Raw genomic sequence first — 47,363 nt, forward strand, 5'->3', positions numbered from 1 at the left:
GCTTCCGTACATGGTAAATAAGGCAAGGCTGATCGAGAAGATAGCTGAGCTGGTGAGAGATAAGAAGATTGACGGGATCACCAGCATCATAGATGAATCCAGCCGTGAAGGAATGCGTATCAACATAGAGCTGAGAAGGGATGTCAATGCGAATGTGATCCTGAACCAGCTGTACAAACATACCCAGCTTCAGGATACATTTGGGGTCATCATGCTGGCTCTTGTCAATAACGAGCCGAAGGTAATGAACTTAAAGGATATGCTGCACTACTATATCCAGCACCAGGAAGAGGTCGTTACCAGAAGGACTCAGTATGAGCTGAACAAGGCGGAGGAGAGGGCCCATATTTTAGAGGGTCTGCTTATTGCACTTGACAATATTGATGAGGTTATCAGGATCATCAGAGGGTCACAGAATACCCAGCTGGCCAAGGAAGGACTCATGGAGAGGTTCGGCCTGACAGACCCGCAGGCACAGGCAATCGTGGACATGCGTCTGCGTGCTCTGACAGGTCTGGAAAGAGAGAAGCTGGAAGCAGAATATAAAGATCTGATGGAGAAGATATCATACTTGAAGTCTATACTTGGAGACAGGAATATCCTGTTGGGCGTGATCAAGGAAGAAATACAGCTGATCGCAGATAAATACGGCGATGAGAGAAGGACAAGCATTGGCTATGACGAGTTTGATATTTCCATGGAGGATCTGATTCCAAGAGAGAATGTTGTCATAGCTATGACAAAACTTGGATATATCAAACGTATGACTGTAGATAATTTCAAGAGCCAGAACAGGGGCGGCAAGGGAATAAAGGGAATGCAGACCATCGAGGATGACTATATCGAAGACCTGCTCATGACAAGTACCCACCACTACCTGATGTTCTTTACGAATACAGGAAAGGTGTACAGGCTGAAAGCTTACGAGATTCCTGAGTCCAGCAGGACAGCCAGGGGAACAGCGATCATCAATCTTCTGCAGCTCTCGCCGGACGAGAAGATCACAGCCATGATACCGATCAGGGAATATAAAGAGGGACGTTATCTCTTTATGGCAACGAAAAACGGAATCGTGAAGAAAACACCTATCACAGATTACGCAAATGTAAGGAAGACAGGACTGGCTGCAATCAGCCTGAGAGAAGATGATGAGCTGATCGAGGTCAAGTCTACGAATAATGAAAAAGATATCATCCTTGTGACAAAGTACGGACAGTGTATCCGTTTTAATGAGACGGATGTAAGGAGCACGGGACGTGTATCAATGGGAGTTATCGGTATGAGCCTCGCAGATGGGGATGAGGTAATAGGCATGCAGATGCATACACAGGGAGAATATCTGCTGATCGTATCTGAGAAGGGGATGGGAAAACTGACTGCCATGTCAGAATTTACCCCTCAGAACAGGGGCGGCAAGGGTGTTAAATGCTATAAGATCATGGAAAAGACAGGAAATGTCATTGGCGTTAAAGCTGTAAATATGGACAATGAGATTATGATAATCAATACAGCCGGAATCATCATCCGCATGATGTGCAGCGATATATCAATGCTGGGAAGGGTAACATCAGGCGTGAAGCTGATGAACATGGAAGACGGGGAATCTGTTGCGAGCATCGCTAAAGTAAGGGAATCCTCCAACAAGACAGAGGAAGATATGCTGAAATCTCTTGAACAGGATTTGAATGAAGATTCAGAAGGGGAAGCAAAAGGCTAATCTGGGAAATAAATAATAAAATGAGGGCAGTGTAGATGAAGATACGCAGATTACTGGCAGTCTGGACTTCGAAAATCATAGGAACAGCCTGCCGCCTTACAGGGCGGCAGGGTGTAACCCTTGCAGGACAGCTGGCTATCAGGATATATCCTGGTATTTTAAAGGAGCTTTCGCAGGAAGTAAGAGAGAAGATTTTCGTAGTCTGCGGAACAAATGGGAAGACAACAACAAATAATTTGCTTTGCTCTGCAATTGAGGCAGAGGGGAAAAAAGTAGTATGCAACCATACCGGATCAAATATGATAAATGGTGTGGTTTCTGCGTTTGTGCTTTCAACTAAGTTAAATGGAAAATTAGATGCGGATTACGCATGCATTGAGATAGATGAGGCCTCCACGGTGAGGATCCTGCCTCATTTTGCACCTGATTATATGGTTCTTACTAACCTGTTCAGGGATCAGCTGGACCGTTACGGGGAGATCGATATTACTATGGATCTGCTCAGAAAAGCCATGGATATGGCTCCTGAGATGACTGTTATCGTCAATGGGGACGATTCCCTGTCAGCCTATCTGGCCATGGAAAGCAATAATGATTACCGTACATATGGCATCGGCGGGCAGGTGATAGAGGAGGAAGACACCAGGGAGATCAGAGAAGGACAATTCTGCAAGCGCTGTGGTGAAAAGCTGTCTTACCATTTTTACCACTACAGCCAGCTTGGAGATTATGAATGTCCCAACTGCGGATTTAAAAGGCCGCCCCTTGACTTTGATGCAAAGAACATAGAGGTGGGGAGCAGGCTTTCCTTTGAGATAGAGGGAAAGAGAATATCAGCAGGATACCGGGGATTCTATAATGTTTATAATATCCTGGCGGCTTATGCAGCCTGCCGCTGTGCAGGAATGGAGGTAAAGAATTTCCAGAAGATGCTGGATGAATTCAATCCTCAGAATGGTAGGATGGAAAATTTCAGGATAGGGGATACAGACGTGATCCTGAATCTGGCTAAGAATCCGGCCGGCTTCAATCAGAATATATCAGCTGTCATTCAGGATGAATCACTTAAGGATCTTATCATTGTCATCAATGATAATGACCAGGATGGCATTGATATCTCATGGCTCTGGGACGTGGATTTTGACAGGTTTAAGGATGCAAATGTAAACTCTATTACAGTAAGCGGGCTCAGATGCCAGGATATGAGACTGAGGCTGAAATATGTTGACATACCTTCCAGGCTGGATTCAAGTGTGGAGGGAGCCATCCGGGAAAGACTTGAAAACGGCATAGGCAACCTTTATGTTCTTGTCAATTATACAGCTCTGTTTTCAACCAGAAATGTACTTAAGAAGATGGAGGAGGAAAAGATATGAAGCTGACTATAGGACATCTTTATCCTGACCTTCTGAATCTTTATGGTGACAGGGGAAATATCCAGTGCCTGATGAAGCGCTGCCAGTGGAGAGGGATAGAGGCTGAGACAGTAGAATTCAGAATAGAGGACAGAATAGATTTTTCAGAGCTGGACATCGTGCTGTTAGGAGGCGGGTCTGACAGGGAGCAGAAGCTTGTTTGTGAAAAGCTGCAGACTATCCAGAAAGATTTTAAGGCTTATGTGGAAGATAATGGGGTAGTGATCGCAGTGTGCGGCGGTTACCAGCTCCTTGGAAATTATTATAAGACAGGCAGTGACTTCATGGAGGGGCTGAAGCTGGTGGATCTGTACACAGAGCAGGGGGACGGCAGGCTCATTGATAATGTTGTTATAAAAAGTGATCTTTTTGACCGTCCTGTAGTTGGATTTGAAAACCACGGAGGGCGCACCTACATTAAGAAAAATAAGGCTCTTGGCAAGGTTCTTTATGGTTTTGGGAACGACGGCAAGTCAGATGAGGAAGGCGTAGTATATAAAAATGTGATAGGTACTTACCTGCATGGTCCGCTTTTGCCAAAAAATCCTCATGTGGCTGACTATTTGATCAGAAATGCCCTTGAAAGGCAGACAGGACAGAAAATATCTCTTGAGCCATTAGATGACAGGCAGGAGATAGAGGCAAACCAATATATTATAGACAGGTTTGTTAAGAGCAGCGGAAAAGGAAAATGAATGTCCGGATCAAACTGATGATCAGGGACAGGAGGTCTATTCATTTAGGGAAAGGGCAGAATATGAAGAATTATACATTGGGGCTTTATGAGAAAGCAATGCCGGAGACTTTAAGCTTCAAGGAAAAGCTGAAGTCAGCCAGGAAAGCCGGGTTTGATTTTGTGGAGCTCAGTATTGATGAGACGGATGCAAAGCTCTCAAGACTGGACTGGACAAAGGACGAACGCCTCAGACTGGTAAAGACCATGTATGGAGAGGGAATCCATGCCGGCAGCATGTGTCTGAGCGGACACAGAAAATATCCGCTGGGCAGCGCTGATGAAGATACATGTAAAAGAGGAATGGAGATAATGGAAAAAGCCATCGGTCTGGCTGAAGATCTGGGAATACGCATCATTCAGCTGGCAGGCTATGATGTCTATTATGAGGAATCCACCCCTGATACAGTAAAAAGGTTTGAAGAAAATCTGGAGAAGGCAGTACATATGGCTTCCAGGGCAGGAGTTCTTCTGGGATTCGAGACAATGGAGACAGAGTTTATGAATACAGTTGAAAAGGCTATGCGTTATGTGAAGAAGATAGATTCTTCTTACCTGAATGTATATCCGGACTGTGGAAATATTAAAAATGCCGCTCTTACATACGGCACTGACGTGTATGAGGATATCAGATGCGGAAAAGGCCATACAGTGGCAATGCACTTAAAAGAAACTCTTCCCGGTATATTCAGAGAGGTGCCATACGGAACAGGCCATGTGGATTTCCAGAAAACGATAGATACAGCGTGGGAGACAGGTGTCCGCAGATTTGTGACAGAATTCTGGTATAAGGGAAGCCCTGCCTGGGAAGCTGACCTGAAGTCAGCACAGAACAGGATGGCCAGAATATTGGATAAGGAAAGGTAAATGCATATGAACTATTTAATGGGCATTGACAATGGGGGGACTTTTTCAAAGGCAAGTATTTTTGATGAAAATGGGAATCAGATAGCAGTAGCCAGTGTGCCCACAGAGACGATCACACCGAAGCCTGGTTACACTGAGCGCGATATGGACGAACTCTGGGAGGTAAATGCCAGGGCCGTCAGGGAGGCAATAGAGAAGAGCGGCATCAACCCTTCTGATATCCAGGGCGTATCTTTTTCAGGCCATGGCAAAGGGCTTTACCTGGTGGGTGAGGATGGAAGGCCTGCCTATAACGGTATCATTTCCACAGATATGAGGGCGTGGGAGTATATTGAGAAGTGGTCTGAGGACGGGACAAAAGAAAAAGTCTATGAGAAGACATTCCAGGAGATCCTGGCCTGCCAGCCGGTGGCCCTTCTGGCATGGCTGAGGGACCATGAACCACAGGTACTTGAGAAGACAAAATACATATTTTCTGTAAAGGATTATATCAGGTACAAGCTTACAGGTGAAGCCTTTGCTGAGTATACGGATTTTACCGGGGGAAATCTGGTAAACATGAACACAAAGGAATATGACAGGGAGCTTCTGGCACTCTACGGACTGGAAGAGATATATGACAAGCTGCCGCCTCTTATGTATTCAGCAGATGTATGCGGATGCATAACGCGTGAAGTGAGTGAGAAGACTCTTCTTCCGGCGGGAATCCCGGCAGCAGCAGGCATGTTTGACGTAGATGCCTGCGGTATAGCTTCCGGCCTTTCAGATGAGAGCCAGATGTGCATGATAGCAGGGACATGGAGCATCAATGAGTATATTGCCCGGGAACCGATAGTGAATGGCACAGTAGCATTAAATTCTATGTTCTGCATACCGGGATATTACCTTATAGAGGAGAGCAGTCCCACATCTGCGGGAAATATGGAATGGTTCATCAGAAATCTCATGGGCTATGAAAAGGCTGAAGCGAAGGCTGAAGGAGGATCTGTATATGATATCACAAATGAATGGGTGGCATCAGTGGACCCGAAGGAATCAAATGTGATATTCCTGCCCTTCCTCAATGGTTCAAATGAGGATCCTCTGGCAAAAGGTACGTTTATAGGCCTGACAGGCTATCACAATAAACGTCATATGCTTCGGGCAGTATATGAGGGAATCGTATTCTCACACCTGACTCATGTGAACAAGCTTCTTCGAAACAGGGAGAAGCCCCGGAGCATAAGGCTTTCAGGAGGTGCAGCAAACTCAGACGTCTGGGTACAGATTTTTGCTGATGTACTTCAGATTCCTGTGGATGTTATTGAAGACAAAGAATTGGGAGCACAGGGTGCAGCCATAGCGGCAGGAATAGCTGCAGGTATCTATAGCGACTACCAGGATGGCATAAATAAAACTGTGAAGATAACAAAAACAGTATATCCCAGGATAGAATACAAAGAAATTTATGAGGAGAAATACAGAACATACAGGAGCGTTATAGAAGCTCTGGCGCCTGCCTGGAAATGTTTCAGAAACTGATCAGGGCAGGGAGTAACCGGATTATAGAAATAAAAATAAAAAAAGAAGAACAGCTGCAGGCAGAAATCTTTCAGATAAAATTGCCCGGGCTGTTCTTCTTTTTTAATGCCGGCATATAATATATGTTATAGCGTATCTTTCATGGACAAGCAGGGGCGTGCAGTCCAGATCAGAAGTTCTTCCTGTACTCGCTGGGAGTCATATGCATGGATTTTTCAAATGCGCGGCTGTAGGTCAGCGGATTTTTATAACCCACAGACGCGGCTACGGCATTAATTGACAGCTTTGAATATGTGAGGAGCTCTTTTGATTTATTGACACGGAACTCGCTCACATACTGATGGATGGTTATTCCCATATGATCCTTAAAAAGTTTACAGAAATAATATTTGGAAAAGCTGACCTCATTGCAGATCGTATCGATATCAAGATCATTTTTATAATTGTGCTCTATGTATTTAAGGCACTGGTTAATAACAGTTTCCTGCACAGGAGTGATGGCCTTTGTTTTGAGTATATTATAGGATATATTGTAAAGCTCGAAGAAAATATTATGTATGATCAGGCTGGCTCTCATATCAGTATACAGTTCTTTATTAAAGTTCAGGTCTGCAGCTTCAATAAAATAGTCAAGTATTTTATTCAGAGGACTTCCCGGCAGGACACTGGAGCTGTTTCGGATCAGGTTATAATAGAGCTTGGCATGTGATCCCCTGACAATTATGTAAAAGAATTCCCAGTTCTTAGTTGCCCGGGTAAATATCAGAGGAGTGTTGCAGGCGGATATAATAATATTGTCCTGATGGATGAACTGGGTAGTCTGGTTCTTGGTAAACCGGACAACACCTGAGACAGGATAGAGCAGCAGGATATCTGAAAAATTATTTGTGTTTCCAAGCACGAACTTTCTTTCATTACAGTAACCGCATTCTTTTATGTAAAAGGGCAGACTTTCAGTTTGAGAAGTACATTTATTCACTTTTTTGAAATAGTCATCCGGAAAGATACGTTTTGGTAGTTTCACTAGAAAATCCTCCTGTTTTGTTCTAAATTCGTCAAAAATGCATGGGGGTTGTAAAAGTGTATAATTATTATAACATTTTTGTGTTTGAATGGCAATTATGTTCAAAAAAACAAGTTTCTATACCGTAAAAACAATTTTTGATATTGATTACATGTAAAATTTGCGTATTATGGATTTATGAGCGAACACGAAAAACGTGTAAACGAAGGGGAAAGGAGAAAAAAAGGATGAGTGATTATATCCTGGAGCTGAAAGATGTAGTAAAAACATTCGGTGGTGTAACAGCCTTGAACGGTGTTCATTTTCAGCTGAAGAAAGGTGAGATACATGCTCTGATGGGTGAGAACGGAGCAGGAAAATCAACTTTCATTAAAGTCATAACGGGTGTGCATCAGCCGGACAGCGGCGTCATGCTTCTGGAAGATGAGAAGATAACATTGCGTTCTACAGCAGATTCAGCTAAATTAGGCATCGCAGCTATATACCAGCATGTAACAGCATTCCCTGATCTGTCTGTAACTGAAAATATATTTATGGGTCAGGAAATTAAAAACAAGATAGGTCTGTATGACTGGAAGACAATGACAAAGAGGGCAAAAGAACTGATAGAGCCTCTTTCTCAGGAAATAGATGTAAATAAACCCATGGGCACCTTAAGTGTTGCACAGCAGCAGCTTGTGGAGATTGCAAAAGCACTGTCAAGAGATGCCAGGATCCTGATCATGGATGAGCCTACCGCTTCCCTTACCAGGACAGAGTGCGAGCAGCTTTACCAGATAGCTGAACGTCTGAGGGATGAAGGCGTATCCATCATATTTATAACACATAAGTTTGAAGATATGTACAGGCTGGCCTCAAGGGTCACTGTATTCCGTGATTCACAGTACATAGGAAGCTGGGACGTGGACAAGATCTCTAACCAGAAGCTGATAGCTGAGATGGTAGGGCGTGAGCTCAGCCAGATGTACCCGGAGAAAACAGCAAAAATTGGAGAGGTAGTTCTGGAAGTTAATAATATTTCAAAAGAGGGCTACTTTAAAAACATATCCTTTAATGTCAGAAGGGGTGAGATACTTGCTCTGACAGGTCTGGTGGGTGCAGGTCGTACAGAAGTTTGCCAGACTATATACGGAATCATGAATCCTGACAGCGGCAGTATCAAGCTGAAAGGGAAAGAAGTGAAGATAGGCAGTCCTGTGGATGCTCTGGCACACGGGATTGGGCTTCTGCCGGAAGACAGGCAGATACAGGGGCTTGTAAATGAGCTGCCCATATACCAGAATGTTTCATCTGCAGTTATGAAGAAGTTTACGAAAAACGGGATCATTCTCCAGCAGGAGGAGGAAGAAAAGAATGCGATCGAGCTTTGCCAGAAGATTCAGCTGAAAGCTAAGGATATCAGCGCGCCGCCTTCCTCTCTGTCAGGAGGTAACCAGCAAAAGGTAGTATTTGCAAAGCTGTTAAGCTGTGATTTAAAGGTATTGATCCTGGATGAGCCTACCAAGGGTATTGACGTTGGAGCAAAATATTCTATTTATGAGATCATGAACGAGCTGGCTGCCAGCGGATACGCCATTATCATGGTATCGTCAGAAATGCCGGAGGTTCTGGGTATGGCAGACCGCATTGTGGTTATGAAGTCAGGACGTGTGACCGGCGAGTTTGAGAGTGAGGGAACGACCCAGGAGATGATCCTGGAAGCTTCACTGAAGCATAAAGAAGAGAGGGAGGATAACTGATCATGAAGGAACAGAAAACTTCAGTTTTTAAAAAAATCACAGGAAACAGAAACTTCGGACTTCTGGTCGGTTTTGTAGTTCTGCTTATAGTTGCTGCAATCATCACACCTTCTATGTATTCCATGAATTCTATTATGAACATGCTCCGCAATAATGCAGTTTATGCACTGCTGGCAGTAGGTTCCATGATGGTTATCATCACAGGCGGCATTGACCTGTCCGTGGCATCCACCCTGAGCTTGGCAGGCGTTATCTGCTCCTCACTTATGAGCAGCAATATGGAAGTCCCCACATTTGTATGGGTGCTTTTAGGTCTTGGGATAGGTATTGTATGCGGCGCCTTTAATGGTTTCCTTGTGGGATATTTAAAGATGGTCCCCATCATAGCTACCCTGGGTACAATGTATATTTTCCGCGGGTTTGCCTTTCTGGCAAGCGGAGGAAAATGGTGGTTTCCCCATCAGTTCACAGAAGGATACGCCAATTTTGCAGGAGGCAGGTTCCTGGGAATCTACAATATACTCTGGATCGTGATCATTGTATTTATTCTGGCAGGGATTTTCCTGGGCTATACGGCTCCGGGCAGAAGAATCTACGCCATAGGAACTAACAAAGAATCCGCACAGGTAGCCGGTATTAAAGAAGCAAAGGTTACATTCCTTGCATTCGTTATTTCGGGCGCACTTGCAGGACTTTCAGGAATGCTGTACACAGCGAATTACTCTATCTGTTACTATGGAATGGGTGAGAGCTATGAGATGACAGCAATCGCTATCTGTATCCTGGGCGGTGTAAGCATAACCGGCGGAAAAGGCAAGATCGACGGTGTCATCATAGGCTTTCTGATGATGAGTGTTATCACCTACTTTATCAGCCTTCTTCCGGGGCTGAGTGTATGGCAGGATGCTATACAGGGGGCGATCATTATTGTGGCAGTTGCCATCAATATCTTCACTGAGAGAGCCGTTGAAAAACGAGTCTTAAAGGAAAGGGGTGCTTTAATCTGATGAGTGGAGAAACAAAAGTACCTGTTAGAGATTTAGCGGTAAAAGAAAAATTTAAATTATCAAAGTTCCTGGTAAAATGGGAAATGATCCTCATTTACATACTGGTGCTGATAAATATAGTTTTAATAGTTGCAAAACCGGGCCTTTATTTTACAAATGGTACGATACAGTCTATTATCCAGTCGGGAATGGACCTGTCACCGCTTGTACTGGGCATGATATTCATACTGATGCTGGGGGATATTGATGTATCCGTGGCATCCACTATGATCGTGGCTTCTATGGCAACAGGGCTTTCAATGGATGCGGGGCTCCCAATGTTCCTCTGTGTTGTACTGGGACTGATTGCGGGTGCAGCCTGCGGCGCATTTAACGGATATCTTGTAGCATATATAAAGATGCCGGCCGTTATTGTTACAATTTCAACCTCTATGCTTTTCAGAGGTATTGTAAAGATTATAATGGATGTCAATGTCCTGAAGAATTTCCCGTCCTTCTATACCCAGCTGGCCTGGACAAACATAGCGGGAATACCTGTATCCCTGATTATCTTCCTGCTGATATCAGTAGTATTTATGCTGATACTGCACCGTTCCACTTTTGGGCGGAAGCTTTACATCATAGGAAATAATCCTACAGTTGCCACTTACTCAGGAATTAATGTAGAAAAGACTAAAATGATTGTTTTTATCCTTATGGGCTTTATGGCAGGCGTTGCATCCATCTTCTTCGTAGGACGTATGGGCGGCGGCGTCAGCTCCACAATGGGTACGGGATATGAACTGGATGCCATCGCAATCTGTGTTCTTGGCGGAGTGTCCACAAACGGCGGTAAGGGAAAAGTATATGGTCCTGTAATCGGTACTCTTATAATGGCTTTCCTCATCTATACATTGGGACTTATGAATGTAGATGCTAACTCCAGAAAGATCCTGACCGGTTTCATCCTGATAATTGCAGTACTTATCCCGAATGTGAATAAGCAGCTTGTGGCGGCAATTAAATTAAAACTTTTCTATGCCAACAATAAAAATATCGAGGCAGTCAATATAAAGGCTGCAGAAGAAATAAAAAATTACAGAGACATGATAACAGCTGCAAAGAAGGATGCTAAGATGAGCGAATCTGATAAAGCTGCTAAAGTCAAAAAATATGAAGAAAAGATAGTCTCTGTAAAAGCTAAATGTAAAGAGCAGACAGCAGTTTTAAAATCAGAATTAAAAGAAGATGCCAGAAAGGCAAAACAGAGGTTTTCAAATTAACAAATATAAACAATACAAGGGTATTGCTTATATAAATCAAAAAATAAAACAATGGAGGGTTTAACATGAAGAAGTTCAAAAAATTCGTAGCGCTTGGACTTAGCGCAGCAATGGCAGCATCAGCATTGGCAGGATGCAGCACAACAAAGACAACGACTACTGAAGCAAAAACTGAAGCAAAGACAGAAGCTAAGGGCGATGCAGCCACAGAAGCAGCAGCTGGAGAGACAAAGGCAGAAGAGACTAAAGCAGCAGGCGGAAGCTCCTCATCAGATTCTATGGAAGGCGCTCATGTATTTATGTTCAAGAGTACAGGAAATACATTCGGCGACCTGATGTTTGAGGGATTTAATGAGTATATGGAAGGTGAAGGCCAGAAGGCTGTATACAAGAGCCCGGCTGAGACAACAGTGGCAGCTCAGGTTCAGCTTTTAGACGAGCTGATCACACAGAAGGTGGCTTCTATCACTATTTCCACAAATGGAGATGCAGGATATGATGAAGTATTTAAGAAAGCAAAAGAAGCAGGCATTCCAATTACTTCCATCGACTCAGAAGCTAACCCTGAGTATCGTGTGACACATATTAACCAGGCAGAGACTCAGGATATCGGTTCTTACCTGGTACAGGCAGCAGTCCTTATTACATTAGGCGTTGATTATCCGGAAGACGGAGACATGAAAGCAGCAGTAGAAAAAGAACTGGGCAGCTATACAGGCGATGAGATCAAACTGGGCGTCCTTTCAGCTTCTATTGACACACCTGTACAGAACAGCTGGATCGCAGCTATGGAAACAGAACTTGCTGATCCTGTATATTCAGGAAAAGTAAGCCCGGATCTCGATAAGAAATACGGCAATGATGACTTAACAGAGTCAACAACACAGGCACAGGCATTTATCGCTGAGAATAAAGTAGACTGCATCATTTCCCCGACAACAGTTGGTATCGCAGCAGCAGGTAACTCTTTAAAATCTGCTAACAGCGAAATCAGGCTTACAGGTCTTGGTCTGCCTTCAGAAATGCAGTCCTTCATGCCAAAGACAGCTGAAGACAACGCATTTGATTATGTCTGCCCATACATGATGCTGTGGGATGTTATCCACTTAGGCGCAGTTTCAGCAGCTTCCACACTGGCTACACTGGATGGAACATTTGACGGAAAAGTAGGATCTTCCTTCACAATGAAAGCGTTCCGTGACTATCCGGAAGAAAAATACGAAGCATACCAGAGCGGAGACGGAACAGCAGTCCTGGCTGGAACACCGTATATCTTCTACAAAGGCAACATGACAGAGTGGGTTGGCAAACTGTAAAAATATTTAAAAATAAAGGGTTTTCCATCCTGATACAGGGGTGGAAACCATATAAAAAGACCTCTTGTGAGCGGGGAGAATATTCCCCGGCACAAGAGGTCTGATATTTTAAATCTATCCCTGGGGGCAGTTTAAGTTTTATACATTAATAATAATGACTCTGACTCCCTTTTCTCTTATCTTATCAAGTTCAGCAGCATTTGCACCGGAATCTGTAATAAGGATGTCTATCCTGCTGATATCAATACTTATAAAATCATAAGTCCGCCCTATCTTTGAACCATCTGCAACAACTATGACAGGACCATGGCAGTTCTTTACCATCATATCATTGATAGCTGTCTCCTGATGGATAGAAGTAGTAGTACCGCTCTCAGCGCTGATCCCGTTTACACCGAGAATGCAGATATCAGCAAGCACGTTGCCAACCATAGTGACAGCCTGATCTCCAATAAGGGATTTTGAGCGGCACCGGCATTCTCCTCCTGTCAGTATAAGTTCTATTTTATCATTGTAAATCTTAGTGGGGGCCAGAGCGTTATTTGTTATTATGCGTACATTCTTTTCATTGAGGTATTTCAGGGCGGCCAGGGTAGTTGAACCGGAATTCAGGAAGACAGTTGATCCATTTTCCACAAGATGGGCGGCTTCCCTTCCGATGGCGTTCTTCTGTGCCTCATGCCTGACACCTTTCTCTTCAAATGCCACGTCATTCTCAGGTTTTACCTTTTTTATCCTGGCGCCCCCGTGAAAACGCTCTAACAATTTCTGGTTTTCAAGTTCGTTCAAATCTCTTCTCACAGTTATCTCAGATACATCCAGATGGCGGCAAAGGTCAGAAACACGGGCCGTATTATGTTCTTTCAGATAATCTAATAATTTTTTCTGACGCTGGGAAATAGCTTCCCTGGTTTGATTCATAACAATCCCCCCTGGTACATTTATAGTTAATTCCATAATTTACTTATTTTCATTATACACGAATATATAATCGCTTGCAATAATTAAATGAACGATTATGTGAAATAAATGATTGAAAATAATGATACAGGCATGATGTGAGATATATAACGTAAAAAAAATGATGAAAAATAAGTTTTAAAATCATAATATATAATTATATATGCAAAATATAATGTTTGAATTAAGATATAACGAACAAATAAATGAATTTTATGATTGAAAAACTGTGAAATTGCTCTAAAAAACAGTGGGATAATTGGAAAAAATTATCATTGAAACAAATATTAGAATGATATATAATCGAATTAATCAATTAAAAGATTGCAACATGGTAAAAACAAACAATTAATGGTTGGGAGAAGGAGGACAAAAAGATGTACAAAAGAAGTAAGAAAATCATGGCTATGGTGATGAGCGCGGCAATGGTACTTTCCATGACAGCTGTAACCAGGGCAGAGGCAGCAGACAAGAAGGATAATATAGAGATCCGTCTGGCATCAAGATGGGGTGGAGAAGAGCCGCTGTCTGTATATTTCCAGCAGAAAATTGAGGAATTTAATGCTCTGGATAATGGAATTACCATAGTAGGTGATCACGTAACAGATGAACAGCAGTATCTGGATAAGTTAAGCGCCCAGATCGGTTCAGGCACACAGCCGGAGATCTTTATCGAATACGGCGGAACAAGAATACAGGACTATGTGGAGAGCGGCATTCTTCTGGATCTGAAGCCTTATCTGGATGCAGACCCTGAGTGGAGGGATTCCTTCCTGCCTCTGTTTGACAAATGGGAATTTGATGACGGAGTTTATGGAGTACCTGTTATGCTTTATGCAATTGTGCTGTATTCCAACACTGATGTTTTAAAGGCTAACGGACTGGAAGTTCCTCAGACATTTGAAGATTTGGAAAAATGCTGTGAGACATTAAAGGCAAATGGAATCAATCCGTTTATGTTAGGTGAACAGAGCAACTTCAGGGCAGGACATTTCCTGAATAACATTGCTTTAAAAACATATGGTCCTGATGTAGTGACTAAGCTTGCCGACAGGACAATGCCGTATGACGGTGAAGAAATGTTAGGTTTGTACCAGACAATAAAAGATTTTAATGATAAGGGCTATTTTGGAGATAATGCTGTAGGTGTTGACAATAATGGTGAAAAGGCAGCGTTCCTGTCAGGGGAAAGCGCTTTCAGGTATGACGGCGCCTGGTTTGTTTCTGAAGTAAACGGATCTGCAGTAGATGGAAAAGTACAGGTATCTGCCTTCCCAAGCATAAACGAAGAATATAAAAATGTTTTCCAGGGCGGAGCAGGACAGGGCTTCTCTGTCACAGATACAGGAGATAAGGAAAAAAATGATGCAGCAATTGAAGTAGTTAAATATCTGACATCACAGGATTACTACAGGGGACTTGAAAAAGCTTCTAACGGAGGCATCTATCCTGTAAAATTTGAATCAGATCCTGACACAGTTATTGATGATCTGACAAAACAGGTAAAAGAAGTTATTGAACCTGCTACAGATTACAGAGATGATATGCAGAATTATGATCCGGAAACACATATGCTCAATACTGTAAGAACAGCGCTTCAGGGCTTGTTTGTAGGCAATACCCCAGAGCAGTGCGGAGAAGAGATCGTCAATGCAGAGGAGATCACAGAGCCTCAATAAAGGCTGTGAAAGTCAGGGGGAAAATAATCCTGTAATTATGTAAAACTAAGAGGTGGTTAAGAAGGGGATGACCGGCTTGACCGCCTCTTAACAGTAAAGGGAAGGAAGAAAGACTTTTGAACATATGTGTTCTGGATATAGGGACTACAAGTACCAGAGGAATTGTATATGACGAGAAAATGGTGATGATAGGCAGCCATCAGGTCAGGACGGGCCCTGTATATCTGGATTCTGTCAGAGTGGAACAGAATCCGGATATATGGGAAAAGGCAATCAATGAAATTTTCGCAGTACTCAGGCAGAATAAAGTGACGTACAGTGCGATCGTTGTAACAGCCCAGCGGTCATCTGTGATACCTGTAGACAGAGAAGGAAAAGCGCTGGCGGACGCAGTTATGTGGCAGGATAAGAGGACAGAGGCATATTGCAGGAGTCTGGATCAATATGAAGATGTTGTTTATGCCAGGACAGGGCTTCGCATCAGGCCTATATATGCGGCCCCTAAGATGGCGTGGTTTATGGATAACAGGAAGAGCATACATAAAAGAGTCTGGAAATACATGGTGATACCTGATTATATCATCTATCTGCTCACAGGGGAGGCAGTTACTGACCACACTTACGGGAACAGGACATTGCTGATGGATATGGAGAAAGGCCGGTGGGATGAAGAGCTTCTGGATATTTTTCATTTGGATGAGAGATATCTCTGCAGGCTTATAGAACCGGGAAGCCTGTGCGGATTTACCAGGGAGGGGATTCCTGTATATTCTGCGGGAGGGGACCAGCAGTGTGCCGCTCTCGGACTTGGGGTAATGAAAAGCGGGGATGCGGAGATAACCCATGGAACAGGCTCATTTCTGATGGCGGGGACTGACAGTCCTGTCTATGACAGCAGCAGAAAAATCTCATGTAATGTCTCTGCTGTTCCGGGAAAATATCTGCTGGAAGCGTCAGTGATGACAACAGGTATTCTATATGACTGGTTCCGAGAAAATTTTTATGAGGGCATGCCTGATTATGAAAGGATAAACAGTGATGTCATACAGTCACAGCCGGGAGCAGGAGGAGTTATCATGCTTCCCCATTTTCAGGGATCAGGTTCACCGGACTGGAACGTAGATGCAAAGGGGATATTCTTTAACCTGTCGCTAAAGACAAAAAGAAGAGATATGGCCAGGGCTGTGCTGGAAGGTATAGCTGTGGAGGTGGACAGAAGCATACACAGGGTAGAAGATCTTGCGGGAGATATTAAATACATAACAGTTTCAGGCGGCTTAAGCGCTTTGAAGGAGTTTAACCAGCTGCAGGCAGATATCTATAATAAAGAGATCGTCAGCTACGGGGATTCACAGGCGACTGCCGCAGGTGCATGGATATCCTGTTCAGTATCTGCCGGGCTGTACAAAAGTTTTGAAGAAGCAGCAGATATAGCAGCGGGAAGCAGGCAGAAAAACAGCTTTCTGCCATGCAGGGAAAACAGGGAATGTTATGAAGCGGTTAAAAGACGTTCCAATAGTCTGTACAGCGCACTGAAAGATCATGGAATATATTCAGAATTTAAAGAAGAGGAGAATATAAATGGGAATCAGGGAAGAGAGAGATAAAAGAGTAAAATGGTTTATGAATGACCGCTTTGGAATGTTTATCCACTGGGGATTATATTCTATACCGGCAGTGGGAGAATGGAAGCGTTCATATGAAAGAATCTCTTTAGAAGAATATGATAAATATTTTGATGCTTTTAATCCTGTGGATTATGATCCGGAGAAATGGGCCAGGCTGGCTAAGGGAGCCGGAATGAAGTATGCGGTTCTTACCGTAAAACACCATGAGGGATTTTGTTTATTTGATTCACAGTATACTGATTTTAAGGCGACAAATACAAAGTGCGGCCGTGACCTGGTAAGAGAATACGTAGATGCATTCAGAAAAGAAGGACTCAAAGTAGGCCTCTATTATTCTCTTTTTGACTGGCATCATCCGGATTATCATCATTATGGTGATTTGTACCATCCGATGAGGGACAATGAAGAATTTAAAGACTACAAATACGATATTAACAGATATCTGGAATATATGCATAACCAGGTGAGAGAGCTCTGCACAAATTATGGGAAGATAGATTTATTCTGGTTTGATAATTCATATGGGGATATGGTAGGCGAAAAGTGGAAAGCAACAGAGCTGATCACTATGATGAGGAAACTTCAGCCGGAGATGGTGATCAATAACCGTCTGGAATGTAATGCTTCAGCCAAAGGCAGCATTGGAACATCAAACCCAACAGTTTATGCAGGGGATTTTGTGGCGCCGGAGCAGATCATTCCGCCCCAGGGGATACTGGATGACGAGGGGATGCCTCTTCCGTGGGAAGCCAGCTGTACCATGAATAACAATTGGGGATATGTGACAAACCCCAATAATTATAAAACAGCTAAATGTCTGATCAGAAAGCTTGTGGAGTGCGTCAGCAAGGGGGGCAATTTTCTTGTTAATGTGTCTCCGGATGCCAGAGGGCGTATACCTTCACAGTCTGAAAAAGTGCTGCTGGAAATAAAGGAATGGTTTGAAGAAAATGAGGACTCAATTGTAGGATGCGGAAAAGCTGCTCTGGAAAAACCTGAGTGGGGTTATTATACGCAGAAAGGGAATAAAATCTATGCTCATCTGTTTGAGCAGAATATAGGTCCTATTCCGCTAAAAATAGAGACATCCAGGATTAAAAGGATCACCAGCCTTCATGATATGAGTGAAGTTATGATAGTAACTCCATGGGTGACAGAATTATTTCCGGATTATACATTTATTAATTTTCAGGAGCCGCCGCAGGGGACATTTCCTCTGCAGAACGAGATAGATACAGTACTCGAAATAGAACTTAACGGAGAGGAAGAAAGGCAGGGGTGATAAATGGGAAAGAAAACAGGTAGATTAGTATGGTCCATTCTTTTTCTGGTGCCTGCCCTCACATTATTTTGTGTATTTCTGCTGAACCCTATTATCCAGGCAGTTATAATGTCATTTTACAAATGGAAGGGAATAGCAGGGGCGCCCATGACATTTGTAGGCATTAATAATTATATCTCAGTCATGAAGTCAGGTACGTTCTGGCTGTCTCTGAGAAACAGTCTGTTTTTCATGATAGGCGGATTTGTGGTGCTCATGCCGCTGGCGTTTGTTCTAGCGTATATTGTCACATCCAAGATAAAGGGAGTGCGGTTTTTCAAGACGGCTTATTATATTCCTGTCATGCTGCCTGTAACAGCAGTCGGTCTGATGTGGGTCTATATACTTCAGCCAAACTGGGGCCTTTTAAATACTGTGCTGAAATCAGTGGGGCTTGAGCAGCTTGCCATTAACTGGCTGGGCACCCAGACTGTGAATGTAATATCAGTAGTTTTAGTAAACGAGTGGATTTTTGCCGGTTTTAACATGCTGATATTTGCGGCAGGCCTTATTGCCATTCCTTCTGAAATCTATGAATCAGCCATTATTGACGGGGCAAATAAGGGCCAGTCACTCAGGTATATTACAATACCCATGATGAAGGAATCCTTTAAGATATTTGCAGTCCTCTGTGTCACCGGATGCCTGAAGACATTCGACCTGATGTTTTCCATGACAGGGGGAGGGCCAAACCATTCTTCAGAAGTGCCTGCCACACTTTTATACAACGAAGCATTCTCTTCCAAGAATTTCGGAAAAGGAAATGCCATCGGGGTGGTTATCCTGATACTGGGGCTGGCTCTCAGCATCGGGCTGAATAAAGCTATGAAATCAGAAGACTAGGGAGGAGGGAAGAAGATGAAAAAAATAAAAATTTCAACTATAGTACTAAATGTTTTTGCGTGGTTCTGGTCAATAGTTACCCTGTATCCTCTTTTAGTTACCTTCCTGTCTTCTTTAAAGGATAATGAGGAGATATTCGGGAACATGTTTGCACTGCCTACAAAAATGATATGGCAAAATTACGCAGACGCACTGTTCTCTGCAAATATGATACGGTCAATAGGAAATTCACTTTTTCTTGCAGCCCTGACTACAGTATGCGTTGTTCTTGTAGGTATGCTGGCAGCTTATATTCTGGCAAGGCAGAAGTACTTTTTTGTAAAGCCTGTATATATGCTGTTCCTGCTGGGGGTTATGGTCCCTATCCACACAACCATAATACCGATATCTAAAATAGCCGCGTCTATGAAAGGCTATGACACGTACTGGATGCTGATCCTTGTATACACTACATTCCAGCTGGCCCAGGCAATCTTTCTTATGACAGGTTATATAAAGGGAGTGAGCAGCGAGATCGATGAGGCGGCGACAATTGACGGGTGCGGCATGCTGGGAGTGTTGTTCAGGATGATACTTCCTCTGTCAAAGCCTATTATTGCAACTGTGTCCATCATAAGCTTTGTGTATGCATACAGTGAGCTTGTATTTTCTGTCATTTTGCTTTCATCACCAAATAAATATCCTGTATCAAGGAGCCTGATGTATTTCAAGGGGGATTATTCAGCAAGGATGGGCCCCATATTTGCATCTATCATATTGTCGGTGCTTCCTCTTATCATCATATATCTGCTCTTCCATGAGAAGGTCCAGGAAGGAATGATGGCAGGGGCAGTCAAGGGTTAACAATAAAAAAATATACAGCAGAAGAAACTGCAGAGAGTAAGGAGGATGTTATGAGCAAAATAGATGAGATAACAAGAGAAAAATGGATACTGGGAGCCTTTCCTGAATGGGGAACATGGCTGAATGAAGAGATCGACCAGGAGATCGTGAAACCAAATACGGTTGCCATGTGGTGGCTGGGATGTACAGGGATCTGGATCAAGACAGAGAAAAATACTAATATAGCTGTGGATCTGTGGTTTGGAAACGGTAAAAGAACTCAGAAAAATAAATATATGGATGAATACCATCAGATGCGCAATATGACAGGGGGAAGAATGACACAGCCTAATTTAAGGGCAGCGCCTGTTGTATACGACCCCTTCGGTGTGACAAAGGTAGATGCAGTGCTGTCTACCCACTACCATAATGATCATATTGACCCGTTTTTTGCATCGGCTGTTATGAAAAACTGCAGCCCTGACGTGCCATTTATAGGACCGCTGGAAAGTGTAAAGAAGTGGCTGGGATATGGAATACCCAGGGAGCGTTGTATAATCGTAAAGCCGGGTGATACTGTAAAGATCGGGGATGTGGAGATCGTAGTGCTGGATTCTTTTGACAGGACATGCCTGGTGACAGCGGACAAGCCATTGGCTGGTATCTGCCCTACAGATATGGATGAAAAGGCCGTAAACTATCTTTTTAAGACTCCGGGAGGAAATATCTACCACAGCGGCGATTCCCACTATTCTGTCTACTATGCAAAACATGGAAAGGACCATCATATAGATGTGGCCCTTGGCTCTTATGGGGAGAATCCTGTGGGAAATCAGGATAAGATGACATCAGTAGATATACTGAGGATGGCGGAAGCGCTTCAGACAGATGTTGTGATACCCTTCCACTATGATGTATGGACTAATTTCAAAGCTGATCCTGGTGAAATACTGATGCTGTACAACTATAAGAAGCATGTCCTGAATTATAAATTCAGGCCTTTTATCTGGGAAGTGGGGGGGAAATTCACCTACCCGGATGACAGAGAAAAGCTGCAGTACCACTACAGAAGAGGATTTGAGGACTGCTTCACGGATGAGCCAAATGTACCCTACCGCTCTGTATTGTAGGAGGGACTCTTATGAAGGTAGAGAAAAAGACAGTATTTGAGATGGAAAAATGTTATTCCATAGCGCCGCTTTTTTACAGAGGAAAACACCATATGCTGGTGGCGGCAGAGAAGACGGATGACTGTATCATGATGGATATGCAGGGGAATTATGAGGAAACTGTGTGGAAGGGGCCAAGCGGCACAATGTCTATGGTTCAGGTGCCGGATACAGACGGATGGTTCCTGGCTACAAGGGAATTCTACTCTCCAAATGACTCAAAGAAGGCCAGGATCATTCTGTGTAGGCCCGCCCCGGAGGGAGGATGGAAGACATCGGTAATTAAATTTTTGCCTCATGTACACAGATTCGGAATTCTCAGCAGCGGTAAAAAGCATTATCTTATAGCAGCCACTCTGTGTTCCGGGAGAGATTACAAGGATGACTGGTCTTATCCGGGAAAGGTGTATGCGTGTGAACTTCCTGAAGACCTGACAGTCTGCAGTGAGGACAATCAGTTAGAAATGAAGGTATTAAAAGAAGGACTTCTGAAAAACCACGGCTACTACCAGGGAAGTGTGAACGGATCCACATGCGCAGTGATAGCCGCAGAGCAGGGCATCTTTCAGTTTCTTCCGCCAGGAGAGGGCCAGGGAGAGTGGAGGATCAGACAGCTGACAGACCTTCCCGCAAGTGATATGACATTTGCTGACCTGGACGGAGACGGCAGTGATGAAATGGTCACAATTGAACCGTTCCATGGAGACACAGTATGTATTTACAGGGAGGCCGCCAACTCCTATAAAAAAGTATACACGTACAGTGAGAAAGCGGAATTTGCCCATGCCATCTGGGCAGGTATGGTATGCGGCCGGCCATCGGCTTTGATCGGGCACAGGAAGGGCAGCAGGAAGCTTCTCATGTTCTCCTGGCGGTCAGGCGTCCAGGGTGAATTTAAGGCTGATGTGCTGGATACAGATGCGGGAGCGGCAAATGTCCTCTGTTATGAATACGGGGGCAGCACATATATACTGGCAGCCAACAGGGAAACGGACGAAATCGTATTATATAAGGCAGAGGAAGGTGATGCATAGTTGCTTTAAATTGTATGTTGATGTAAAATAACTTATATTAACATATGAGAGCAGAAGGAGGATTTAGTGATGGTAAAGGGATTCAAGATGAAACTCTTCCCGGGTCAGGAGGAAGAATATGAGAGACGCCATAACCTGCTGTGGCCTGAGATGAAGGATATGATCCATGAACATGGCGGAAAAAATTATACGATTTTTCTGGACAGGGAGACACTCACGCTGTTCGGCTATATTGAAATCGAAGATGAAGAGCTGTGGGCAAAGGGTGCAGATACGGCTATCAACAGGAAATGGTGGGATTATATGGCTGATATCATGGAGACAAATCCTGACAACAGCCCGGTGACAATTGACTTGAAGACAGTATTCCATCTGGACTAAATTAAGAGAGAAGAGCGGATCTTTACGGGGATAAAATAAGTTCCTGTAAAGATCCGCTCTTCTTTTGTTCTCATTATTTACGTTTCTCCCAGCCTGCCTTTCATGTAGGCAATGACCAGCTCCTTATCATGGACTGTCATTCTGTTCCAGAGACTCAGACATTTTATCTGATCATCTGTCAGGCCGGAAAAATTCTGGTCAGGCTCAAAAAATTCAGCCATTGAAATGCCAAAGCCCAGACAGAGCTTTTTCAGTGTTGCAATAGTTGGCATATTGGCCTTGTTTATCATAGTGTTTAAAGTGGAGTATGGTATCTCTGAAGCCTTTGCCAGCTGGTACAACGACCATCTGCGTTCCCGGCAAAGCTCATTTATCCTGGAAATCGGGTTAAAATCTTCCATAATTTTTTTCTCTTTTCTAATCTTGCCATATCGGCAGTTATCCTTGGTTATACCGCTTTAACGTTATATCGTGCATTTACTTGAAATTATTATATGGACAATTATTCCCAAAAGGTAGATGTATTAAACCGTCTGAATAGTGACGTTTATACGTTATATACGGAAACAAGTTGGACGGGATAAAAAATCCATGGTTTATTATTAAGCTATCAGCTGTAAAGGCAGCTAAAGGATAAATTAAAGGAGGAAGGAATGAACAGGCGCCGCAGGAAAAAAACAGAAAAGAAAAGAATGCTCTGGAATATGGCTCTCTCAGGAGACAATCTGGCCTTTGCCTGCTGCAGCCTCAGGCTGCGAAAAAGAAAAAAATTAATAGATGACCTTTCTTATGAAGATATACGCAGGGATTTTATGAAAGAGTTTGAGAAGGAAAAGGCCGATATGTACAAGTGTGAGGATCTGTTCTGGCTGCTGTATCTGGGAGATGACAGGCAGCAGAGGATGTGGAGGAAAGAGATGGAGGAGCTTTTTAGAATTTACGAGGGAAGAGATGAAAGAAAGGCGGGAAAATTATCACATTTTTTATACCTGAGGAGAAGGAAATTAAATCTGAATATAACGTATAAACGTTGTAAAAGAATCGGTAATACGATATAATGACATTTATAAACAGACGACAAAGAAAAGAGAGAGGAAAATGTATTCACTAAATAAAATTATTGAATCTACCGGGGAACTGGTCAGTGCGAAGGTTTTTGGTAAAGAACAGAACAGGATATTCCAGGATAATTTTAACAGTATATGGGAAAAACAGCGGGATTCCAAACTTAATATAGCAGTTATAGGAGAATTCAGTTCCGGCAAAAGTACTCTGATTAATACGCTTATACACAGAAATCTTTTAAAAACAGGATTTATGGTGACAACTGCTGCGCCGGCATATCTGTTTAATGGAAGAGAGGACTATCTCTATATATGTGCCGCATTGGCAGACAGAAAGGGCTATTTTATAAAAATATGGGAAGATGGCGGGAAGACTGTGGTGGAAGCATATAAAGAGACAGGCCCCGGCCTGTATAAGACCCTTTCAAAAGACGGAAGGTCCTGGATAGAGTATAACGAGCATCTTCAGTTTCCTGAGAAGCTTGAGGATATACTGGCATACATGACTACCGTGGAGGATGCTGTCAAGAAAATGGAAAAGATAGAAATATTCCTCCCCAGGAACAGCCTTCCTGAAAAAATGGTCATTATAGACACACCGGGAGTTAATCCGGGAAAAAAGGACAGTTCTGAACACGAAATGCGTACCAGGAAGATACTGGAGGATATAGCTGATACGGTCCTTATACTTTTTCCGGCGGATTCTGTGTATACGCAGACATTTGAGGATTTTCTGAATAAGAACGCAGCCAGGTTTATGAAGCATGCTGTGCTGATGATCACTATGATGGACAGGGTACAGGAGGGTGAGAGAGAAGAAATTACTGAGTTTGCACGTGAGAAGATAAAAAATAAATTTCATCTGAAAGATCCCTTCCTGCTTTCGTGCTCAGCCGGAAGGGCAGGTAAAGATGAATACTGGAGAAGTAAGTTTCAGAAAGCAGAAGAACAGCTCATGGACAATCTGAGAAAAAAACGGGAACGTATCCTGGCTGAACGGACTGCAGGGCTGCTGGATAACCTGCTTCAGGAAATGAATAAGACAGTAGATCTGAAGATGGAGGAGATAACCCAAAAAGAGAGCAGGCTGCGTGAAGCGTCTGTACCCAACCTTAGGCGTACCCTGGATGAAAGCTATAAAGAGAGGGAATGGAAAATAAGAGCTGTCAAAAAGCAGTTTAAGAAAAGCCTGTCTGACGATAAGGAGGCCATGAAGGTACAGGCCGTGGCAAAGGTGAGAGAGGAGTTGGCCAAACGAAAGAAAAGGCTGGATATCACAAAGTATGTACAGAACGAAAAAGGATTAAATGCAGCTGTGACGGAAAGCAGTCAGGGAATGATAGGAAGGGCAGAGTACTACTGTGACCTGGCCGGTAAGAAGACTCTGGAGCTGAAAAAAGAACTGGATGAAATTCTCATAAAATATTATGGGACCATAGGGGCAGAAGCAGAAAATGAGGTACAAGGCCGCCATGCCGGATCAGATGTATCAGTGATAAACAGCCTCATTGGAAATGCCATAACTGATGTACAGAAACAGGAAAATAAAAATGCAAATTCAAGAGATAAATGGGCGGCAGGCATTGGAATAGGCGTAGGGCTCATAGTGGGAGGTCCTCTGCTTGCTGTGGGAGGCCTGTTTCTTGGAATAGTGGGAGGAGATTCACTGTTTGTGGAAAGCAGCAGGACAAAAGTCCTGAACAGTTTCTCGGCAGCTCTTCCTGAGATTGCGGATAAAATAGAAGCGCTGCTTATTGAAAATGTGAACAGCGCTGTTACAGAGCAGAGTAACAGACTGGCCGCTTATAAGGATCAGTTAGAGAAGAGGTATCAGTCTGTATACGATCAGATAGTGGGAAATATAGAATCCCAAAAAGCAGCGGTGATGAAGGAAAAAAGTGAAAAGGAGGAAATAAAAGAAGAAATAAGGAGACTGAAAATGAATCTGGAGCAATGGAAAAGAAGCAGATAAGATTGTGAAAGGAGAAATTAAATGGCACAAGAAAAATTTTTTAAAGATCTGGAGAAACTGGCAAAAGATGCCGGATGCAGCGGACTCTGGAAGGAGTTTGAAGAAAAGGCCGGAAAGATCAGAAACGGCAGCAGGAAGCTGATCGCAGTCACAGGGGGTGACAATTCGGGAAAGAGTACACTTATCAACATGCTTATGAAAAAGGACATAGCTCCCGTATCTATGCTGCCTTCAGAGGAAAAGGAGCCTGTTCTGATCCAGGGGGAAGAGAATGACTGGCTGGAGCTGCCATATGAGGTTTATCTGGAAAAGGATAATTTCTATTCTGTTATCTGGGATGTGGACAGTGTGATCTATTTGGTGACGGGGGTGGCGCCAGTATCAGCAGAAGACCTGAAGGCTCTTCAAATATGTATTTCACATGGTATTCCTGTCACGGCGGCAGTGGGAAAGATGGATCTTGTAGAAGAACAGGAAAGAGAAGAGGTACTGGAATACATAAAAGATAACCTGGCACAGATAGGGAACGCACCGGACATCATAATCCTGGATGGTCAGGATAAAAATAAATTAAGAGAAGACCTCCTGGAAAAAACATCTACAGATGAGGAGGACAGGGAGGTCAAAATTTTCCTGATGGGGATATATCTGCTGAAAACGATTGAAGAAAGTCTGGCAGAACAGGGCAGAAAGCTCTCAGAAGAGGAAAAGGAAGATATAAAAGAGCAGGAAAAACAGAAGGATGAGCAGGAGAAGGAACTTCTGGAATGGAGCAGGATACAGACAGAATTAAAAGAGAGGCAGCTGGATCTGACAAAGCAGGCTATGGAACAGGTAAAAAAGGCAGGTGAGCAGGCGGCTGAAAAGCTGGCTGAATCCATGAAGAGGGCATCCTCTAAGAAAGAGTGGTGGTACAGAAGGTTTCCGGCAGAGCTTGACAGGCACAACAGGCTGTATGCAGATGAGATAAATGGTTATCTCTGTAGGACAATAGAGAATGACAGAAAGTGGATCATAGATGAGGCCGAAAAAAAGTTTTCTATAAAATTGAGCCTGACAGATGAACACGGGGAGGCAGAGTTTACTAACCCGGAAGTTGAGGATAACGAGGTAAGTGAAAAATTTGGAAAAAGAAAGAAGCTGGCTATAGGAGCCTTTGCCGTAAGCACTGCCGGGGTGGCCGGGAGCATTTTATTTGCACCTGTGTCTCTGGCAGTGGGAGGGATCATGGCATCAGTGGGCGGCAAATTTCTCGGGGCGGCTGCAGTGCTGGGTACGGGAGCCTGGGCGCTGACAGAAAATATAAATGAAAAAGAACAGCTGGAGGCTCTCACCAAAGAAATAGAGAATCATGTGAATGAGTGTTACCAGCAGAACGCCCAGGCTGTAAAAGAAATGATCAATTATATCTATGAGAGCATGCTGCTGGAAATAAAACAGAACCAGATCGCTCTGGCCAATGATGAAGAAACGGGAAGCAAAGAGCTGGTGAAGAGGCGCAGGGAATTAAACAGCCTCATAAAAAGGTGTGAAGAGCTTCTCGGACATTACGTATCTGAATAGACATGGGGGTAAGAGAATGGATTTTACGAAGTACAAAGAAGAAGTAAGAAAATTAAACGGAATGCTGGACACTCAGGAGGGCATCATAGATTATCTGGGTACCAGGGAGGATCTGCATAAAAAAATAGAAGAGCTGAAGAAGAAAAATTCATCCAACACCTTCAGGATCATGGTTATGGGAGCTTTCAGCTCAGGAAAATCGAGCATGGTAAATGCATTATTAGGTGAAAATATCCTGCCCACAAAAGCTCTGCCGGCCACGGCTATTATTACAATCATACGGTATTCCCAGAATAAGAGCATTACCATTTACCCCAGAAAGGGCAGGTGGAAGGGAGGAGATTCTCCGTTTAATATAGAGCTGAAGGATCTGAAGAAGTACTGCCTTATCAACCATAAGGAGAGCCAGAATGTAAAGGTTGGGGACACCATAGATACTCCCTTTGAAAAGATAGTTGTCACATGGCCCCTTGATATTTTAAAGGATGGAGTGGAAGTGATTGATTCCCCGGGACTCAATGACCCTACAAGCCATGACCAGGTGACAAAGGAATATATTCCTTCAGCAGATGCAATCATTTATTGCATGAGCGCTCTTCACTGTTATACCAAGATAGATAAAGAGACACTGGAGGACTTAAATAACAGGGGATTTGAGATGCCTGTTTTTGTAGTCACTTATTATGATATGCTCATGGGAAACGCGGACGGGGATGAGGAGGAAATACGGGAATTTAAACAGGTTATGACAAGAAACCTGGAACCTCACAGCAGGCTTTTTGAAAAGGAGTATGTAAAGCAGCTGGGACATAACAGCCTCCACATGGTGAGCAACCTGCAGGCCCTCAGGGCAAAACAGAATAATGACATGGAGGAATTAAGAAATTCAGGCTTCAGGGATCTGGAAAGGTATCTGGAAGTATACCTGGCGGAGCTGAAAGGGCTGGAAAAGACCCAGGCTGTCAAGAAGGCCATGAGAGCGGTAAACAAAGAAGCCATACAGACAATTAAGGAATCGCTGAACACTGTAGATATGCCTCTGGAGGAATTCGAGGACAGGATCAGAGCAGTCAGACAAAAGATGGCAAATGCCAAATCCCAGGCGGAGCTGCTGACTAAAAATTTCAATCTGGAACTGGATAATCTTGTGGTGGAAATGCGTCCTGTCATGTCATCCTTTGCAAAGTCTGCATCAGGGCAGCTGGAGGTGTGGAAGAATGAGTATGAATGCTCTGTGGATACAAATATATTTAAGCTTAAACAGACTGCACAGGCAATAACAGATGAATTCAGCAGCTTTATTAACAGAAAGATAGAGAATTATTCTATTGACTGGTCAAAAACTGTATTTGTGCCAAAGCTCAATGAGAAATTAAAGGAAGTGGGGAAAAAGATAGAAAAGCAGGCAATGAATCTGGATAATAACATCACGCAGATCAAGGTGGGACTGAATTTCCAGAAACAGGAGGCAAAATTATCCTCAGGTACATCCAAGACAGCGGCTGTAGTATATGCATTATTCACGGGGGACTGGATGACAGCACTGGTGGGAGGCGTTCTGGGAGGACAGGCAATGGCGCGTACCCTCACATGCCAGTTTGCTGTGGGATTTGCACTTGGGATAGCATCCCTGTTCACCCCTGTGGGGCTGGGGGCATTTATCATAGGCGGCATTGTTGCCATGTTTGCCGGTGTGGGCTGGACTATTGCAAGGATCAAGGATACTGTCTGCAATAAGGTGATCAAAGAGTACAGGAGCCAGCTTACAGGGGCTCAGAAGGAAAAGGAGATCACTGAGAATATGGAGAGACAGCTGAACAAGGAACTGAATAAGCTGAAGGCCGGCATGAGAGAAGCAGCTTTTGGGGATATCAGGCAGATTGAGAATCAGGTAGAGGCAACACTTGATGAAAAGAAGGATATTGAATTTAAGGTAGAAGAGAAGAAACAGTTCCTGAACAGATACCAGAGAATACTGGAAGAAATAGACAAGGTGTAACTATCCGGGAGTCCGGTGAATTTAATAATTTTTCAAGCGCCGTCTGGACTATTCCAGGCGGCGTGATTGTACGGAAAGAGAAAGGGGGGATGTCCGGGTGAAAGCTGTAGAATTGTATGTATATCCATATTGGGGGATCAATCAGGTGAGGACGGGGGTATGCATAGACAAAAAGCCCGTCCGAAGCACAAAAAACAGACTGTATTCCCTTGTATGTGAACAGGGAATGGATAAGTGGCTGCTGCCCAGAAGAGAAGGGTATATAAATTGGAAGGGGATACTGCCTGAGTTAGCCAGGCAGCTGAATGATGATGAATTTGAAATCATGTTTACAGGGCGCAGGTATGACTATGAAAGATTTGAAGAAGAGCTGGCAAATCAGGCAGAGGGGCTGAAAAGAAAAGGTGAACTGTCGGAATGTACATGTAAGTTCAATTCCCGCTGGGAGGCTATTGAGACAGAGGCGGAGATTGGGAAAGTTATGTATGCTGCCCATGAACTGGCCCGGAGCCTGGACTTTTACAGAGAAGCTATGAGGAAGGCGGCAGTCACGCTTGATCATCTTAAAAGAGAACTTGAGACAGTTAAGATAAGAAACTGCGGCCTCAGAGTATTTTCTCATGAGGGACTGGCAGAAAGCATAGAAGGGCCTTGTATCCTGCTGGTGACAGTCCATGACAGTGCAAAAGAGTACTCTGAGGAAATTTTAGAAAAGTGCAGAAGAATGGACAGATCAGAGCTGGAAAATATGGCAGTGCTTCTTCCGGAAAAAGATAATGAGAGAGGGCAGGGCATAAGGACAGTGGTGAGGGAAATTTTAAGAAACCAGCTGGGAATATCTGTGAGGCTGCTGCTGGCAGATTCTGCATATTTTTCTGAAAATCTCATGTACTATGCCCGCACTGCATCACATACGCCTGTTATCTCACAGATAATAAAATGTATTTATCAGGTGGTCCAGAACATGGATGACTGGGAGATGGATGCAGACGCTGTTGATATTTACAATTCCCTGGAAGCCCTGCAGAAAAATCCCGGGCTCAGCGACTGTGAGGTGAGATGAAATGACACAGAAAAGAGGTCTTGATATGGTAGATGAAAACGGAGTAAAACTGGATTGGCTGAAGCTGCAGGAGGATGAGGTGCAGGAGAAATACGAAGAGGGAAGAGGGGAATACAGTGTTCAGATATTAACTGAGCCAGAAGATACGGCTGTCAGGGAACAGGATCCGGGACTGTTCACCTCTATGGCTGTGGCTGATTACTACATAAGAATGAATTATTTAGCTGACCTGGATAAGAGAGAGATCGTCCCAATGGAGGAAGGACCAGAGCAGATCCCGGTCGCTGATAATGTAAGGCTGTTCCATATATCAAGCCTTTCTTATGACAGTAAGGAGGATATACTTGGAAAGATGTCAGGCGTGTTCGGGGCTGTCTCTAAGTTCGATGCCACGGCAGTCTATATCCTTTATCACGATGGTTCGCAGACTGATGTATATATGGGGACATCCTGCGGTGATATGGAGGAGCTGGGGCATGTATTTGATACAATGCAGAATTCCGTAAAAGGAAATTTTCCAGGCTGCAGGATAAAAACAATGAGAGTGAGGGATAACAGGCAGCTTTTTGAAAAGATGTTTCCCGGAAATGAATCAGTGGCCTGTGTGTCTACAATGGCCTCTGTCAGAGGACAGGGAAAGGAAGGATATCTTCAGGGACTTGAAAAAATGGTGGATGCCATGAGAGGCACGCCATTTTCACTTATAGTTCTGGCATCATCAGTCGCCCAGGAGACGCTGAGGCGGATCAGGGCGGGATATGAAAATCTGTATTTTCAGATGAGCCCGTTCCAGAAAGCTGCTGTATCTGTATCAGAGACAGAGACGGAAGGTTTTACAAAAACAGCAGGGGAGACGATCACAGATTCAGTTACCATGACAGTTGGTTCCTCCAGGGGGGAGAGCAGGACAACAGGCACATCCAGGACGTTATCATCTTCAAAGGAGAGTGACAGGGATACAAGAAAAAAAGAAATAGGAGTCCAGCTGGCCACTATGGGAGGTATGTCGCTTCTGGCCGGTATGACAGGCGGAGCCTCAGCAGTGCTGGGGAGTGTTACGGGCGGAGCCCTTCTTGGCAACAATATGCTCAGGATGACAGGAATAAAGCCTGAGACAGTGAGTTCAGGAAACACGGAGCATACCGATACAGGTGTGAATGAAGGAACAAATGAATCAAGAGCGGACAGCAGGCAGAAGGGAAGAAATACCAGCAGTTCAGAAAATACAGGCAAAAGCACAGGCAGGACAAAACAGTATACATATGAGAATAAGACGGTAACAAATATTCTCCAGGCTATTGACGACAGGCTGGAGAGAGTTAAGGAATGTGAGTGGAACGGGGCGTTTGACTGTGCTGCATATATCCTGGCAGCAGATTCAGCATCTGTGCGGATGGGGGCGGGGATTTACAGCTCTCTTCTCAGGGGAGGCAGCAAGGGCGCAGGAGTATCGTATGTAAATGTCTGGGAGGAGAGGGAGGAGGCTGATAAAATATGCAGGTATATTTCACATATGCAGCATCCTGTATTTTCCGGACAGGGAAGTGATGTCTGTCATCCTTCTGTCACACCGGCAGTTATGGCATTGGCGCAGGAGATGCCCATCCATTTTTCATGGCCCAGGAAGTCTGTCAGAGGGCTGCTGGTAGACACTCACGCAGAATTTTCCAGAGATGTGATGAGGAGCAGTGAATCGGGACAGATAGGGATTTCAGTAGGATATCTGCATCACATGGGGATTACTGAGGATAAGGATATCTCCTTAGATATAGATGAATTGACAAAGCATATGTTTATTTCCGGTTCCACAGGCTCAGGAAAGTCTAACTTCTGTTATGTGCTTCTGGACGGACTTATGAAAAACGGGATCCATATGATGGTGATAGAGCCGGCAAAAGGAGAATATTCATCTGTGTTCGGTGGCAGGGATGATGTAAATGTATATGGAACAAACGAATGGATGGGTCCAGTTCTGGCTGTCAATCCTTTTGCCTTCCCGGAAGGGGTGCATGTGCTGGAGCATCTGGAAAGGCTGATAGAAGTCTTTAATGCCAGCTGGCCCATGTACGCAGCTATGCCTGCTGTCCTGAAGGAAAGTGTGGCCAGGGCTTATGAGATGTGCGGGTGGGATCTGGAGAGGGGGGAATGTCTCTTTGATCCTCCCAGATTCCCCACATTTTCTGATGTGACGGATATACTTCCCCAGGTTTTAAACCAGACAGAGTACTCACAGGAAGTAAAAGGAAATTATGTAGGGGCGCTTGTCACAAGGGTAAAATCAATGGGCCAGTATATTTACAAAAAAATATTCTGCGGCCCTCAGATACCTGATGAGCTTCTGTTTGATTCCAATGTGATTATAGACATCAGCAGGCTGGGCTCTTCTGAGACAAAATCATTGATCATGGGAATCCTGATCATCAGACTGCAGGAGTACAGAAGCAGCAGAAGGAAGGGGATGAACCAGGGACTGCGCCATGTGACAGTGCTGGAAGAGGCCCATCACCTTCTGAGGGCTTCTTCTGATGAGCAGAGCATGGAGGGAGCAAATCTGAGAGGGATGTCTGTGGAGATACTTACAAATGCCATAGCTGAGATGAGAACATACGGGGAAGGTTTTATTATCGCTGACCAGTCTCCCGGGATCATGGATGAGTCTGTTATCAGAAATACAAATACAAAAGTTTTATTCAGGCTTCCTCAGGAGAAAGACAGAGTAAAGGCGGGCAGGGCAATTGCCCTAAATGATGCCCAGATCATGGAACTGGCGCGTCTGGAGACAGGAGTGGCGGCAGTGCATCAGGGAGACTGGATAAGCCCCATCCTGTGCAGAATGAATTATTTCCCCCCTGAGAGGAATCAGCCGTTTGATGCAGAAAAAGCTAAAGGGATTCAAAGACAGAAAAAAAGATACCCTGAAAGAAAAGAGACAGAAACAGTCCTGGAAATACTGCTTGCCAAAAGAACGGGGAATCCGCTCCCTGAAAAAGAACAGTGCCTGGAAGCTCTTACATCAGTTGAAAAGCTGGATTTTCCATGGGCAGACAAGACAGCAGAATGTCTCAGGGATTGTATCGGGGGAAAGCAGCCGGGGATCTGGCAGGATTTCACATGTCTTTGCAGACAGATCTATGATTTCATGGAGGGAGACAGATACTTTGCTGCCGGCATCTTTGATCCCTCCAGGTGGAATAAGCAGGCTGCCCTGCTTCTGGATCAGAGAGGGGGAGGTATTATGGAAAATACACGTGCACAGGTACTTGGCATGATATTGATGAAGAGAGCAGCAGGGGATAAAAAAGCACATGAACTGTATTACAGGTGGTATTCCAGATATGGAAAGATAAAAAGTAAGAAGAAGGTGGAAGCATGAGTTTTGATTTTGAAGGATATACCCCAAATGATCTGTATACTGTCCCTCAGATATACATGCCGCAGGATATATATGGTCCTCAGGAAATGTATATTCCCCAGGAGTTATATGTAACCCGTGACTTATATGCCCCTCAGAATCTGGAGTATACAGAAAGGACTCTGGAAAATGAGGAATGGAATGAGTTATCTATACCGGGATATCCATTTACGGATGGGATCCCTAATCTGGAGCCTGCAGTATTATCAGATGATCTGTTTGTGACAGGCAATCCCCAGGAGGTATCAGTACGTCTGGACTACATGCAGGGAGACAATCCTTTTAATGCCTATGGCAACTGCGGGCTGGTAAGCGTGTCCAACCTTTTGCAGCTGGCTGGGATTGATCTGGGTGAGGATGATATAACACTTTTTGCCCTGAAAAATAATATGTGCGAATACATAGACGGAGACCCTGAAAATTCGGGAGGCACGTATCCTGATAACCTGGTGGATATACTCAAGTGTGCGGGGATAGACGCACAGTACCAGCTCACATGGAGTGATATGTCGGGAATCACCTCCTATGAGGGGATCGCAGATCTTGTGGAGAGCGGCAATGGCGTGATCATGCAGGTGAATGCGGGATATCTGTGGGACAGCCCCCAGGCTATGAGCGTTGATGAGAATGGTTCGGCTCTTGTAAATCACTGGGTAACAGTCACAGGAGTTGCCAGGGATGCACAGACAGGTGAGATACAGGGATTCTATATATGTGACAGCGGACGGGGAATGGAGACAGACAGCTGCCGGCTTGTCACAACAGATATACTGGATGATGCATATATGAATGCCCAGGGAAGCTCTATTGTATATACCACGTCGCCGATCAGAATAGTTTAGGAGGAAGAAAATATGAAGAGTATTGCAGAAATTGCAGAAGGCCTCAGGAGCGGACGGGGATTTTCAATAGTTCCTCCCGGAACTGCCATGTCATTTTTTGTACCCTGTATGGAAGATGGAAGGCTGACAGAGAGGGCTTTTATATATCCGTTTACACCGGGACGAACATGCGGTTACAGACCCTTCGCCTGGATCGTGCGCTCTATGGAAAAAGAAAAACTCCTGGCCTACCAGAAGTGTGCGGACAGAGATTTTATGGAGGGCGGTTATGATCCGGAGGCAAGAGTAAACTATCAGATCAGCCAGTCTTTGACAGCAGGTGAATATTCTGAGTACTGTAAAAAATATGCCAGAATATACCAAGAGATCAAAAAGTATGTATTCATGGAGAAGCTGGACGGACAGAAGGCTGACCTTTTAAGAAATTATATCGATTTAATGAAAATAATCGTACCGGCAGAACTTATGACATATTATGAGGGGCTGTCACCTGAATTTTTCTCGTGGATCAAAAGAGCGGCAGGCCAGGAGGGCGGTGAGCTTGCGGATTTAGAAAGCTCTTTCCAGGCAAAACCCAGGTCATGGCAGATCCAGGTGCTGGGAAAGGAAATCTCCATGTCCCTTCTGATTCCTTACAGGAAGATGGGAAAAATGGCTGACAGAGCTTTTCTTTACAGCTGTAAAGAAAATAAAAACATGCAGAGTCCGGTGCAGGTGCTGCCGTATGCCTGGCTTGAAATAGATTCTGAGACAGGAAAGGTTTCAGGATTCTGGCAGAGGGATTACAGAGATTTTTCAGAAAGTGGGCAAAGGGAGACAGGATGCAGTATCCCATCCCTTACTTTTGAGGGAAGAGAGAAGGAAATTTTAAATGCCTTGGGGAAAATCAGGGAATGTGCATTTAAAGAGAGCGTGACGGATGAAGAGAAGAATTCAATATTATTGTTCAAAGAAATCTTTTATGGTATGATATCTACAGAGTTATTGCGGTATTACCAGGAGCTTTCGCCTGAATTTTTTAAGTGGCTTAATGAGGCAGGCGGCATGATGGGATAGTAAATATGAGAGATGTCAGAAGTTTTTTAGAACAGGGAACAGAAGTGGTGCTGGGAGGTATCTGCTATGAGATCCTGGGGTTGGAAGGGTATGGGGCAAGTTCAGCTGTGTATCTGGCCAGATACAGGGATTCATTAATGGAGAACAGCTGGCATCAGGTACTTTTGAAGGAACTTTTCCCTCTCACCAGGACGGGAGAAATATGCCGGGGCAGAGATGGAAAATGTATAGTTGTGGAAAAACAGGCCGGGGAGTTTTTCTCTATTCATGAGCGCAGCTTCATGAGAGGAACCCAGATCCAGCTGGAACTGCTTTTAAAGGATCCGGGCCTTATCAGCGGAAATCTGAATTCATACAGGGCAGGGGGAACCATCTATTCTGTTCTGCCCTGGCAGGGAGGTTCTACGTTGGAGGAGGAGCTGGATGCAGGGAATATCAGGTCTCTGCTTCAGGCAGTATCTGTTCTGAAGAACGTTCTTGAATGCCTTGAGGTATTTCACAGCCATGGTTATCTTTATCTGGACATCAGCCCGGATAATTGTCTTCTGCTGCCGTCAGGAGAAGAGAGAAAGGCTCTGCTGATCGACTATAACAGTATCTGGAAATCAGAAGAGATCCTGGAACATCCGCCTGAGTGCTTCAGCAGGAAAAGGGGTTATTCAGCGCCTGAGGTGATGCTTAAAAATTTAAGGTCTGTGGGACGCCATTCAGATATGTATTCTGTGTGTGCAGTCTTTTATAGAATTCTCACAGGGACTATACTTGGACAGGAACAGATGCAGGATGTAAAATCTCTGAAAAAGGAGATTGGAGACTCTGCTCTTCTGGATGGGGAGATGCCTTCAGTCAGATCAAAGGTATATGGGATCATAACAAAAGGCCTGAAGCTGTCAACTGCCAGAAGATATCAGTCAACAGGAGAACTGAGAGCGGATCTGGATGAACTTATGCTCAGGATAGAGGGCAGGGGTGTGACGCATGAGGCCCTCTGGGATATCAGCAGAAGAAAATGTCTGCAGCTGGCAGCCAGAAAAGAGAAAAAGAGGTTTCCGCTGGATTACAGGATAGAAAGCAGCAGCCGGGAAAAGCTTACAGCAGGCCAGTTCTGGGAAAGGGTATTATCTGAAAATTCTGCTGCGCTTCTTGAGGGAGAAGGAGGTTCTGGAAAATCTACCATGCTCCTGGATTTCTGGGAAGCCTCCACCCGGGAATATAACAGGGACAGGCCGGTGGTGTGGTTTCTTCCGCTGTACAGGTATCAGGAGGCACGGGGCAGAGCCTCCTCCTTTATAAAGGACTCTCTTCTGGAGTATTTAAAGCCTGACGGAAAAGTAAACGGAGCCAAAGAAGCATGTGAGGGGCTCATGGAAGTCCTTGAGAAGAAAGACCAGATATTTCTTATACTGGACGGATTAGATGAGGTGAGGGAAGGAAAGAGGGAGCTGATCAGAGAGATAAGCTTATTCAGACAAAAAAGAGGTGTCAGAATCCTCATATCAGGTAGAAACTTATCAGGCTGCAGCTGTTATTCAATCAGGCCCTTAAGTATCTGCCAGATGAAGGAGATTCTGAACGATTCCGGCCTTTTTATACCGTCAGATACGGGAATGCAGGAGCTGCTGAGAAATCCCATGATGCTGGATATGTATCTGGAGATATGCAAAAAAGGTGAAAATGGCGTGGTTTGTGATATTCAGGATGATAAAGAGAAGCTGATCAGAAAATATCTGGAATGTCTTGTCAGAGAATGGGAAGCTGACGGATGGCGCATGAATTATCTGCTGTGGCATGTACTTCCTATGGCAGCGTTGGAAATGAAAAGAAAGAGCCGCCTGTTTATAAATTCTGATGAGTTTTATAAGATAGCTGAAAAAAGTATGAAGCTTATCAAAGAAAAGGATTTTGCGCTGGCTTTTCCTGAGTATATGGGAAAGGCAGGCCAGGTAATGGAGGGTATAAACAGCCAGGCGGAATGGGCAGACTGCATTATTTTGGGACTTAATGACAGGCTGGCGCTTCTGTCTGGGGACAGAGACGGAAGCTTTCATATTGCTCATGAGGTATATCTGGATTTTTTATCTGAGAGGGCACAGGAAAATTTAAAGAAGTATCTGAAAAGAAGGAGAAAGGCACGGACAGGCAGATATATTGTAATACTGGGCATGGTTATAGGATTTGGGGCAGCAGGATTTGCCCTGTTTATGAAGCTTTCCTATCCTGTGACCGTGGAGGAGAGAGCCAGATTAAAAAATTGTGCAGGGCAGATGGAGATACTTTGTGGCAGGCTGGATACAATGCTTTACGAAGAAGAAAAGGTACTGGAAATGGCAGATGATGATGGTCTGTTAAGCGGTGATGAGAAGAGATATCAGAACTTTGAAAAAAATGTGCAGAGGGCAGTGGAAAAGGCCGGGATGTACAGCAAGGATGACAGTGATGATATAAGGTCTGCAGAAATCTTCTCTGAAACAGGCGCAGGGTTTGATGCTGCCAGGATCCTCAGTTTCTACAGGGAACCGGGAGAGCATTTCGTATTTATGAAACAGACAATGGAGCAGCTGCTGGATATGATGGAGCCTGGCAGCAGATATACTCCTGACAGAAGAAGAGAAGCTGTGGGGGCATATAAGGAATATCTGGAGGCGTATAAAGAAGTGATCTACTGGAAAATAGCAGCAGTTGAGGCAGATTTTCCAGGGGATTATGGACAGGAGATATATGAATGGATAGCCCACAGCAATTCATTTGGCAGTGTATTTATTTCCAAGAAGACTGAAGAAGACAGAAAACAGATGGAGATAAAGCAGACTGCGGCAGAAGTACAATTGAAAGAATGTATGGCACAGATGCAGAGATGTGGATTTGTCTTATAGAAAGCCGCAGACGGATCAGGGAGGAGAAAGGTATGTTAAAAAAGGCGGGCAGAAGCCTGATGATCATTTTTATTTTATGTTTAGCTGTTTTGTCAGGATGCGGGAAGGCGGATCAGGAGACTTCCGAAAAGATGATGGACGATTTTGGCAGCATCATAGGAGCATCGGATGAACTGTCTGCTCATTTTGATACAGCTTTGACAGCAGTGGAAGAATATATAGCTTCTCCGTCAGAGGAAGGACGGAAAAAAGCTTCTGACTCATGCAGTGAGGCACAGAAACAGCTGGAAACTGCGGCCGGAATTTCGTATGAAATGAGTGATGAAGTCAAGGATTGCCTGGAGAAAAAAGGAATAAGCGCTGCAGACTTTATGGTGCCTTATCAGACACTTGCCAGTGAAAAAGACGGGTGGCAGGATTTCCTGACAAATATATCATATTATCTGGATGATTATATACCATCCATGGGAGAAATCCCGGATGAACTGAAACAGATATGCAGACTCGACAGAGAATATTTTGAGGAAAATACAAAATTCATGTATTATGGAATCAACAGCCTGTTTGCAGGGATCTCTGATGAGGAGATGGAGTATTTAGATAAAAATGTTCTGGCGGCCCTCAGGTGTTTTCAGCCTTCGGATGTACAGTGGGAGAAAACAAGTGAGGGGGCAGACCAGAAAATGGAAGCATGTATGCAGCAGATGGAGGAGATCTATATGAAGATGAGCGCTGTCTATGGGGCTCATCTTACAGGATCAGAATAAAGCAGCCATGACAGATTCCATTCGGGAGCTCATGGAATCTTCAGCAGAGCTGACTGCATACAGAATCAGCCAGTCAAAAGCATTTCTGGGGTCAAGAGGATTCATGCCGCAGTCATCCATGATCAGGTTAAGGCGCCACCAGTGTTCTTCAAAGCGTTCTTTCGGCGTCAGGTACTCTTCATCAAGTTCATCATACTCTTCATCTGTCACATTCTCTGTGATAACGTAGAGGAGCAGCAGGAGCTTTCTGGTCACGGGTTCCCGCCGTGCCTGGATGTTTTTTAGGGAGGTGGCATTTGGCCAGTACTTCCTGATCAGCTTCTGGACAAGCGTATACCCCTTCCTGCTGCGGGTGGATGGAAGATTCATATCAAAATAGAGAGAAGAAATTTTTTCAATGGAATATCTGCCGTCCAACAGGTCTTCTTCCATGTTCAGGCCGTGGTCAGGGAGAGTGAGGAGGCGGAAGTATTTATTAAAGTAATCATAGGCTTTCAGATGGAAGGCCCCAAAATCCTGAAGATGGAGGGTATAAAGCCGCATAAATTCCTCATCTGTATAAACATCTGAAAAATCATTTTTGATCACCTCTGTGCGCACGGCATTTTGCAGGTAATTATCAGATACGGGGTCAGACACAGGGACCGGGGGGAGTGACTGCATTAGCTTCTGGGCTTTTTCGTAAGACTGTCCGGTCCGGAGGCAGTAAGCAAGGCTGAGTTCTTTTCCATCTCTGTAGTGGATGCCATAGTCTGACACGGAGCCGAGGAGCAGGGAGGCCTGCTCCTCATTCAGCCCAAGGATAAAAGAAATTAAAAAAATATCATCTCTTCCGGAAGGCAGGTTTTTCCCTGAAGCCCAGTTCCTGATCCTGCGCCGGACTGAATCAGCCGGAATATCAGGGCAGGCGCTGTGATAGCCCTCAGCCAGCCGTTCAGTCAGTCCTTCTCCTTTATAGAGTCCGCAGAGAAGCTCATAGAAGGTGCGTATAGTAATATCCTCTGTCAGGTATCTGGCGGCCTCCTCAGGGGTCATCTCATTTCCGGCCAGACGATTATATTCATTCAAAGAAAGTTCTGTCAGTTCAATTCTCATAATTTTTCCTCATTCATGATTTAAATCCCATCGCTGTAAAATTACACATGTTTATAGTATATCACAGGTTGCCATTCACAGTGAGTACAAAATGCGGAGATTAATACATACATATCATAACAGAATGGATTGTGGTATAACTTTTATTCTATTATAATAACTAAAAACCATAATAATTAAAAACAAATAGAAAAGTGAGGCAAACGAGATGAATTATTGGGATCATGGTGAATTATCAGTGAGTGGAAATAAAAAATATCTGCAGAATGGAGAAGTACCTTTCTTTTGGATGGGGGATACTGCATGGCTTTTGACACAGACGTGTTCTTTGGAGGAATGTGCCCTTTATCTGAGGAACAGGAAGGAAAAGGGCTTTAATGTAATACAGATAGATTTCTTTCACAGTTATAAGGAAGACAGAAAAGAAGGAGATGAGGGCTGGGATAAGGATATAAGAAACCCAGAGTATTGGGAGCTCTGTGACAGGGTCATAGACATGGCAGAGGATATGGGGCTTTATATAGCAGTTCTTCCGGTCTGGGGAAGCATCGCTAAGAGTGAGATCATGGATGAGGAAAAAATGGTGCGATACGGAAGATTCCTGGGCGCCAGATATCAGGAAAAAAAGAATCTCATCTGGGTGATCGGAGGGGATGTGAGGGGAGATGCCGCTTACCCGCGTTTCTGTGCCCTGGGAAGGACTTTAAAGGAATACAATCCGTCGAGGCTCATGAGTTTCCATCCATTTGGCCGTACATCATCAGACCAGTGGTTTGCAGAAGAGCCGTGGATGGATTTTCACATGTTCCAGTCAGGACACAGGAGATACGACCAGGTGACGCTGGGACGCTGGGATGACAAGGGCCAGGGCGACAATACTTATGGGGAAGATAACTGGAGATATGTGGATCAGGTGCACAGCCGGGCGGATGTAAAGCCGGTAGTCGATGCAGAGCCATCATATGAAGGGATTCCCCACGGGCTCCATGATCCCAGGGAGCCGTACTGGGAGGACTGTGACGTGAGGCGCTATGGTTACTGGTCTGTATTTCAAGGGGCGTGCGGATATACATACGGGCACAATGCCATTATGCAGTTTCATTCAGATATTTCAAAGCCAGGAGCCTTTGGAGTCAGAGAACACTGGATGGATGCTCTCCACCAGGAGGGCAGCTGTCAGATGAGACATCTGAGAAGTCTTATGGAGAGAGTCGACTTTGTACATGGCACTCCCCGGGAGGAGCTGCTTCTGTGCGGGCAAAAGGAGAGGTATCACAGGATCAGTGTCTTTGCTGGAAAGAATTATATTTATTGTTATGATTATATGGGAGATATGTTCATATTAGATCTGAAGGATTATAGAGATAAGAAAAAGCTGTCAGGGTACTGGTTTGAGCCTGTCTCCGGCACATTCAGCTATATGGGGGATCTGACAGGGATGAAAGAAATAACTGTGCGTCCACCGCGGAAGGCATCAGGACAAAATGACTGGGTATTTGTTGTATTTAGTGAAGACGGCTCTTGCTTTCCATGTTAGAATATCTTATGATATAAGGTAACAAGGTAGCTGATACCAGATAAACGGAGGGTTATGCCATGATAAGAACAATTTCTGTGGATAAGATTACAGAAAACATCAAAGAAATGTGTATAGAGGCCAATCATTTCCTGTCTCCGGATATGGATACAGTCATGAAAGAAGCAGTGGATAAAGAGGAATCGCCTCTTGGAAGACAGATACTTACCCAGCTTCAGGAGAATCTTAAGATAGCGGGAGATGATATGATACCGATCTGTCAGGATACAGGGATGGCCGTAATCTTTATGGAGATCGGACAGGATGTTCATCTGGAAGGAGGATGTCTTGAGGATGCTGTGAATGAAGGGGTCAGACAGGGATATACGGAAGGTTTCCTGAGAAAATCAGTAGTCAAAGATCCTCTCATCCGGGAGAATACAAAGGATAACACGCCTGCTGTTATTCATTATGAGATGGTTCCGGGAGATAAGGTGAAGATCACCGTGGCGCCGAAGGGATTTGGCAGTGAGAATATGAGCCGCGTATTTATGCTGAAGCCGGCAGAGGGCATTGAAGGAGTTAAGAATGCAGTTTTGACAGCTGTGAGGGATGCGGGGCCAAATGCATGTCCGCCTATGGTGGTAGGCGTTGGCATCGGAGGAACATTTGAAAAGTGTGCCATTCTGGCAAAGAAAGCTCTCACCAGGGATGCAGGTTCACATTCTTCTGTTCCCTATGTAAAAGAAATGGAAGAAGAGCTCCTTGAAAAAATAAACGGACTTGGTATAGGACCGGGGGGCCTTGGAGGAAGAGTTACAGCACTGGCTGTAAATATCAATACATATCCAACACATATTGCGGGGCTTCCCGTGGCAGTCAATATCTGCTGTCATGTAAACAGGCACCGTACAAGGACGATATAAGGAGGAGACCGTAATGGACAAACATATCAGTGCACCCTTGAGCAGGGAAGAGGCAAAGAGTCTGAGGGCAGGAGATTACGTATATATTACCGGGAAGATCTATACAGCCCGGGATGCAGCGCATAAAAGGATGCAGGAAGCGCTGGACAGAGGGGAGAAGCTTCCGCTTGAGGTTGACGGAAATATCATTTATTATATGGGACCTTCACCGGCCAGGGAGGAACGTCCGATAGGTTCTGCCGGGCCTACCACTGCCAGCAGAATGGATAAGTATGCCCCGAAGCTTCTGGATATGGGACTGATCGGTATGATAGGAAAAGGAAAGAGGACAAAAGAGGTACTGGATGCTGTTGTAAGGAACGGAGCAGTTTATTTTGCAGCAGTAGGAGGGGCAGGAGCCCTTCTGTCTCAGAGGATCAAAAGCGCCAGGGTGATAGCTTATGAAGATCTGGGGACAGAGGCTATACGTGAGCTGGAGGTAGAGGATTTTCCTGTTATCGTAGTTGCTGATTCTGCAGGAAATAACCTGTATGAGACTGCGGTTAAGCAGTATCAGAAAGAGAGCTGATATAAATGAAGAGGATTCTTTTGATGGTCCTGCATAATATCTTATATGTGCCTTTCTGGTTTGTTCAGCTCTGCCTGTATGGCAGAAAGTCGGACAGACATTCGGAGAAGGAGAGGTTTGATTTTCTGAAGAAAGTGACCATAAATGCTAATAAGGGCGGAAATGTGATCATACAGGCCGACGGACAGGAGAATCTGCCGCCGAAGGATGGGTTTATTATATATCCCAATCATCAGGGCCTCTATGATACGCTGGCATTTCTGGAAAGCTGTGACAGGCCGTTTTCTGTAGTCATGAAAAAAGAAGTGCAGAATGTTCCGTTCCTGAAGCAGGTATTCAAAGTTATGAGGGCTATCCCCATAGACAGGGATGATGTAAAAGAAGCAATGAGGACGATCCTGCAGGTAGCTGAGGAAGTGCAGAGTGGAAGAAATTATATTATTTTTGCGGAGGGAACAAGATCTAAAAAAGGAAATGAGCTTCTTGATTTTAAAGGAGGAAGCTTTAAGGCTGCCATGAGAGCTAAATGCCCCATAGTGCCAGTGGCTCTTTTAGATGCTTATAAGCCCTTTGATACAAATAGTACGGAGGAGACAGTGGTGCAGATACACTATCTGCCACCCATGTACTATGAAGATTATAAGAATATGAAATCTGTGGAAATAGCGGCCGCGGTAAAAAAGAGGATTGAAGAAAAGATAGCGGAGTGTATTAAAGAGCAGCAGTGATGTTAATATTCACGCAGAAGGCATATATCAGAGGAGGTTTATGGTTAAGATAAGGGTTTGGTTTAATGAAAAGAGACAGGGCAGATTACTGGCCGCAATTTTGATATTGGCAACATTATTCCGTATTTTTTTATTTTCGCGGATGCCGATAGACGGGTTGGGCGATACACTTTATGATGACCTGCTTCTGCTTCAGCACGGGGAATCCATGGCAGGAGGAAACTGGCTGGGGGATTACGGAAATCTGACTTTGGTAAAGGGAATCATGTTCCCGGCGTTCATTGCTTTCTGCAACAAGTTTTTTATTCCGTATCTGCTGGGGATGGGACTTTTGTATACAGCAGCGGCAGCCAGTTTTGTACTTGCAGTCAGAAATTTTATAACTAACAGATATGTACAGGCTGCTGTCTATTTATTTCTGCTGTATTCACCCTCCATGCTGTCAGGGGGAACAGGACAGCGGGCGTATAATCTTGCGCTCATTCCCGCAGCTGTCCTGCTGACAGTCTCCGGACTGACGGGAATGTTTTTTAGAAAAGATGAAAAATTAAGAAAATTTCTGCCCTGGTCTATACTCGCAGCTGCGGGTACTGTATTTTTCTGGCATCTGAGGGATGACTCCGTATGGCTGCTTCCCTTTATTGCCGGAGCGTCAGTAATTACACTAATCTATGCACTGAAGAAATGTGAGGCATGGGGGAAGAGAGTGCTCAGGGCTTCTGTTGCCATTCTGCCTGTAATTGCTCTCTTTGCAAGTAATCTTGTGATCTCAGCTGTCAATTATAAGGAGTATGGCATATTTGCAGTAAATGACAGGTCAGGTACTTATTTTGCTGATTTTATATCAGATCTGCTGAGGATAAAGGCTGATGATGCGGCAGATACAGTATGGATATCTCAGGATGCTGTGAACAGGGCGCTCCAGGTGAGTCCTTCCCTGAATGAAATGAAACCTCAGATAGAGCAGATGTTCTCAAGCGGCTGGGCTTCAGGCGGGGAGATAAACGGCGATCTGATCGTATGGACCTTAAGAGATGCCGCTGCACAGGCCGGATATTACAGGGACGCAGTCACGGCAAATGAGTATTTCAGAAATGTACATGAGGAAATCAGTCTTGCTTTTAAAGATGGAAGGCTGGAAAAAAAGGATGCAGTCTATCTGTCTAACCTCTCAGATGGATTTGTGTTCTCTGAGGATATGCCGGAACTGCTTTCCTTTATGGCTGAAGATTTCAGAATGCTGTCAGGCTATGAAAAGTCGGCCACAGGGGCTTACACAGGATCGGGAAACTGGTATCAGAGACGATATATTGAGGCAATGACAGGAGCGAACATTGTATACAATGATGTATACATAAACATAAAAGGATGGATTATCCTTAAAGAAGATGGAAAAAGCAAGACTATAACTTTGACGGATGAAAATGGAAATACTGTAAATACGCCCAGTCTGCAGGAGAGTGCAGATATTCTGGAAGTATATCCCGAATATGATAATTCAGGAGTATCCAGATTTCAGACTGATGTAAGGGGAGAGTACAGAAACGGACTGTTCCTGAACATCTATACAGACGGCAGTCTTTTGGACACGATTCCATTAGTGAGCGGTCTGACGGAGACAGACAGCTATATTGTAAATGTGGAATCTGCAGCAGCTCTTAATGACCCGGAACTGGGATATGCAAAGAGGATTGTCAGCTTTTCAAACAAAATAGTAGGGCTGTATAAAATATCAGGGAATCTGCTGACGGCAGCTGCTGTGCTTTCTTATATAGTCCTCACTGTTTATATGATATACAGGATGAGAAGAAAAGAATTTTACTGGTGGAATATCTGGCTGGTCATTACTGGCCTGGCAGGCAGCTGCCTTGTATTGATAGCGGCTGTTTCATGGTTTACAGAGTTTTTGACAAAAATTCAGGGAACAGGGCATTTGTACCATTATTCAACAGGTGCACTTCCGGTGATGGAAATGATTAAGATTCTGTCTGTATGTTCTCTGGGTAAAATTATATCTGAAATCAGATGTTCACGCAAAAAGCACGAAAGTTTACTCCGTGGCCAGTAACGGTTATATACACATAGAAAATAGCAGAGGAAAATAGATGAGTACAGCAGTTTTAATACCTTGTTACAATGAGGCTAAAACAATTAAAAAGGTGGTGGAGGATTTTAAAAGGGAGATGCCCCATGCGCAGATATACGTCTATGACAATAACTCCACAGATGGTACAGATATAATTGCAAGAGAGGCGGGCGCGACAGTCAGATATGAATACCGCCAGGGCAAAGGGAATGTAGTACGTTCCATGTTCAGGGATATTGATGCTGACTGCTATATTATGGTGGATGGAGATGACACCTATGATGCCTCATTCGGACCGGTACTGGAAAAAGAAATACTTGAGGGAAGGGCAGATATGGCGGTAGGAGACAGGCTGTCCTCCACATATTTTTCGGAGAATAAAAGGGCTTTCCATAATTTTGGCAATGTTCTGGTAAGAAAGCTCATCAACCTCTTGTTTAAATCAAGACTTAATGACATCATGACAGGCGCCAGGGCATTTAACAAAATGTTTGTTAAATCCTATCCTGTTATATCCAAGGGGTTTGAGCTTGAGACCGAAATGACTATATTTGCATTAAATTATAACATGAGGATCGCAGAGAAACCCATTCAGTATAAGGACAGGCCTGCAGGGAGTGAATCAAAGCTGAATACATTTAAAGACGGCTTTAAGGTTCTCAAGACAATAGGTGAACTGTTTAAAGATACCAGACCGTTTGCTTTCTTCTCTATTATAAGTTCTATTCTTATACTGGTGAGCATGTGTTTTTTTATTCCTATCTTAATTGAATTCTTCCATACAGGTGAAGTAGCAAAATTTCCTACATTGATCATTATCAGTGCAGTACTTGTAATTGCAGTAATGAATTTTTTCTGTGGGATACTACTGAGTGTTATAAAGAAAAAGGACAGGCAGGACTTTGAAAGAAGCCTGAATATACTGGCTGAAGTATGGAAAAAAGGGCAGTGAAAATAAAAAATAAAAAAAGTTAAAAAAGTGATTGACAAATAAATATCTCTTTAGTATAATAATCAATGCGTCACGGACAAGTGATGCTTAATCAAAAGAAAATAAGCAATCAGGAGAAATACTCAAGTGGCTGAAGAGGCGCCCCTGCTAAGGGTGTAGACCGTTTGCGCGGTGCGAGGGTTCAAATCCCTCTTTCTCCGCTTTGTTTTCTAAGATTAATGTAACAAAGTGGTTGACTTATAGCAATCATGATGTTATAATGAAAACCTACCGACGAGCGAAAATGTTCTGATAAAAAAACATTGACAAGCGCTTGAAAGTGTGGTAAGATATAGGAGTTGCGCTTGAGAAATAAAAAAGCCAACTACAAAGAACCTTGATAATTGAATAGTGAGACAACCTTGAAAATTCAAGAGAAAATTCAAGAACAGATGGAACGGAAG

37 protein-coding genes and 1 tRNA gene (1 of these 38 only partly in view) are annotated in these 47,363 nt (G+C 44.1%); 34 read left to right on the top strand and 4 right to left on the bottom strand.

Annotated elements, in window-relative coordinates; translation table 11 throughout:
* The 5 genes from gyrA to NSB28_RS21860 all read left to right on the top strand — a co-directional run.
* Positions 1-1,717, top strand: partial view of a DNA gyrase subunit A gene (gene gyrA / locus NSB28_RS21840; protein WP_109748615.1) — the 3' portion only. 803 nt of this gene lie to the left of the window's left edge; the window shows 1,717 of its 2,520 coding nt (coding positions 804-2,520); its start codon lies beyond the left edge, outside the window; its stop codon occupies positions 1,715-1,717.
* Positions 1,718-1,752: 35 nt separating this feature from the next.
* A complete protein-coding gene (locus NSB28_RS21845; RefSeq protein ID WP_109748614.1) occupies positions 1,753-3,093 on the top strand; it encodes a MurT ligase domain-containing protein in 1,341 nt (446 codons plus the stop codon).
* Positions 3,090-3,827, top strand: a complete 738-nt coding sequence (locus tag NSB28_RS21850; RefSeq protein ID WP_109748613.1) for a type 1 glutamine amidotransferase — start codon at positions 3,090-3,092, stop codon at positions 3,825-3,827. Before NSB28_RS21845 ends, NSB28_RS21850 begins: the two co-directional genes overlap by 4 nt.
* A gap of 62 nt (positions 3,828-3,889) precedes the next feature.
* Positions 3,890-4,732 carry an L-ribulose-5-phosphate 3-epimerase gene (locus NSB28_RS21855; protein WP_109748665.1) on the top strand — a complete coding sequence of 281 codons (843 nt, stop codon included), beginning with the start codon at positions 3,890-3,892 and terminating at the stop codon, positions 4,730-4,732.
* A gap of 6 nt (positions 4,733-4,738) precedes the next feature.
* Positions 4,739-6,253: an FGGY-family carbohydrate kinase gene (locus tag NSB28_RS21860; protein ID WP_109748664.1), complete on the top strand. Its 1,515-nt coding sequence runs from the start codon at positions 4,739-4,741 to the stop codon at positions 6,251-6,253.
* A 169-nt stretch (positions 6,254-6,422) separates the two neighbouring features.
* Here NSB28_RS21860 and NSB28_RS24910 read toward each other — a convergent pair whose 3' ends face one another.
* Positions 6,423-7,277, bottom strand: coding sequence for a helix-turn-helix domain-containing protein (locus tag NSB28_RS24910; RefSeq protein WP_109748612.1), 855 nt, complete (start codon positions 7,275-7,277; stop codon positions 6,423-6,425).
* 227 nt (positions 7,278-7,504) lie between these two features.
* Here NSB28_RS24910 and NSB28_RS21870 point away from each other — a divergent pair, with 227 nt between their 5' ends.
* The 4 genes from NSB28_RS21870 to NSB28_RS21885 all read left to right on the top strand — a co-directional run bounded on the left by NSB28_RS21870 (position 7,505) and on the right by NSB28_RS21885 (position 12,601).
* Complete coding sequence (locus NSB28_RS21870) at positions 7,505-9,016, top strand: sugar ABC transporter ATP-binding protein (protein ID WP_109748611.1); 1,512 nt, start codon at positions 7,505-7,507, stop codon at positions 9,014-9,016.
* Positions 9,017-9,018: 2 nt separating this feature from the next.
* Positions 9,019-10,023, top strand: coding sequence for an ABC transporter permease (locus NSB28_RS21875; RefSeq protein WP_109748610.1), 1,005 nt, complete (start codon positions 9,019-9,021; stop codon positions 10,021-10,023).
* The gene (locus NSB28_RS21880) at positions 10,023-11,285 is read left to right on the top strand and encodes an ABC transporter permease (protein ID WP_109748609.1); all 1,263 of its coding nucleotides are present in this window, start codon (positions 10,023-10,025) and stop codon (positions 11,283-11,285) included. Before NSB28_RS21875 ends, NSB28_RS21880 begins: the two co-directional genes overlap by 1 nt.
* Before the next feature lie 65 nt (positions 11,286-11,350).
* Positions 11,351-12,601 carry a substrate-binding domain-containing protein gene (locus NSB28_RS21885; protein ID WP_109748608.1) on the top strand — a complete coding sequence of 417 codons (1,251 nt, stop codon included), beginning with the start codon at positions 11,351-11,353 and terminating at the stop codon, positions 12,599-12,601.
* 138 nt (positions 12,602-12,739) lie between these two features.
* Here NSB28_RS21885 and NSB28_RS21890 read toward each other — a convergent pair whose 3' ends face one another.
* Positions 12,740-13,522: a DeoR/GlpR family DNA-binding transcription regulator gene (locus NSB28_RS21890; RefSeq protein WP_187374400.1), complete on the bottom strand. Its 783-nt coding sequence runs from the start codon at positions 13,520-13,522 to the stop codon at positions 12,740-12,742.
* Positions 13,523-13,938: 416 nt separating this feature from the next.
* On the opposite strand from NSB28_RS21890, the gene NSB28_RS21895 reads away from it, so the two are divergent.
* The 8 genes from NSB28_RS21895 to rhaM all read left to right on the top strand — a co-directional run bounded on the left by NSB28_RS21895 (position 13,939) and on the right by rhaM (position 22,438).
* Positions 13,939-15,240 carry an ABC transporter substrate-binding protein gene (locus NSB28_RS21895; protein WP_109748606.1) on the top strand — a complete coding sequence of 434 codons (1,302 nt, stop codon included), beginning with the start codon at positions 13,939-13,941 and terminating at the stop codon, positions 15,238-15,240.
* A 116-nt stretch (positions 15,241-15,356) separates the two neighbouring features.
* Positions 15,357-16,847 carry an FGGY-family carbohydrate kinase gene (locus NSB28_RS21900; protein WP_109748605.1) on the top strand — a complete coding sequence of 497 codons (1,491 nt, stop codon included), beginning with the start codon at positions 15,357-15,359 and terminating at the stop codon, positions 16,845-16,847.
* Positions 16,828-18,150, top strand: coding sequence for an alpha-L-fucosidase (locus NSB28_RS21905; protein WP_392391519.1), 1,323 nt, complete (start codon positions 16,828-16,830; stop codon positions 18,148-18,150). Before NSB28_RS21900 ends, NSB28_RS21905 begins: the two co-directional genes overlap by 20 nt.
* A 3-nt stretch (positions 18,151-18,153) precedes the next feature.
* Positions 18,154-19,032 (top strand): carbohydrate ABC transporter permease, encoded by an 879-nt coding sequence (locus NSB28_RS21910; protein WP_109748603.1) that lies wholly within the window; start codon positions 18,154-18,156, stop codon positions 19,030-19,032.
* Between the two features lie 15 nt (positions 19,033-19,047).
* Complete coding sequence (locus NSB28_RS21915) at positions 19,048-19,875, top strand: carbohydrate ABC transporter permease (RefSeq protein ID WP_109748602.1); 828 nt, start codon at positions 19,048-19,050, stop codon at positions 19,873-19,875.
* Between the two features lie 50 nt (positions 19,876-19,925).
* On the top strand, positions 19,926-20,984 hold the full coding sequence (gene ulaG / locus NSB28_RS21920) for an L-ascorbate 6-phosphate lactonase (RefSeq protein WP_109748601.1): 1,059 nt from the start codon (positions 19,926-19,928) through the stop codon (positions 20,982-20,984).
* Between the two features lie 11 nt (positions 20,985-20,995).
* On the top strand, positions 20,996-22,057 hold the full coding sequence (locus tag NSB28_RS21925) for a hypothetical protein (RefSeq protein ID WP_109748600.1): 1,062 nt from the start codon (positions 20,996-20,998) through the stop codon (positions 22,055-22,057).
* A gap of 69 nt (positions 22,058-22,126) precedes the next feature.
* A complete protein-coding gene (gene rhaM / locus NSB28_RS21930) occupies positions 22,127-22,438 on the top strand; it encodes an L-rhamnose mutarotase (protein WP_187374399.1) in 312 nt (103 codons plus the stop codon).
* Between the two features lie 77 nt (positions 22,439-22,515).
* Here rhaM and NSB28_RS21935 read toward each other — a convergent pair whose 3' ends face one another.
* A complete protein-coding gene (locus tag NSB28_RS21935) occupies positions 22,516-22,839 on the bottom strand; it encodes a helix-turn-helix domain-containing protein (RefSeq protein ID WP_109748598.1) in 324 nt (107 codons plus the stop codon).
* Between the two features lie 252 nt (positions 22,840-23,091).
* On the opposite strand from NSB28_RS21935, the gene NSB28_RS21940 reads away from it, so the two are divergent.
* The 10 genes from NSB28_RS21940 to NSB28_RS21985 all read left to right on the top strand — a co-directional run bounded on the left by NSB28_RS21940 (position 23,092) and on the right by NSB28_RS21985 (position 39,049).
* Positions 23,092-23,496: a hypothetical protein gene (locus tag NSB28_RS21940; protein WP_109748597.1), complete on the top strand. Its 405-nt coding sequence runs from the start codon at positions 23,092-23,094 to the stop codon at positions 23,494-23,496.
* Positions 23,497-23,536: 40 nt separating this feature from the next.
* On the top strand, positions 23,537-25,474 hold the full coding sequence (locus tag NSB28_RS21945; RefSeq protein WP_109748596.1) for a dynamin family protein: 1,938 nt from the start codon (positions 23,537-23,539) through the stop codon (positions 25,472-25,474).
* A 21-nt stretch (positions 25,475-25,495) separates the two neighbouring features.
* Positions 25,496-27,037, top strand: coding sequence for a P-loop NTPase family protein (locus tag NSB28_RS21950; RefSeq protein ID WP_109748595.1), 1,542 nt, complete (start codon positions 25,496-25,498; stop codon positions 27,035-27,037).
* Between the two features lie 16 nt (positions 27,038-27,053).
* Positions 27,054-29,036 (top strand): dynamin family protein, encoded by a 1,983-nt coding sequence (locus NSB28_RS25255; RefSeq protein ID WP_109748594.1) that lies wholly within the window; start codon positions 27,054-27,056, stop codon positions 29,034-29,036.
* Between the two features lie 97 nt (positions 29,037-29,133).
* Positions 29,134-30,099 carry a hypothetical protein gene (locus NSB28_RS21960; RefSeq protein WP_109748593.1) on the top strand — a complete coding sequence of 322 codons (966 nt, stop codon included), beginning with the start codon at positions 29,134-29,136 and terminating at the stop codon, positions 30,097-30,099.
* Position 30,100: 1 nt separating this feature from the next.
* Complete coding sequence (locus tag NSB28_RS21965; protein WP_109748592.1) at positions 30,101-33,472, top strand: helicase HerA domain-containing protein; 3,372 nt, start codon at positions 30,101-30,103, stop codon at positions 33,470-33,472.
* Entirely contained in the window at positions 33,469-34,353 is an 885-nt protein-coding gene (locus NSB28_RS21970) for a hypothetical protein (RefSeq protein ID WP_109748591.1), read from the top strand. Before NSB28_RS21965 ends, NSB28_RS21970 begins: the two co-directional genes overlap by 4 nt.
* Before the next feature lie 12 nt (positions 34,354-34,365).
* The gene (locus NSB28_RS21975; protein ID WP_109748590.1) at positions 34,366-35,409 is read left to right on the top strand and encodes a hypothetical protein; all 1,044 of its coding nucleotides are present in this window, start codon (positions 34,366-34,368) and stop codon (positions 35,407-35,409) included.
* Positions 35,410-35,414: 5 nt separating this feature from the next.
* Complete coding sequence (locus NSB28_RS21980; RefSeq protein ID WP_109748589.1) at positions 35,415-38,282, top strand: protein kinase domain-containing protein; 2,868 nt, start codon at positions 35,415-35,417, stop codon at positions 38,280-38,282.
* 32 nt (positions 38,283-38,314) lie between these two features.
* A complete protein-coding gene (locus NSB28_RS21985) occupies positions 38,315-39,049 on the top strand; it encodes a hypothetical protein (RefSeq protein WP_257497912.1) in 735 nt (244 codons plus the stop codon).
* Here the strand turns inward: NSB28_RS21985 and NSB28_RS21990 are convergent.
* Complete coding sequence (locus NSB28_RS21990) at positions 39,041-40,144, bottom strand: hypothetical protein (protein ID WP_109748587.1); 1,104 nt, start codon at positions 40,142-40,144, stop codon at positions 39,041-39,043. The genes NSB28_RS21985 and NSB28_RS21990 overlap by 9 nt on opposite strands.
* 208 nt (positions 40,145-40,352) lie before the next feature.
* Between NSB28_RS21990 and NSB28_RS21995 the strand changes: the two genes are divergently transcribed.
* The 7 genes from NSB28_RS21995 (at position 40,353) to NSB28_RS22025 (ending at position 47,120) form a co-directional block, all read left to right on the top strand.
* A complete protein-coding gene (locus tag NSB28_RS21995; protein WP_109748586.1) occupies positions 40,353-41,681 on the top strand; it encodes a glycoside hydrolase family 140 protein in 1,329 nt (442 codons plus the stop codon).
* A gap of 59 nt (positions 41,682-41,740) precedes the next feature.
* A complete protein-coding gene (locus NSB28_RS22000) occupies positions 41,741-42,586 on the top strand; it encodes a fumarate hydratase (RefSeq protein ID WP_109748585.1) in 846 nt (281 codons plus the stop codon).
* 13 nt (positions 42,587-42,599) lie between these two features.
* Complete coding sequence (locus NSB28_RS22005) at positions 42,600-43,154, top strand: Fe-S-containing hydro-lyase (RefSeq protein ID WP_109748584.1); 555 nt, start codon at positions 42,600-42,602, stop codon at positions 43,152-43,154.
* A 5-nt stretch (positions 43,155-43,159) separates the two neighbouring features.
* A complete protein-coding gene (locus NSB28_RS22010) occupies positions 43,160-43,882 on the top strand; it encodes a lysophospholipid acyltransferase family protein (protein WP_109748583.1) in 723 nt (240 codons plus the stop codon).
* A 40-nt stretch (positions 43,883-43,922) separates the two neighbouring features.
* On the top strand, positions 43,923-45,950 hold the full coding sequence (locus NSB28_RS22015) for a hypothetical protein (protein ID WP_109748582.1): 2,028 nt from the start codon (positions 43,923-43,925) through the stop codon (positions 45,948-45,950).
* Positions 45,951-45,987: 37 nt separating this feature from the next.
* Positions 45,988-46,920, top strand: a complete 933-nt coding sequence (locus NSB28_RS22020) for a glycosyltransferase family 2 protein (protein WP_109748581.1) — start codon at positions 45,988-45,990, stop codon at positions 46,918-46,920.
* A gap of 112 nt (positions 46,921-47,032) precedes the next feature.
* A tRNA-Ser gene (locus NSB28_RS22025) sits at positions 47,033-47,120 on the top strand.
* Positions 47,121-47,363: the final 243 nt, after the last annotated feature.

Source organism: Murimonas intestini (genome assembly GCF_024622195.1).
GTDB classification, from domain to species: Bacteria; Bacillota; Clostridia; order Lachnospirales; family Lachnospiraceae; genus Murimonas; species Murimonas intestini.

Coding starts and splice junctions, on each gene's coding strand:
- NSB28_RS21975 (WP_109748590.1), top strand. CDS start 34,366: ATGAAGAGTATTGCAGAAATTGCAGAAGGCCTCAGGAGCGGACGGGGA.
- rhaM (WP_187374399.1), top strand. CDS start 22,127: ATGGTAAAGGGATTCAAGATGAAACTCTTCCCGGGTCAGGAGGAAGAA.
- NSB28_RS21860 (WP_109748664.1), top strand. CDS start 4,739: ATGAACTATTTAATGGGCATTGACAATGGGGGGACTTTTTCAAAGGCA.
- NSB28_RS21910 (WP_109748603.1), top strand. CDS start 18,154: ATGGGAAAGAAAACAGGTAGATTAGTATGGTCCATTCTTTTTCTGGTG.
- NSB28_RS21945 (WP_109748596.1), top strand. CDS start 23,537: ATGTATTCACTAAATAAAATTATTGAATCTACCGGGGAACTGGTCAGT.
- NSB28_RS21990 (WP_109748587.1), bottom strand. CDS start 40,144: ATGAGAATTGAACTGACAGAACTTTCTTTGAATGAATATAATCGTCTG.
- NSB28_RS21950 (WP_109748595.1), top strand. CDS start 25,496: ATGGCACAAGAAAAATTTTTTAAAGATCTGGAGAAACTGGCAAAAGAT.
- NSB28_RS25255 (WP_109748594.1), top strand. CDS start 27,054: ATGGATTTTACGAAGTACAAAGAAGAAGTAAGAAAATTAAACGGAATG.
- NSB28_RS21880 (WP_109748609.1), top strand. CDS start 10,023: ATGAGTGGAGAAACAAAAGTACCTGTTAGAGATTTAGCGGTAAAAGAA.
- NSB28_RS22015 (WP_109748582.1), top strand. CDS start 43,923: ATGGTTAAGATAAGGGTTTGGTTTAATGAAAAGAGACAGGGCAGATTA.
- NSB28_RS21855 (WP_109748665.1), top strand. CDS start 3,890: ATGAAGAATTATACATTGGGGCTTTATGAGAAAGCAATGCCGGAGACT.
- NSB28_RS22005 (WP_109748584.1), top strand. CDS start 42,600: ATGGACAAACATATCAGTGCACCCTTGAGCAGGGAAGAGGCAAAGAGT.
- NSB28_RS21980 (WP_109748589.1), top strand. CDS start 35,415: ATGAGAGATGTCAGAAGTTTTTTAGAACAGGGAACAGAAGTGGTGCTG.
- ulaG (WP_109748601.1), top strand. CDS start 19,926: ATGAGCAAAATAGATGAGATAACAAGAGAAAAATGGATACTGGGAGCC.
- NSB28_RS21970 (WP_109748591.1), top strand. CDS start 33,469: ATGAGTTTTGATTTTGAAGGATATACCCCAAATGATCTGTATACTGTC.
- NSB28_RS22010 (WP_109748583.1), top strand. CDS start 43,160: ATGAAGAGGATTCTTTTGATGGTCCTGCATAATATCTTATATGTGCCT.
- NSB28_RS21965 (WP_109748592.1), top strand. CDS start 30,101: ATGACACAGAAAAGAGGTCTTGATATGGTAGATGAAAACGGAGTAAAA.
- NSB28_RS21885 (WP_109748608.1), top strand. CDS start 11,351: ATGAAGAAGTTCAAAAAATTCGTAGCGCTTGGACTTAGCGCAGCAATG.
- NSB28_RS21850 (WP_109748613.1), top strand. CDS start 3,090: ATGAAGCTGACTATAGGACATCTTTATCCTGACCTTCTGAATCTTTAT.
- NSB28_RS21925 (WP_109748600.1), top strand. CDS start 20,996: ATGAAGGTAGAGAAAAAGACAGTATTTGAGATGGAAAAATGTTATTCC.
- NSB28_RS21845 (WP_109748614.1), top strand. CDS start 1,753: ATGAAGATACGCAGATTACTGGCAGTCTGGACTTCGAAAATCATAGGA.
- NSB28_RS21935 (WP_109748598.1), bottom strand. CDS start 22,839: ATGGAAGATTTTAACCCGATTTCCAGGATAAATGAGCTTTGCCGGGAA.
- NSB28_RS22020 (WP_109748581.1), top strand. CDS start 45,988: ATGAGTACAGCAGTTTTAATACCTTGTTACAATGAGGCTAAAACAATT.
- NSB28_RS21915 (WP_109748602.1), top strand. CDS start 19,048: ATGAAAAAAATAAAAATTTCAACTATAGTACTAAATGTTTTTGCGTGG.
- NSB28_RS22000 (WP_109748585.1), top strand. CDS start 41,741: ATGATAAGAACAATTTCTGTGGATAAGATTACAGAAAACATCAAAGAA.
- NSB28_RS21870 (WP_109748611.1), top strand. CDS start 7,505: ATGAGTGATTATATCCTGGAGCTGAAAGATGTAGTAAAAACATTCGGT.
- NSB28_RS21985 (WP_257497912.1), top strand. CDS start 38,315: ATGTTAAAAAAGGCGGGCAGAAGCCTGATGATCATTTTTATTTTATGT.
- NSB28_RS21895 (WP_109748606.1), top strand. CDS start 13,939: ATGTACAAAAGAAGTAAGAAAATCATGGCTATGGTGATGAGCGCGGCA.
- NSB28_RS21940 (WP_109748597.1), top strand. CDS start 23,092: ATGAACAGGCGCCGCAGGAAAAAAACAGAAAAGAAAAGAATGCTCTGG.
- NSB28_RS21890 (WP_187374400.1), bottom strand. CDS start 13,522: ATGAATCAAACCAGGGAAGCTATTTCCCAGCGTCAGAAAAAATTATTA.
- NSB28_RS21995 (WP_109748586.1), top strand. CDS start 40,353: ATGAATTATTGGGATCATGGTGAATTATCAGTGAGTGGAAATAAAAAA.
- NSB28_RS21875 (WP_109748610.1), top strand. CDS start 9,019: ATGAAGGAACAGAAAACTTCAGTTTTTAAAAAAATCACAGGAAACAGA.